Genomic DNA, 50598 nt, shown 5'->3' with positions numbered 1-50598 from the left:
GAACTTGCCGTCGAGTTCCTCGTACTGGCCGCGCAGCTCGATGTTCCAACTGGGACTGATGGGCTTGCCGACGGCCAGGCCGCCGCCCCAGCCGTTGTCGGCGTTGCGGTCTCCGTCCGGATGGACATAGCTGCCGAAGGGCGTGATGTACCAGCGGTCGTCGAAGTACTGCTCGGCCGAGAAGGTGGTCTGCGCAAGGCAGAAGCCATAAGGGAGAGTAAGCGCGCAGCAAGCGGCGAGGGTGCGTCGGTCGAACATGAAGGCCTCCTGACGTGGTGGGAAGGTCAGTGTTGGGGAGGGCTTCAATCAAAGCAAATAAGCCGGATGGCTGATGGGCATTCCTGAGAATCGGCGTATACGCAAGTTGCCTGCACCTGCTGCGCGGATGGCATAAGAGCTTTATTCGCAGATCAACGCCTGCTTGCTCCGAAATCCGATCAGGTTTCGCCGAATCCGCGCAATTTCCGAAGCCGAGCGCGTCGCCGTCACGTTTTTCTCGGGCACCTTTGGTTTCAAATGTATTCACTTCAACGGCAAAGGTGGCGTGCGGGCAACGTAAAACGACGTCCCACCTGCAGCGTGCAAAATGTTCGTGGGTGCTTCCCACCGGACCGTGACAACTGCTGCCATTGATCACCGCGCTACCCAGTGCCGGCTGCTGATGAACGGGTCCACCGTCATGTCGACGTTCGCGGTGACTGTCAACGCTGCCGCAGAGCGTTGCCGACATCATTTGCCGCCGAGGAAGCCCTCCGCGCTGCCCTCAACGACAGCTGCATGGCGTTGGAAAGATCGGGACGTTCGCAGACTTTCTTAGCCGGTAGCGGGCGTTTGTCCGGCGCAAACGAATGCCACTCACTGAGCGCGAGCAGAGAAGGCAGCCACGGAGGAGCAAGCATTCTTTTGACCCAGGTCCCGTACACCGCCGTCGCAGTGGTTTGGGCCTACAGGAATTGCGCTCCGCAATCAGCGCCGTCGAGCGAGGCCCCTGACGCCTCTTCGCCACGACGAAACTTCACCAGCCAGGCGAGGCGTTGGCAGGAGTGCGCGCCCTTGGGCTCTCCTCGTCAGGCGATCGCCTCTAACACGCCGGCCTCAAAGCATCCCAAGTTTTACAAGCCGGGATGAAGAACGCAAAGCGCCCGGCCGCCCGCGCACGTCTTGGACTGTGCTTTCTGACCACATGGCACGGATTCCAGTTGAGACCGGTCAGGAAACGCTGCCACTTTGAATTGAACGTCGGCTCTGAAGCGACATTGACTGCTGCAACCGCAGTTTGGCTTGGACATGCCTACATCCCGGCTTCGACGGACTGGTAACGACTCCGATACGCGCCGGGACTCAGCCCTATGCGCTCCCTGAACAATCGCGAAAAGGAACTGGCGTCGGTGTAGCCGACCTGCATGGCGATCTGGTCGACACCGAGATCGCTGGCCTCCAGGAGGGCACGCGCCGAATCGATTCGCAAGTTCTGCAGATAGGTGAGAGGCGATTGATCGAGCACGGCGTTGAACCGGCGAATCAACGTCCTTTCACTCACCGCCAACTCGGCGGCAAGGTCGGAAATGCGGGTGGGCCCGGACATGTTCTTCTGCAGCCAGTGCTGGGCACGATGCACCAACGCATCGGTGTGGGCCACGTCCGCGAGCAGCGGCAGGTAGGGTGTCTGAGAGGTTTGGCTCACATCGATGAGCATGCTCTTGGCACATTGCGAGGCAATTGCCGGCCCGCAGAACCTTTCGACGACTCGGATCGCCTGCAGCAAGTAGGACGCAGAGGCGCCGGCGCAAAGCAGACGTTCGACTTCCGTGAGGACAGGTCGCATCTGCAGGTCGACGCGCGGGAAACGCAGGCGAAACTGCCGCTCCAGCCACCAGGTCGTGGTGGCAATTCGGTCGTTCAAGAGGCCGGTCTGGGCAAGGATGAAGGTTCCCGTGCAGTTGGCCGCCAGCCAGGCACCACGGCGCCACTGCGACACCAGCCACGCGCAGGCGGCTGATTGACCCTCGAGGAATTGATCGAACTTTCGGTGGCCTGCGTAGTGCAGGCTCGGGATGAACACGAGATCGTAGTGGTCGCGCGCGCCGACCTTGAGCGTCTGCAATTGCAGGCCGTTGCTCGCCGCGACTTCGTCGCCCGACAGCGACACGAAACGCCATTCAAAGAACGCGGCAGAAGCACCCTGTTGTCGGCGCAGATGCGAATTCGCCACTTGCAGGATGTCTGCGAAGCCCCCCAGGCTGGAGGCGTAGCAACCGTCAAATGCAAGGATGGCAGCGCGGGGCATGGGATGTCGTATTTCGCATAGAAACCGTCGGTTTCGCCAATGTACCTCGGATGCTCCACGGCCTAGACTTGTCGCACATCAACGGGCAGCCAGCCCCCGACGGAATGCGACCATGAACGCCAGAGACACGACCCTTGCGCACGCACAGCACACGCCCGAGCGGCATCAGCCGCGGCTCTATCACGACCTCCTCACGCCCGAGGAAACGAAGGCGATTCGCGAAGAGGTTCGCCGCTTCGCCGACGCGCATGTGGCACCAGTCGCCTGGGAGATTGGCCACCGCGAAGAATCGATCGAGAGCTTTCCGTATGAGCTCTTTCGCACGATGGCCGACGCCGGACTGTTCCGCATCCCCTTTTCGGCCGAGGTGGGCGGCCGTGGCCTGAAGTACCCAGCATGCGCGACTGCGGTTCTCATCGAGGAGCTGGCCTATCACTCCAATTCCGTCGCGGCCATTGTCGATGTGCATTGCATCCTGGCCGGTCATGCCCTCGAGCATGCGTCGCCCGCGCTGCAGGCGCGCTATCTCACACCCCTGCTGGCTGGCGAGAAGATCGGCAGCTTCGCGACCACCGAACCAGACGCCAGCACGGATCTGAGCATCAAGACAATGCAGACCTTCGCGAACCGCGAAGGCACCGGCTACGTGGTCAATGGCCGCAAGCGATTCATCACGAATGCGCCAGTCGCCGACTTCGTCGTGCTGCTGTGCGCGGAGGAAGGACGCATGACGGAGATTGTCATCGACCTGGACGCACCCGGGGTGCGCGTTGGCGCCCCGGACCGGAAGATGGGCAATCACGGCCAGCTCACGGCCGACATCTATTTCGACAATGTCCAGGTTCCAGCGGAGAACGTGGTGGGATCGACAGGCGGTGGTCTGAAGATCGCACTGCAGACCTTGACCTACGGGCGCATCGGCATCGCCGCCAGCGGCGTCGGCATGGCCCAGGCGACCTTTGACCACAGCGTCGAGCGGTTGAAGACGCGCCAGGCATTCGGCAAGGCGATCGCGCAGTTCCAGCACTGGCAATTCAAGCTGGCCGAGCGCGCCACCGAGATCGAGAATGCACGCAACCTGTACCTGAAGGCGGCGCGGCGCATGGACGCCGGCGAGGCCTTTCCGGAGCCTGAGGCTGCCATGGCGAAGTGGTATGCGACCAATCTCGCCGCCGACTTCGCGCGCGACGGGGTTCAGATCTTCGGCGGCTATGGCTTCATGTCGGAGCTGGCGGCCGATGGCTCGCACTACCGGGTCGAAGAGATCTACCGCGATTGCAAGATCGCCGAGATCTACGAAGGCACCAACGAGATCCAGAAGCTGGTGATCGCGCGGTCCATCTTCGGCAAGGATGTCACAGGCTAGGCTGGCGCAGCCTTCCGGCGGCTTCTCCCGCTCCGCGCCCGGTTCCGGCTCGGAATCCGGTTCCGATTGCGCAGGTCCGGGGGATCCGTGTGCGCGCTCCTCTCGGCATTCGACCTCGCCGCTTCCTCCGAAGTCCTCGGCTGGTCACCGCGTGCCCGGGAGGCACTGTCGGCAATCGGACTCCGGTGTCAATCGCGGCTCCGTTTCTCAGAAGGCCACCCCGATCGACCCGACGAACACCTGGTCCTTCGACCCCGGGTTGAACCAGAAGCCGCCCACGGTCATGCGGCCCCAGGTCACCTGCGCGAACGGCCCGCGCTGGACGTCCCGATCTCCCCCATAGATCCGGGTTCGCTGCGCGGCCAGCCCGACGCGAAGCCATTCGACCGGCCGGAAACCGAGTTCGCTCCAGGCATAGAAATAGCTGCCGCTTTGCTCTCTTCTGTCGTGGACGTATTCGGCCTCGATGTAGAAGTCGAGCCGCTTCCATGCGAGGCTGGCCTCCAGGCCGGGCACGAAGGCGTCGACCGTGCCCCAGGCGGTTCCAAGCAGCGGGGTAAGCTCCCACTTGATGTTCTCGCCGCCAGAGAAGTTCCAGCCGACGAACGCCGAACGGGCACCGATCGACTCGTAGTTCACCCGTGCTTCAAGATGCAGGACGCCGCGATCAGCGGTCACGATCCCCGAGGTGTAGTTCTCGCCACCGCGCACGACCGTCGGAAAGGCCGTGACCGCAAACTCCCACTTGGGTTCGTCCTCGGAGGCAGCGGCAGGCTCAGTCCCTTCCCCCTCGGCGGCGAATGCGCCGGAGGCCATCGCGGCCGTGACCGCGGCCATCACCCGTCGGGCGGTTCTCATCCGCCGAGCGCGTTGATCGCGATCACGAGCAGTGTGCCCAGCACCGCCATCCCGACGCCAGCCTTCCACATGCCATAGCCTGCGTAGCGCCCGAAGGCCAGACCACCGAAGAACAGCATCGCCAACGCGATGGCGCGCGACAGGTTCTTCGCCGCTCCCACGTCCTGCATGACTGCAAAAGGCAGCACCACGGGAAAGGTCGCCAGCACCACCAGCACGAAGATCGCCAGGGCGGCACGCAGGTCGCTCCACCCCAGCGTCGCTCGCTCAGGTACGAAGGGATGCTCGACGATCCGGCGGCGGATGGCCTCGACCTCCGTCTCCGAGACGAGGCCCGCCGCCGCTCGCGACAGCGCGTGTTCGATCTGGCTGCGGCCTGATCTCGCATCGGCTGCGGCACGCACGGAGTTCACCAGCGTGAGCCGCCTGCCGCGATCAGCGATGGTCCGGACCAGGTACATCACGGCGTCGACGAGACCCCAGGCGAGATTGCAGCCCAAAGCGGCGACGAACATGTCCCGGATCTCCGCACGTCCGGTCTCCGCCACCGACACGGCCCCCACAAAACTGAGCGCCATGAGCAGGCCGAACAGCGTCTCCGAGACGCGGTCGATCGGACTGAGCACGGGTTCGCGGGTTTCCTCGACTGCGGCCACGATGTCGCCCATTGCCATCCTCCTCGTTTTCCAGTCTGAGGCGCACGATACGCAGCATGCGATCGTTCGGCCACAGGGTATTCGCGCACCGCGGGCGGCCCGACTGCGCATCGGCGGGCGTTCGGAACCTCATGGCGGCGCCAACGCAGGCTTGCTGCGCAGTTCCGGGAACGCCTCCAGCAGCCGCGTCGTCACGCAATCGACATAGCCCTCGGGAATGCGCCAGACCCGCGACCCCCGGGGTTGGTTCTCCAGGCAGCGTCTGGCGGGTGGAATGGGGTATCGCAGCGACAGCGAGACGTCCGACGAGATGACTTCGTTGGCATACCAGTAGCCGTGTCCCTTCATGCCCCCCATCTCGTGAGCCCCTCCAACCTGCGTGACGTCCACCGCAACGAGGCGAGGGTTGTCCATGCGCTGGAGATCTTCGACGGACAGGACCGTGAGGTCGGGCCGCCCCAGCCGCGAGGCACCGGCGACCAGGGTCGAAAAGCCGAGTGCACGGTCGACCTGCGAGAAATAGATGACGACCTGCTGCGAGACGTCGAGAGCAGGCGCCACGTAGTCTCGGGCAAAGGTCTTCAGATCGACGTCGGACGCGGCGAAGATGACGCTTCCCAGCCGGTACTTGCGCTGCAGTTCGTCATGACCAAGCAGCGGATCGCGCTGCCGCAGGCGCGCCACCGCGGCGGCGAGCAGTGGCGAGCCGCAGCTGTAAGCCATCACGTTGATGTAGTCGGCCTTGGTACGACCGGCCAGCACCAGCAGTCGCTCGATGTCCGGGATGTAGCTCTCCGCGCGGGGGCAATCGGTCAGGTAATTCCAGAACATCGCCCCGGTGGGCCATTGGAACGTCAGCGCTGCGCCCTGGCCCAGGTAGTGAGAGAACGAGGCCATCTGCACCGCCACTTCGTCGAACGCGACGCGGTAGCCGTGGACGTAGATGATCAGCTCGCGGTTCCTCGATCTCTCGATCTGCGAGTCGATCGCCGCAATGAAGCGCCGCTCCGCCTCTTCGACGTTGCCCATGCGACTCGCGCGGCCGAGTTCCTCGATCGCCTCCACGGCTCCGGAGCGCGGACGGTCGACGCTGCTGTTACGGTGCGAGGCCACGAGCTGGTCCCAGCTCATCCCCGGTTCGCCCAGTCGAACCGTGGCCACGCCCAGCATGACGCCGCCGCCGTCGGCGTCGCCATAGTGGCCCTCGGCCGCCGGTGCGCGGGTGGTGGCAAAGAAGACCGGCTGGCTGGGAGTGCGCAACGCCTCGGGAATCCGGGAGGCGAAGTCGACGCGCGGGTCCTTGAGCACCGCCGGTGTCGGCACGAGGTGCGGATCCACCGACGAACAACCCACCACGGCAAGGATCGTCCCAAAAAGGAATGCGATGGCCTTCATCCGCCGAGTCTCATTCGGCAGATGCGAACTGTCGCGTCGTCCGGATCGGCCTTGACACCGAACCCAAGCCGCCTTGCGAGACGAAGCATCGGCTGGTTCTCACTCAGCACGAACCCTTCCATTTCCCGCATCCCACGACGCTTCGCCTCGTCGATGAGCGCGGTCATGAGCGCGGTCGCAAGGCCGGCCCCACTGAAGCTGGCAGCAACGGTGATCGCGAACTCGCAGGCGGTGCGGTCGCTGCCGAAGACTGCAATGGCGCTTCCAACGATGTCGATCCCGTCCGCTGCCGGGACCGTGGCCACGATGCCGATTCCACATTCGGGAAACGAGGCGAGCGTGTGACGCAGACGATCCAGGTTGGGCTCGCGAACGGCGTGCATGAACCGCATGTAGCGGGCTTCGTTGCTCATGCGCTCGAACGCCTGCAAGAGTTCGGCCTCATCGGCCGGGCAGGATGCCCGCAGGTGCACCACCCGCCCGTCGCGCAACCTGATGTCGCCCGCCATGCCTGAAGCCGGGTCGTGATTCGAATCGAAGGCCGCGTCGATCATGGTGACTCCAATGTGGGAATCTCGTCCGTCCCGTATAAGGCCATCAAAGCGTACAACGCACACGTCTTTGCCGCAATTGGAACGTGCGCCTTCAACTGATGCATTGGCCCATGTCGTGGAGTCAGAAACCATCGCTCGCACCATGCCGCCTTAGGCCCAGCGTCGCACAGCGGCGGCGGGGCCGGGCGCTCGCGCTGGGTGACGTCATGGCGGAATCGCTGCTGCTTACTTCGCTGAGCACGTCACTGTCGAAAGTGGTGGCAGGACAGGCCCGGGCTTGAAGCGCCGATCTTGTCGTGATTGGCACAGCAAACCCTGCGGGGCGGGGTGCTGAGCAGGTAAGACGCGTCGCGCTCGCTCCGGGGACCCGCTTCCCGAACGCCAGGAACCAGAGGTTCGACGTGAAGGTCGACTGCCATGGGACCGTGCTCCCGCGCTACTTGCCACTCCCGCTCTTGACCTTTTCGACCGCTTCCTTCGTGGCAGCCCGACCTTCCTGCATCAGGCGATAGCCGACGTAGTACTTGTAGATGTTGTTGACGTAGGTGATGGTCTCCTGCCCGATCTTCTCGGCCACCACGTACTCGACGTTCTGGAACCAGATGTTGGGGTCCAGGCCGCGCTTGGCGGCTTCCTTGCGCATCGAGGAGATACGGCCCGCGCCTGCGTTGTAGGAGGCGAATGCGAACAGCGCCTTGTCGAGCGGCGTCATCGGCTCCTTGCCGTAGTACTGGTCGATCATCCAGCGCATGTACTTGATGCCGGCATGGATGTTCGCCTCGGTCTCCCTGATGTCGCCCACCTTCATGTCCTTGCCGGTGGCGGGCATCAACTGCATCACGCCGATGGCGCCCACCTGGCTCTTCGCGTTCTGGTTGAGCTGCGACTCCTGGTAGCCCTGAGCGCCCATCAGCACCCAGTCGACGTCGTACTGTTGGCCGTATTTCCGGAAGTACTCGACCAGCGCATAGAACTTCTTTCGCTCCTCCTCCGAGGCCGCATTCTTCAGGTACTTGACGTTCTTCAGGTAGCGCGTCAGAAGCTGGTTGCCGGTTGCGGTACCGACCTTGTTGCGATTGGCGAAATCGTCGACCGCTGCCTTGAGCTGCGGGCTGCCTTTACGAATCGCCCAGGCGATCTCACCACCTGTGCGAACCGCGACGTTGTCATGCACGGTGACCTTCGGGAAGATCTGCTTCCAGAAGTCCGCGATGTACTTGTCAACGATGACGATGCCGACCAAGCCGGCATTGAGCATCTCCAGGAGGTCCTCGTCTTCCAGCGTCTCGGGGGCTTCCTTCAGATTGACCGGCGCCTTCCGTTCGGCCTCGAATTTCTTGTTGAGCGCAAGCAGGCTTTCGTAATAGCTTGACGATCTGCGTACGAAGACGTCCTTGCCGGCGAGATCATCCAGGTCGGCAACCTTCGGCGAGGCCGGGCCGGTCACCACGACCTCGCTCACGTTGCTCATGCCGGCGGATGAGAAATCCACCAATTTCTGGCGTTCGGGGGTGATCGTGAGACTGGCCGCGGCGATGTCGCCCTTGCCGGTGACAAGCCCGTTCAGCAACTGGTCACGACTCACCGGGATGAACACCACCCGCACCTTCAAGTTCTTGTTCTTGAGCTTGCCCTCCGCCGCGAGCTTCTTGTTGAGTTCATCCTCGAACAGCCGAAAGTGGTCGACCACGATGCCTCGGTTCACCCCCTTGTCGACGAAGTAGAAGGTCTTGCTGTTGACGGTCAACACGCGGATCACCCGCCGCTCAATCATTCCGTCGAGGTCGCCGGTCCACGGTTTGGCCTGCGCGAGATCGATCGTCAGGGTTCCTCCAGCCGCCTTCTTCGGGCCCGCGTCCTCGGCGAATGCGGGGCCGCCCGACAGGAAGCAGGACAGCACGAAGCTCAGCCACACATGAGCGGTTTTCATGCTCGTGTCCTTTCAGTTGGTTCGGCACAGCGCCGCCGGCGATACGGCGGCGCTCAGGACCGGAACGACCTCACTGCTGTTGCTTTTTGCCCTTCATGTTGCCGGCGACGCCACCGGCGACCGCGCCCACGGCCGCGCCGGTCCAGCCGCTGCCCCCGGCGATGGCCGCGATCCCCGCGCCCGCGGCGGCGCCTATGGCCGCGCCGCTGGCTGTTCCCTGCTGCTGCGGGGTCATGTTCGTGCACCCGATCAGGCCGATTGCGGCCGCGAGGGCCAGCGTCACTTTGATCTGCTTCATGTTCTGTCTCCTTTACTTCGTGTTGCGCAGTTCGGGCTGAACGATCTCGTACCAGATCGTTTCGATGACAGGCCGCTTCAGCAGATCGGGATGCGCCGCATACCAACGATCCAGCGTGCCGCGCACGCTGTCGAGCGTCTGGCCCTTCAACCCCTTGGCGAAGCTCGGAACGGCAGTCTGCGACGCGAACGTGGGGTTTACGCCCTGGTAGGCCTGCTCGACCTGGTAGGCATTGGCAATGCCGATCAGGTAGGTCCGCTTCAATTGCTCGGTCGACTTGACCCAGTGTTCGCCGGTCACCAGCGGGACTTCCTGGGCGCGGGCCATGCCCCACGCCATCGCCAGCCCCATGCAGGCCGCACCGACGGCCCAGCGCATCTTCGGTTTCATCGTCATCGCGCTCTCCTCGTGAGTTTGGACATGCGAAACGGGTCGACCGCTGGGCGGTTTGCCGCTTTGCCAGACAGCGGAAATGAATTGTCGACCTGATCGTTCGCCCGGTCCTTAGGGTCTACCTTTACTTCATCAATCGCCGCCCGCACCTCGCTGCTGCGTGGTCGGACTTCACCGTGGTCGATCCATGTCACCGCTCTTGTGGAGTGGGTGTTCATCGTTTCAGCTCACAGCGACTGCTCGCGCAGCACCTTCTTGTTGATCTTGCCGACACTGGTCTTGGGGATCTCCGAAACAAAGGCGATCCGGTCGGCTTCCGGTACGGCATACTTGCTGATCCGCTTCGAATCGACATGCTCGAGGAGCCGCGCACAGATGGCGGTCGAGTCGAGCTCCATGCCGGCCTTGCGCACGACGAAGGCCATCGGGCGCTCGCCCCACTTCTCGTCGCGCACGCCGACCACTGCGCACTCCTGCACCCCGGGGACTTCGGCGATCAGACCCTCCACCTCGATGGAGGACACCCACTCGCCCCCGGTCTTGATCACGTCCTTGATGCGATCGACGATCTGCACGAACCCCTGCGGCGTCATCACCGCGATGTCCTGCGTGTGCAGGTAACCGCCCGCCCAGAGTTCCTCCGAGGCCTCGGGCTTCTTGAAGTAGCTCTGCGTAAGAAACGGCGCGCGCAGGACGATCTCGCCCTGGCCCCGCCCATCGCGCGGCATGTCGCGCATCTCCTCGTCCACCACGCGCAAGTCCACCAGAGGAACGGGCCTGCCGGGCGAGCACCGCCTACGCACCTCTTCCTGCGGGTCCCTGGCCGCGAACCCGGGCGGCAGCTGCGCGAGCGAGACGATCGGTCCGGTCTCGGACATGCCGTAGCCGGCGAAGACGTCCATCCCGCGCGCCAGCGCCGCCTCGCACAGCACCGGTGAAAGCGCTGAGCCGCCGATGATCATCTTCCACCCCGAGAGGTCCGGCGGGTCCTCCTGCGACGCCGTCAGCAGCATCTGCAGAATGGTGGGCACGCAGTGGGAAAACGTGACCTGCTCCGACTGGCGAAGCTTCAGCAGGGCTTCAGGCACGTAACGCCCCGGAAGCACCGTCTTCAGACCCAGTAGCACTGCGACATACGGCAGACCCCAGGCAAGGACGTGGAACATCGGGGTGATCGGCATGTAGACGTCCTCGCGGTGCAGCCGCTGCCCTTCCCTTTGCGCGCACAGGCTGGTGGAGGCAACCAGCGCATGCAGCACGATGTCCCGGTGGCTGTAGCTCACGCCCTTGGGATCGCCGGTCGTTCCGGTGGTGTAGAAGGTCGCGGCCTTGGTCTGCTCGTCGAAGTCACCGAACTTGAAGTCGGGTGAAGCCTGGGCCATCAGCGTCTCGTACTCGCCCGCGAGCGGCAGCGGCGTGGCCGGCGCGTCCTGGCCGTCCGCCATCACCACGATCTGGAGAACACCCTTCAACCCCGCCTTGATCTGCTCGAGGACGGGCAGGAAATCCGCGTGCACCAGCACGATCTCGGCATCCGAATCGTTCAACGTGTAGAGGATCTGCTGCGGCGACAGCCGCACGTTCACCGTGAACAAGGTGGCGCCCATCATCGGGATGCCGAAGTAACTCTCCAGGTAGCGATGGCTGTCCCAGTCCATGACGGCGACCGTCGTGCCGTGGCGGGCACCCAGCGCGCTCAGCGCCGAAGCCAACCGGCCGATGCGATGCCGGAACTCGTGAAAGCTGTAGCGCATCTCGCCGCGATAGCTGATCTCCTGATCGCCGTGCAGGCTCAGCGCGTTGACGAGCAATTGCCTGACGAGCAGGGGGTAGGTGTAGGCCGAGGGGGTCGGTGCAACGAGGTTGGCGTTCATGGGGTCTCCGGTTGGGTCAATGGGTGGGTATGGGGGTCGAAAGCGCGCGATGAAATGCGCTCTATGGCGTTGGCTGCATTGCGCGCGTGACCGCCGGGTCCGTGCGCTGCCGGATCAAGGCGGCAACGTCGGCCCTTTGCTGCTCGGTCATCCGGGGCCAGCTGCCGATCTCCAGCGCGGTTCTCTTGCATCCCTGACAGAACTTGCCATCCGGGTCCACCCTGCAAATGTTCACGCAGGGGTCTGCAACGAGAACGTTCTCACTCATGGCGGCACCGAAGGTCATTCCCGCAGGGCTCAGCGAGCAATGAACAGGAAGCCGACCACGAGGATCGCCAGGAACGCCGTCTCGCTGACCATCAGCACGATCGGCTTCAGGCCCACGGTGGCGAAGTCCTTCAGGTGCGACTTCATGCCGATCGCCGCCATCGAGATCACCAGCAGCCATGTCGCGAGCGTCTGCGGCGCCTGCTGCAGCGTCGCGGGAATCAGCCCGGCGCTGTTGACGGCGACCAGCAGCGCGAAGGCGACCACGAACCACGGCAGCAGCGGCGGCTTTGTGGTCCCGCCCACCCCGGCCAGGTGCAGCTTGCGATACGACAACGTGATGACCAAGATCACCGGCAGCAGCATCGCCACGCGCAGCTTGACGATGGTCGCGGCATCGCCCGTCTCCTTGGACATCCCGTAGCCCGCGCCGACCACCTGCGCGACGTCGTGGATCGTGCCGCCCAGGAAGATGCCGGCCGGCTCGCCGGCAAATCCGAGCGCAGCGGCGATCATCGGATAGAGCACCATCGCGGCGGTCGAGAGCGTGCTGACGCCGATGACCGTGAAGATGGTGGCGCGCTCCTTCACGTTGTCGTCAGCGTGCGCTGGCGTGACCGCGGCGATCGCCATCGCAGCCGAGGCGCCGCAGATGCCGACGGCGCCGCCCGTCAGGACGCCAAAACGGTTGCGGTAGCCGAGCATCTTCGCCAGCACGACGCCGAAGGCGATGGTCAACGCCACCGACACGACCACCATCGCGATCGGCATCGCGCCCAGTGCCGCGATCTGCCCAAGCGTGATGCGCACGCCGAGCAGGGCGACCCCGATACGCAGCAGCGTGCTGGCGGAGAACCGGATGCCCGGGACGCAGCGACCCTCGGTCGACAGGAAGTTCAGCGCCATGCCGAGCAACAAGGCGAAGAGCATGGCCGACACATGGTAGTGCTCGGCCAGCGAGATCGCGGCCACTGCCACCACCGCCGACACCAGGATGCCGTGGAAGTGGCTGCGAGCGGGCGCGCGCCAGCCGGGCAGCGTCAGGGCGTTCATGCCGCACTCACTCGGGCTGGTAGTTGACCGAGCGCAGCACCTCGCCGACGCGTTCGGAGTCCTTGCGCAGGCCGGCGCCCAATTGCTCGGAGGTCAGCGGCTGGCCGGCGTCCTGGCCGAGTTCCTTGAGGCGCTCGCGCAGCTGTGGCTGCTGCAGCACCTTCAGCGTCGCCTCTCGCAGCTTCTGCTGCGCGGCGGCGGGCACGTCGGACGCCGCGAACATCCCGATCCAGCCGATCGCCTCGAGCTGCGGAAAGCCCAGTTCGGTGAAGGTGGGAACCTCGGGCAGGACGCTCAGACGCTTCGGTGCGCTGACGGCGTAGGCCCTGAGCTTGCCGCTCCTGATCATCGGCAGCGAAGTGGCGACGCCGTCGAACATCAGCGGCACATGCCCGCCCATCACATCCACCAGCGCGGGCGGCGAACCCTTGTACCCGACATGGCTCATCTCCAGGCCGGCGACCTTGTTCATCTGCATCCCCATCACATGCGACATCGTTCCGGCGCTGTACGACGCGTAGCTGATCTTGCCCGGGTTGGCTTTCACATGGGCCATCAGCTCGATGAGGTTCCTCGCCGGCAGCGACGGGTTGCCCACCAGCACGAGGCCGCTGCGGGCCAGCTCGGCCAGCGGCGTGATGTCCTTGAACGGGTCGTACTTCGGCTTGAGCGTGTGCGGCACCTCGCTGACCAGCGCGTTCGGGGCGACGATCAGCGTGTGGCCGTCGTGCGGCGACGACAGCAGGTCCTGCATCGCGATCGCTCCGAGCCCCCCGGGCTTGTTCTCGACCACCACCGGCTGGCCGAGCAGCGGCGCGAGCCCCTCGGCCACCATCCGCGCGACCATATCGGAGGTACCTCCGGCCGGCGCGCTGACGAGCAAGCGCACGGGCTTCGTTGGAAAGCCCTGCGCCCAGGCAGGGGACGCCGCCACCGCCAAGGTGGCGCCGGTCAGCAGCAAGGTGTTGCGCACGGCGCACCGGATGCGTGGGAGTGCGTTCATCTTTGTCTCCTTATCGCTCACTGGTTCCGCCCTCAAGCCATGGCACGCACGGGCACGCCGCGCTGGCCCGGCGCACGGTTGGGCGGCAGACCCAGGCGCGCCAGCGATTCGTCGGCGCCACCCCAGAACTCGCCGATGCCGAACGTGGCGCGCGCCTCCGCACCGCTGGACACTTCGCGGCCCAACTCGCGCGCCACGCGCACCATCATGTCGATCTGCTGCACGGAGGTCATGCGTTCGCCGCGAGGGCCGAAGAGCGTGTCCTCGATGCCCACGCGCACATGCATGCCGAGGGCGATCGCCATCGTGTTCATCGGATAGATGTGGCGGTTCAGGGTCTCCAGCGTGAGCACCGCGCCGTCGGGCGTGCGGCGCGCAAACTCCAGCATGTCGGCTGGGTGCAGGCCGGCCGATCCTCCGCCGATGGCCACGTAGTTGAGGATCAGCGGACCGCAGTAGACGCCGCGACGCACCAGGCGCAGGAGGCTTTCGAGGCCGGTCAGGTTGCCGAGCATGAAGTGCGGCTGGATACCGTTGGCCACCAGCCGGCGGATGTGCTCCTCGTGCCACGACGGATTGGACGGCACGATCATGTCGCGGTAGGCCGCCTGCAGTACCGGATTGGTCAGCGAAGTGCCCGCGACATCGGCCGCGGTCATCAGCTCCATCACGTTCATCTGCTGGGTGTTGATCGCCACCGTCACCTGGTCCGGCCGCGGGTCGAGCTCGGCCAGCATGTGGCGCGTGTCGTCGGTCATCCACTTGGCAGCCTGGCCCTCGGTCTCGGGCGCAAACGAGATCGAGCCGCCGACCTGCAGGATCATCTGCGGCACGGCCTCGCGCAGCCGCGCCAGCATCTCGTTGAACTTGGACAAGCGCTTGCTGCCCTTGCCGTCCTCCTCGCGCACATGCACGTGCAGCACCGTAGCGCCGGCGTTCCAGCAATCGACCGCCTTCTGGACCTGCTCGTCCATCGTGACGGCGATGTCGTCGGAATCGCCTGGGACCCACTGGGGTCCGTAGGGCGCGACCTGAATCACCAGCTTCTGCTGGTTCTCGGGCAAGAGGGAATCGTCGAGGAAGTGCATGTTGGCTCCTTGGAGTTCAGGGGGTTTGGGTAGGGATTCAGGATCAGCCGCCGGACGCGCCTTGGCGTTCGGCGTGCGCGGCCAGTTCTTCCAGCAGGATCGGTGCGCCCAGGCTCATCGTGTGGATGCCAAGCACGCTCACGCACTGCAGCACCGCATTGATCTCTTCTTTCGTCGCGCCCAGGTCGAGCGCCTTGCGAATGTGGCGGCGCACGCCCGGCCCGTACATGTGCGTGCAAGAGGCGTCGACCGCAATGGAGAGGAACTCGACGGTCTTCGCGTCGAGCACGCCCGATGCGATCGGTGCTATAGCCATCGCCATGAACTTCTCGGCCCACTGTGGATCGAGCGTGGCGAAGGGCTCCCAATTGGGATTCCAGTTGCCGGCGCTGCGCATCTGATCGCACACCGGGGTGGCAGGCGTTGGCTGATCGGTCGAGTTCATCGCTGGGTCTCCTTGCGTCGTGGTATGGGAGCAAGTGTGCGAGCCGAGGGCGAATTCGAGTTGACGCACGGGGACTTGGATTTACCATTGGGGGACACCTGGGGTAAACCCGAACGCCCCGCTGGGGGACGCCAGTCCGTGCAACGGGGCGGGCCCACCGGAGTGAAGCCAATCACTTCGACTGCACGATGGGACGATCGAGGTGCTCGACGACCGCCCTAGTTCCAGGTGAACTCGCCCTGCGACAGCCTCTCTTGCCTTTGGCGGGGGCGGGGATAGCTGATTACCATCAGATCCTCACCCGGCATCGGCTTGACACCGTATCGATCAGCGAGCGACCCCCGACTTCCAAAACACCGCCTGAGATGTTCCGCCAAATCGTTCATCGACAGGTTGAGTCCGCATACCCATGCATGCATCGAGCACGCAAGCATGGATGACGGCAACGGCCCGTCACGGCTCCGGTCGCCGCGCTCCGAAGCTGCCGTCATGAATTTGAGCGGACGCGGCAATGCCGACAAACCTCCTTCACGACACCAAGACCGACCCTAGTGCCACGCCCGTGCTGTACCTGATGCTGGCTGGCAAGCTCGGGGCGGGCGGGCAGCTCGGTCGATCGCTGCTGGTGGTGCAAAGCAAGCTGGCCGAGGGTGACGGCAACGTGGATGGCGGGCGGTCAGTGCGCCCGCCCGTATGGCCAAGCCGAATTGCAAGAAGCCAGAAGGAACACCGGCATCACGACCAGGGGGCGTCGCGATCTCGAGACCCACTCCTTCCAAGATCTTGCGCACCTTGTGCACCTGCTGGGAATTCGAGCCGGCCAGCCTGCCGGGACCGATCCACAGGCCGTCCTCCAGCCCGACGCGCACGTGTCCCCCATCGACCCGGCGATGGCGGCGATGGCGGCGATGGCGGCGATGGCGGCGATCTTCATCTGATTTCGGCCGGTCCTGAGCGCGGACCATCGGTAGTCGTGGCCGAACAGGCGGTCCGCCGTACGCTTCATGTGCATGACGTCCTCCGGATGCGCTCCGATACCGCCCAGGATACCGGGCACGGTTTGAACGAAGAACGGCGGCTCGACAAGTCCGCGATCGATGAAAAGGGCCAAGTTGTAGAGGTGCGAGGTGTCGTAGCACTCGAACTCGTGTTGCGTGCCGCTGGCCGACAGCTCCCGCAGGGCGGTCTCGATATCGCGAAGGTGTTGCGCAAGTCGAGATCCTTGCTGCCTTTGAGGTACGGGCGTTCCCAGTCGTGCTTGAATTCCTCGACGTGCTCCAGCTTCGGGATCAAGTCGAAATTCATCGAACCCATGTTCATCGAGGACACTTCCGGCCGCAGTACGACGGCGGGGCGGATACGTTCCTGCACTGACATGCACGGGGAGCCACCCGTGGTCAGATTGATGACCGCGTCGCATTCACTCTTGATGCGATTCAGAAAGGGCGTGAAAGCCTCAGGCCGCTGGTCCGACTTGCCGGTTACCGGGTCACGCGCATGCAGGTGGATACGGCAGCGCCTGCCCGTGCCGCGGCGATCGAAGACTCGCGATTTCCTGCGGTGTGAGCGGCAAGTGTGGCGACACCGACGGCGTGTCAATCGCGCCGGTGATGGCGCTACTGATGATGGCGCCTTTTGGTGGTCCATGGGTTGTGCTTTCTCTGGCTGTCCGTGAGCCACCGCAGAAGACGCCGGACGCCGGCCGGGGCCGACGGCAACTGACACCGTGGCGGTGACCTTGAAGCCCATTGTTCCGGCCCCGCGGGCATACACGGATTGACCATCGGTGACTCTGATTTACCTTAAGGGGACAACCCACTCCGCCCATGTCGAACCTCGTTCGCAGCGCCAGCCTGACCAACTACGCCGAGCTCGCGCGTGCGACCGGGCTCGACCCGCTGGCCTTGCTCGCAGAGGTGGGCTTGAATCCGGCCTGCCTTCACGATCCCGACATGCGGATTCCGAGCGGCGCGGTGCGTGACCTGCTGGAGGCCTCGGCCGCTGGCAGTGGCGTCGAGAATTTCGGATTGCAGATGGCCGAGACACGGCAACTTTCGAACCTCGGCGTTGTGGGACTGGTGGCGCGCGAGGAACCGACGGTGCGACGTGTGGTGCGGGCAATGATGCGCCACAGCCGGCTCCTCAACGAATCGCTGTTCGCGAAGCTCGAAGAGTCCGACGGCATCGCGGTGATCCGGGAAGAGTTGCTCGTCGGACAGGGATCATCGCGGCAAGCCAACGAGCTGCTGGTCGGCGTCATGTTCCGCAACCTCAAGTTCTTCCTCGGCCCGGCCTGGAATCCGCAACGGGTTTGCTTCGCTCACCCTCCCCCGCGCGATCCAAGCCTGCACCATCGAATGTTCGGCCATGCCGTCGATTTCGGACAGGACTTCAACGGGCTCGTCTGCACCACGCGCGACATGGACGCACCGAACCCGATGGCCGACCCGGTGATGGCGCGCTATGCACGCCAGCTTCTCGAAGCCACAACCGGTGCGGAAGGCATCGGCACGGTCGACAGCGTGCGCCATATCCTTTTGATGCTATTGCCCTCGGGCCAGTGCTCCATCGACCTGGTGGCGCAGCAACTCGGTATCGACCGGCGCACCGTCCATCGGCGACTCCTGCGCGAGGGCACGACGTTCAGCGAGGTGATGAACATCACCCGCCGCGAGCTGGCCGAGCACTACATCGACAGCACACGGCCACTGACGCAGGTCGCCGACCTGCTGGGCTTCTCGGCGCTCAGCGCCTTCTCGCGCTGGTACAAGCAGCAGTTCGGTCAGGTCGCTGGCCAGCGACGCCGGGTCCGTCCCTTGCCATAGCGACCGGATTTCCCCTCGAGTGGCGCCGGCGCGCGGGCGGACCGGCGCGCGACTCCCGTGCCGTCCAGCCCTCCCACGCCACGCTACCAGGGAGCGTGTTGGTTGCGTCATCGGCTCGCGTTCAGACGGGCTATATCCGGCTCGCAGGCTGGCCCCCGCCCAGAGCCAGGGGATCAGTCGGGTTCACGTGGCGGGCCTCCCATTCTCCGATGCATGAACTGCGCCTCCTCGCCTGCCTGGCACTCGCCTGCGCAGTTCAGTCCGTGGCGGCGGGGCCTGTGAACAAATGCAAGGGCGTCGATGGCCGCGTCACGCTGACAGAGCGACCTTGCCGGCGATGGCGCGACGGAGCGGAATGAGCACCAACCCGCTCAGATCGAAGACATCTTCCGCGCGAGAGGACTGCGTTCATAGGCCTATCCGTTCGCTCGCCTGAACTCATCGACAGTCGCGGCATCTCACGAAGCACCGACGACCGAGGTCGACCAGTAACGTTGACCGTTGCCGGCCAAGCCCGCCGGACTCCGGACTCCGGACTCCGGACTCCGGGCTTCGGGCTTCGGGCTTCGGGCTTCGGGCTTCGGGCTTCGGGCTTCGGGCTTCGCGTCGCCGCGACGCTGCGACGATCTCCCATCCATCGTCGAGCGGCAGTGCCACAAGCGGGTGCGCCCGGACCGTCTCAGGCCTCCATGGGCCACCGGCGTCGAGCGACGGCGCAGAACCGAATGCCATCGGTGCCGGGCACTCTTGACGCGATCGAAGTTGCTCGAGCCGATCGCGCACCACACGCCGTCCACGGTCATCACCTTCTGGTGACGCAGGCAGGTACTCGAAGATGCGGACGCCGCCGACCAGCAGATCCTGAAAATTGTGGTGGGCGGCGTGCTGCACCATCGGCATGACCGAGGCCTGCGCCGACGGCACCATCACCTGCACGTCCACCCCGCGGCGTGCCGTCGCACACAGTGCTTCGATCGCCTCGTCGTCCGGCGGGAAATAGGGGTTCTGGATCAGAGACACTCACGCGCCATACAGATGGCCAGGTGATGCAGGATCTTCACTGCGGGCGGCGAGCACTCGGCCTTGACGCTGCCCACGTGAACGGCCACCTCGCCAGCGCACTTCAGCGGCGAAAAGTACCCTTCCCCAAGAAAAAGCTCGCCCCTGTTCTCGATCCAGTTCTCGGCGAAGACGGGATGCACGACATACAACCGCGATACCCTCGATGTGCTCGATCGTTCGGGACTCGAAGCCACGACCTGGTCCTGCCATGCCACGATGGACAGAGCTATGCGCGGCTGCTTTGATCACGATGCGGGCATCCTGCGGCGATCCTGCTGTCTGTGCGCTATCGAACCGACAAGCGTACGGAGCTCGGTGTAGAAGGGAACGTCGGGCTCAGAGCCCTGGATGAGAAGGACACCTTGGATTACAAACGCGGCTCAAAGCGCCTCTCCTATCACGCTTGGGAGATTCGCAGCCACCTCACAAGCGCTTCCATCGATGGCACGGTGGCGGCCGGCGCGATGCTGCACTTCGACGAGACATGCGAATGCCACATCATTCCGTCCAAGAAGTTTCCCAGCGGCGGCGAGGCGATCCAGGCGCTCGAAATCAAGGCCTCGCTCTGCATCGACGAGAGCGAAAGCCATCCCGGAACTTCCACCAGGACCCGCCAATGTTGAACTCTCCCTTCTTTCATGAGGCCTCGGGTGCAGTCCGCTTCTGGGTCCCGATCGATGGCGCGATGGTCGGCGCAAGCATCCGCAAGGAAACCCTGCACTACTGCTATCGGTCGACCGCAATCGACGACGAGCCGCTGGAGACCTACCAGCTGCACGCGCGGGAAATCGATGCGGCGGTGCGCCGGCGGGTTTCGGGTGGGTCCATCGAACCCGTGATGGTGCGCGACCACGACCTCCACGATGCAGCAGGAAAAGGGATCGAATAGGCCCATGAGGCGGCACCTCACGGCCACGAGTTCGAATGGCGATTCAGTGTCCGGAGGCTCCTTCAGCGCCGATGCCTGTCTCCGAGCGCACCTGCTGCGCGAGGAACCCCGCCCGATCCTTGGCCGCGCGGGGGCTCTTGTCCAGAATGGAAAACAACCATATCCCGACGAAACCGATGGTCATTGAGAACATCGCGGGCGACTGGTAGGGGAACAGCGCGGAACCCTTCGGATTGCCCAGTGTCGCCTCCCACACGGCCGGCGACACGACGGTTAGCGCCACCGACGACACGAGCCCAAGGAAACCACCGATGACAGCGCCGCGGGTGGTGCAGTCTTTCCACAGCACCGACATCAGCAGCACGGGGAAATTCGCAGAGGCGGCGATGGCAAAGGCGAGGCTCACCATGAACGCGATGTTCTGCTTCTCGAACACGATCCCCAAGACGACTGCGACGATGCCCAGCGCGACGGTAGTGATGCGCGACACCTTCAGCTCGGCCACGCTGTCGGCCTTGCCCTTCTTGAATACGGTGGCGTACAGGTCGTGCGACACCGCGGATGCGCCGGACAAGGTCAGCCCCGCCACCACGGCCAAGATGGTCGCGAAGGCCACCGCCGAGATGAAGCCGAGGAACACGTTGCCCCCCACCGCTTTCGCCAGGTGGACCGCGGCCATGTTGCCGCCGCCGAGCAGTCCCCCCTGGGCGTCGAGGAACTGCGGGTCGGTGAGCACGAAGGTGATGGCGCCGAAGCCGATGATGAAGGTCAGCACGTAGAAGTAGCCGATCCAGGTGGTGGCCCACAGGACGGACTTGCGAGCCTCCTTGGCGTTGGGCACCGTGAAGAATCGCATCAGGATGTGCGGCAAGCCGGCGGTGCCGAACATCAGCGCCATGCCAAAGCTGATCGCCGAGATCGGGTCCTTGATGAAGCCTCCCGGCCCCATGATCGAGAAGCCCTCGGCGGCAGCGGCCTCGGGTGGCTTGCCCGCGGCGGTCGCGATGGCGGTCTTCACCTCGACGGCCTTCGCGAACATCGCCTCGGGGCTGAAGCCGAAATTCCACAGCACCATGAAGGCCATGAAGGACGCGCCCGCAAGCAGCAGGCAGGCCTTGATGATCTGCACCCACGTGGTCGCGGTCATGCCGCCGAAGAGCACATACACCATCATGAGTGCGCCGACGATGACCACGGCGATCCAGTACTCCAGGCCGAAGAGCAGTTTGATGAGTTGGCCGGCGCCCACCATCTGTGCGATGAGGTAGAAGGCGACGACCACCAGCGTGCCGGACGCAGCGAAGACACGCACCGGCGTCTGCTCGAAGCGGAAGGCCGCGACATCGGCAAAGGTGAACTTGCCGAGGTTGCGCAGCCGTTCAGCCAGCAGGAAGGTCACCACCGGCCAGCCGACCAGAAAGCCGATCGAGTAGATCAGGCCGTCGAAGCCGCCGACCATCACTGCCGCGGAAATTCCCAGGAAGGAGGCGGCGGACATGTAGTCGCCTGCGATTGCCATGCCGTTCTGGAAGCCCGTGATGCCGCCGCCGGCGGTGTAGAAGTCGGCCGCGCTCTTGGTCTTGGCCGCGGCCCACTTGGTGATGAAGAGAGTAGCGACGACAAAGGCGGCGAACATCCCGATCGCCGTCCAGTTGGTGGGTTGTTTGTCCAGTTGACCGAGATCGGCGCCTGCGGCTTGCGCGGCACAAGCTGCCACCACCAGGAGCGTCAGGCTCATTGCCTTCGCAGCGAGGTGGCGGCTCATTTCAGGGCCGCCTTTGCGATCTCGTCGGTCAGCCGGTCGTATTCACCGTTGGCGCGATGGACGTAGATGCCTGTGATGACGACGGTGAACACGATGACGGCCAGCCCGAGCGGCATGCCGATTGTCGTGACGCCGCTGCCCAGCCGGGTTGCCAGGAAGGGCTTGTCGAAAGCCACCAGCAGGATGAAGCCGTAGTACACGACCATCATCGCCGCGGCCAGCCACCAGCCGAAGCCCGAGCGCTTGGATTTCAGCGCCTGGTAGTTCGGGTCGCGCAGGATCCTCGACGTCAGATCGTTTTCCATGGGTCAGTTCCTTTCCATGAGCTGGTCGAGGACGGCCGGGTTCTCCAGCGTCGAGATGTCCTGCGTGATCGCCTCGTCCTTGGCGATCGAGCGCAGCAGGCGGCGCATGATCTTTCCGCTGCGCGTCTTGGGAAGGTTGTCACCAAAGCGGATGTCCTTCGGCTTGGCGATGGGTCCGATCTCCTTCGCCACCCAGTGGCGCAACTCGGCCGCAATTCTCCTGGCGTCGTCGCCGGTCGGCCGCGGACCCTTGAGCACGACAAAGGCGCAGATCGTCTCGCCCGTGGTCTCATCGGGACGCCCCACGACGGCGGCCTCGGCCACCAGTGCCGTGCACGACACCAATGCCGATTCGATCTCCATCGTCCCCATGCGGTGGCCCGACACGTTGAGCACGTCGTCGATGCGGCCGGTGATGGTGAAGTAGCCAGTCTCGACGTCACGGATAGCGCCGTCACCGGCCAGGTAGTAGCCTTGAAGTTCCGGCGGAAAGTAGCTGAGCTTGAAACGCTCCGGATCACCCCAGATGTTGCGGATCATGCCGGGCCAGGGGCGTTTCACCACGAGGAGCCCGCCCTGGCCATTCGGGACGTCATTGCCGGTCTCGTCGACGACCGCTGCTGCGATGCCCGGGAAGGGTAGCGTGCACGAACCGGGCACGAGCGGTGTGGCCCCGGGCAACGGTGTGATCATGTGGCCGCCGGTCTCGGTCTGCCAGAAGGTGTCGACGATCGGGCAGCGACCGCCGCCGACGTGCTCGTGGTACCACTCCCAGGCCGCCGGATTGATCGGTTCTCCGACCGAACCGAGGATGCGCAAGCTTGCCAGGTCGTACCTCCCGGGATGTATTGCCTGGTTGGCCTCGGTCGCCTTGATCAGTGAGCGGATGGCGGTGGGCGCGGTATAGAACACGCTGACCTTATGGTCCTGGATCATCTGCCAGAAGCGCCCCGCATCCGGGTACGTCGGCACGCCTTCGAACACCACCTGCGTCGCGCCGATCGACAACGGGCCATAGGTGATATAGGTGTGGCCGGTGACCCAGCCGATGTCTGCGGTGCACCAGAAGACGTCCTCGTCCTTCAGATCGAAAGTCCAGCTCGTGCTCACAGCGGCGTGCACCAGGTAGCCCCCGGTCGAGTGTTGAACGCCCTTGGGCTTGCCCGTCGATCCCGAGGTATAGAGAAGGAACAGGGGGTGTTCGGCACCCACCCATTCGGGTTCGCAGGTATCGTCCTGGGTTTCGGTCTCCTCGTGCATCCAGCGGTCGCGCAAGGCGTCCCAGGCGATCTGGCCGCCCGTGCGCCGGTAGACGATGACGTCCTTCACCGAATCGCAGCCGCCGAGCGCTATCGCTTCATCGACGATGGCCTTGAGCGGGAGCTGCTTGCCGCCACGCAATTGTTCGTCGGCCGTGATCACCACCACCGCGCCCGCCCCCGCGATGCGATCGCGAAGGCTCTGCGCCGAGAAGCCGCCGAATACGACCGAATGCGTGGCACCGATTCGGGCACAGGCCTGCATCGCCACGACGCCTTCGACGCTCATCGACATGTAGATGACGACGCGATCCCCCTTCTTCACGCCGCGGGTCTTCAGCGCGTTCGCGAGACGGCAGGTGCGAGCGAGCAGGTCGCTGTAGGTGACGCGGTTGACCTGGCCGTCATCGGCTTCGAAGACGATGGCCGCCTTGTCGCCCAGACCGCGCTCGACATGGCGGTCCAAGCAGTTGTAGGAGGCATTCAGCGTTCCATCTTCGAACCATTTGAAGAACGGCGCGCTGCCGACGTCGAGCGTCTTGGCGAAAGGGGTTCTCCAGCTGACGAATTCGCGAGCCAGGCGCCCCCAGTAGGCGCCAAGATCGGCGTCGGCCTCGGCCACCAGGGACCGATAGGCTGGCATGCCGGACACGTGCGCGTCCTTCATGACGGCCCCCGGTACCGGGTAGGTGATTTTGTGGGCGCTCACTGCAACTCCTTGCTCGGCACGGATCGGTTTCATCAGCCAGTTGCTGAAGCACCGGATGCCAACGGCTCTACCCTGCGCGCAGCCTGTTCCCGAGTCTGTGCGGTAGCACACCAACGGCCAAATGTGCTCGGCCCAAGAGAGTCATGGCGTGCGCACGGGAACGCAGGCGTCGCCTGTGAGCTTCGGCTCTCACCCGTACCCGCGCTGTATGAGGCCTTGGATGCTGGCTCGGCTTTCAAGAGCGTGGGCATCCGCGTTGCGGACCCAGGGATCGTGTAGGTGTTCACAGTTGTTGGCCGCGAGGATCCAACAAGATCAAGGACTTGCGCACCAACTACGACCGTCGTCCTGTCGAGCAGGTTCAGAGTTGCTGCGCCGGTCCCGCTCTGTGCGCAAGCTTGTCGACCTACGCGAACGTTTGGTTTACGCGCGACTTGTACAGCTGGTAAGGGTGGAGTGTGTGTGGAAACGCCATTGATGGTCGCCTATATTGAGCCAACCCGTCTGCACGAGGTGGTGGCCCATGACGCGATTCATCGAAGGCGATGACCGTCACCAGGTCACTCTGCTGCCAGAGTGCCTTGACGACTACGTCGGCGAAGACACCCCGTGCGCGTCGTCGATGCTTTCGTCGAAGAATTGGATCTCTGTTCACTGGGTTTCGAAGGCATCGAACCCGCAGCCACTGGGCGCCCCTCATATCACCCGTCGGTCCTGCTGAAGCTCTACATCTACGGCTACTTGAACCGCATTCAGTCCAGTCGTCGCCTGGAGCGCGAGGCGCAGCGCAACGTCGAACTGATGTGGCTCACCGGCCGGGTGGCGCCGGACTTCAAGACCATTGCCGACTTCCGCCACGACAATGGTCAGGGCATTCGCAACGTCTGCCGCCGCTTCGTCATCCTGTGCCGGGAGCTCAGGCTGTTCACGCACGCCGTCGTGGCCATCGACGGCAGCAAGTTCAAGGCGGTCAACAGCCGCGACCGCAACTTCACCCCAGGCAAGGTCGACGGTCGTCAGAAGCAGATCGAGCAGAGCATCCAGCGCTACCTCAACGCACTGGAGACAGCCGACCGCACGCAGCCCCCTGAAGTGGAAGCCAAGACCGAGCGGCTGCAGGAAAAGATCAAGAAGCTGCGCGAGCAGATGAAGAAACTCGACGAGACCAAGCACGAGTTGAAGAAGGAGCCTGATGGGATGGGCAGCGATCGCTCACCGATCCCGATGCGCGCTCGATGCTTCAGTCAGGCAAGAGCACGGGCATCGTGGGCTACAACGTCCAAACGGCCGTCGATGCGAGGCACCACCTGATCGTGGTGCACGAGGTCACCAACGTTGGTCACGACCGCGCGCAACTCAGCAAGATGGCAAAGGCTGCGCGTGAGGCGATGGGCAAGACCAACCTACAAGCCCTTGCCGACCGCGGGTACTTCAACGGCACGGACTCAAGGCCTGCGAGGACGCGGGCATCAAGGCCTACGTGCCGAAGCCGATGACCTCGAATGCCAAGGCCGAGGGGCGCTTCGACAAAAGCGACTTCATCTACATCGCAAAGGCTGACGAGTATCAGTGTCCGGCCGGCGAGCGAGCGATCTACAGGTTCAGCACGTTAGAGAGGAATGGGCTCAGGGCGCGTCTCTACTGGACCAGCGCTTGCCCCAGATGTCCGATGAAGGACCAATGCACGCCCGGCGTCTACCGACGCATCCGTCGAGGGGAGTATGAGGAGGTCCTCGAGCGTGTCCAGCAACGCATGGATCGCAAGCCTGTTGCCATGACGCTTCGAAGATGCACCGTTGAGCACGTGTTCGGAACCTTCAAACACTGGATGGGTTGGACGCACTTCCTGACGAGGAAACTGGAGCACGTGAGTACCGAGATGTGCCTTCACGTGCTGGCTTACAAGCCTGGAGAGGGTCATCGCAATCATGGGTATAGCCAGAACGATGAAGGCGATGAGCTTGATGGAGGCGTGAGCCTCTCTAGGTCTTCCAACGATCAATTCGACCGACCCCGGGCGCAATCGCTACGCGCCGCGTACTGGATAAGCCACTCTTGGCCACCCCGTCGCGCTCGCGGTCATGTCTTGCACACTGCAAGCCAACGGTTTGCGCACGGCCTCGGCCCACTGCCGTCCGTGGAGCGCGCACATCGAAGGTCCGCGATGCTGCCCTCAGCGGACCTGTGGGCAAAGGCAAGATGGACCGGCGATGGTGCTTAATTGGATGCCACGATCCCCGGCGGCTTCCAAGTTCCTTCACCAGCCGGCAGGATCGACGGCGGTGTGTCCTTCGGCCAGTAGAGCCGCATCGCCAGGTAGATCGGGCCATCCGGCGCAGGCAGCCAGTTCGCTTCGAGCGCCTTGCCCGGCGAGTCCTTCTGGATGTAGAGCGTAAGCGAGCCGTCGCGGTTCTTCTTCATGGCCGAGACCATCGGCGAGTTGATCAGGTAGCGGTTGATCGGGTTCTTGATCAGCAACTGGGTCTTGCCGTCGTACATGGTCACCGACCAGAACGCATTCACGGGCGGCGTCTGGCCGGCCGGGAAGGTCAGTGTGTAGTCGTGCTTGCTGCCATCGAGCGGTTGGCCCTTCTCGTCCACGCGCGTCAGCGGATAGGCCGCTTCGATCGCGTCGTTGCCGTAAATGCCGCCCTTGGCCGCACCAGCGCGCATCAGCCAGTTCCCTTTGTAAAAGTTGCGATCGCCGAAGAAAGAGCCGATGTTCCAGCCATTGACGTTCTTGATGCCAGTCGCCAGCCATTTGTCAACCTTCTCGTCACCGGCTTTCATGCCGAGCAGCACGGCCCCCTTGTGTTCGAGCGCGAGGTCCTTGAACTCGAAGGTCTTGCCGGGGCCGATGCCGATGCGGGCGATCCGGGCGCGGACGTCGCGGTCTTCGGCCGAAGGCGGGACGAATTGGAGGGCCGCGTCGAGGTACTCGTAGAAATTGTCCTTGATACCTGCCGTGGTCGCCGGTACGAACTTGATGGACGGCGCTGCGGGCGGCGCTGTGCGATCCAGGAAGGCCGACAGCGGTTGCACCTTGTAGCCGGACTGCACCTTCACCACGTTCGACATGTCCTTGGGATTGAAGAGCTGGGTCCGGTAGACGGCTGCCGCGAATGGTGTGGTCGAGGTGAAGACCTTGCGCACGCCGGGCGGCGTCTCCCCCTTCCAGTCGGGCCCGACGACCATGTAGCTGCCTGGGCCGTTGCCGGTCGCGCGGCTACCGATATAGCCAAAGTTGTAGGTGTTGCCGTCATTGAGCATCACCGAGTAGTAGCGCCGCTTCTCGACAGCCGGAACGGAAAGGACGATCGGCTCCGTGCGCAGATCCATCCAGAGGATGGAGTAGGGCGTGTCGCTATTGGGCGTGATCACGGCCGTGTCCTGGTAGGTGTAGACGCGCGGCTCGTTCTTGATCTGGTTGAACGCCGCCTTGAACTGCGGACCGCCCTTGTCAATCGCATATTCGTTCATCACGGCGTAGTTCATCACGATCGGCAGGCCATAGATGAAGGCTTCCTCTGCAATCGCTTTGGTCTCCGCAAGGCTCGGCACCGGGACGCCTGCGGCCTTGTCCGCCCTGGCGGCCTGCGAGATCGGATCGCTCTTGCTGGCGCAGCCGACGAGTGCGGTCAAGGCGAGCGCGAGCGCAGCGCATATCGTAATTGTTGGCGAATGCACGGAAATAGACTCCTCGATTGATTTCGACGCAGCGTAGGTCATCTGCGGCTCTGCGCACCTTCCTCAGAGGGAAGGGCACGAGGAGAGGCTAAAGCGTTATAGAGGCCGCCACCATTGGACTAAAGGTGGGGGTAGGCTGGCTCGGCGATACGGGATAACCCCAAGACACGCCCCGAGAGCGCGGCGCCCTCCCGTTCGCAGCGGTCACCGCTGGCCCAATGAATGTCGGCTGGCGGTAGAGAAGCGGCAGCTCAGATTGGCCGTGCAGAGGTCGGCTCTTGGGCGGTACTGCCTGTTCGCCAAACTCGCTTGAAGCGCTCGTTGGCCAACCGGGTGATCACGCCGAAGGTTTGCTATCAGGGACGGCCGCGAATTGGTGCTGGCGGCCAATCTCTGTCGTTCGCCGGAAGGCTTCGACCTGCAGCAAAACAGTATGGAGTAGCCGTAAATGCGGCGCAAAGAACCGCCATCCGCAGCTTGCCGGCGGCGTGCCGATGGGCCTGGGATCAGCATAAGCAATTCTTAAGACTTTTTTCGTAACCTCTCGTGATGGTGGCGCTAATCCGCCAAGAGGAGCCGAGATGGACCGCATCAAAGACGCTGCATGGCTAGTTGTCGGTTGCGGGGTGTTCTTCGCCATAGGCAAGTCGCTCGTTGACGACCTGCATGACACCTTTGGCCCAAGCCATCCTTCCATGGCAGCGCCTCAGCCGAGCCATCAGGATCTCACTGTTGTTGATTTGTCGACGCTCGAGCGCTGAGGGCGGGGACTGCATCCACGGCAGTGGTCGTCTTGGCCGTGGGTCTGCCGGCGATCCCGCCGCAGCGTTGCCGCGCGGCCGGCAGGACTCACTGCGTCCGGCCAAGCGGACGCTAGTGTGCCCGATGCCCGAACTGCCGGAGGGCACGCGCAACCAGGCACGTCCACCCGGCCATCGGCCGTCGATCTGAAGCCTCGCATCTCGACCGGTTGAATCCGCAAGCTCTCACCCGTCATTCGCCCGATCAAGGCGGATTGAAGAAGGAGCCTGATGGGGGGCGCAAACGCTACGCGCCGCGCACTGGATATGCCGCTCTTGGCTACCCCGTCGCGTTCGCGGTCATGTCTTGCACACTGCAAGTCAACGGTTTGCACACGGTCTCGCCCACTGCCGACGCTCGCCTCATTTCGTCTTGCGTCTGCTTCACGCCAGGAAGCTGACGCCGGCAGGCTCTATCGTGAAACGCTGCGACTGCTGCCCGCTACGATTTCGCTCACTGCATCCGCACCATCGGCGGCGCTTTCCATGTGCCATTAAGAGCGGACTCCTTCGGCCAGTAGAGGCGCATGTACGCATTGAACGAGCCCTTTGGCGCAGGGAGCCAGTTGCTTTCCAACTCGGCCCCTGGCGACTCGTTCTGGACGAGCAACGTCACGCCCCCATCGGCATCGCGCTTGAGCTGCGGGAGCATCGGCGAGTTGATGAGGTAGCGGTTGATCGGGTTCGCCACCAAGAGACTTGCCGGCAGTTCGTACATCGTGAGCGACCAAAAGGCGTTCACCGGTGGCAAGTTGCCGGGTGGCAGTCGCAGCTTGTACTTGTGCGAGCCATCGAGCTTCTGGCCGGTGGAATCGACCGCATAGATGGGATACATGGCCTCCTGCTTGGAGTTGCCGTAGATGCCGATCGTGGCGAGCCAGCGATAGAGGTAGTTGTTCTTCAGCGACTGGCGCGTGCCGAACACATCGCCCGAAGTCAGTTTGCCGGAATCGAAGAGCTTGATCCCTCCGGCGAAGTCAGCGAATGCGTCGGCGCGGCCCTGCTCGAAGGCGGCCTTGACCTCCGGCGAGAGGGCGTTCACATCGAGGGTCTTGCCTGGACCCACACCGATCTTTTCGAGGCGCGCCCTGAGCGCCTTTTCCGAAGGTACGGTCGGCGCGAACTGCAGCACGAAGCTCATCAGGTTGAAGAATTCCAACGAGGTCTTCTGACCTTCTGCGCTGAGGGGCTTCGGGAAATCGATGGCGGGCGCCGCTTTCGGCGCAGGGGTGTTCGTGAATGCCGAAAGCGGCTGGACCTTGTAGCCGGCCTGGATCTTCTTGACGTTGGCGATGTCGTCGGGCTTGAAGAGTTGCGTCCTGTAGACCGCCAACACAAGCTCGGTCTCGGAGCGAATGACCTTCTTCACACCCTTGGGCACCGTGCCTTTCCAGTGCGGTCCGGCGATCAGGTAGCTGCCGCCGCCGTTGCCGGTGGTGCGGCTGCCGAGGTAGGCGAAATTGAATGTGTAGGCATCGATGAACTGCACGCTGAAATAGCGGCCCTTCTCGATCGGGGGTAGCGTGAGCACGATCGGCTCGGTGCGCAGGTCAAGGCCGAGCCAGGAATAGGGAGTGTCGGAGTTCGGCGTCTGCACGGCCGTATCGGCTGGTGTGAAAACGCGCGGGATGTTGGCGATCTCGTTCCAGGGCGCCTTGAACTCCTTGGCCGAGCGATCGACGAAGTAGTCGTGCTCGATTCGGTAGCTGTCGACCAACGGATAGCCGTAGATGTACGCCTCCTTCGCGATCGCGCGAACCTCGGCCGGGGTTGCAGTCACCTGCGCAGACGCCGGGGCGAGTGCGAGCGCAGTGGCCACGAACGAGAGGCAGGTGATGGACTTCAGACTGAGCGCTTCTTTCATTGCAAGATGCTCCTTTGGCGTTGCGTCTTGAGCGCTTGCTGCGCCAGGAAGGAGGTAGAGTCCAGAAATGTGAAGCTGGCCGCCACCGGAACGGACGCAACGAAACGCCGAATCTGAGTCACTGCGCGTACCCCTCTTTCGTTTGAGGCCGAGGATATGTCAAAGACTCGTACGCGCACTTGCCCTAAAGGGCAACAGGCAATGCACACAGGGGCAGGCATAGTGCGGCGACTTGGCCATGCAAACTTTCAGCTCGGCAGGCAGCATCGGCTCCGGTGAAGTAGGTCATTCAAGCTCTCCTTCGTAGTGGGCTTACGAGTCTAGGAAGAGAACCCTGCGGGTCGATCACCCCGCCCGATCACCGATGCTCGTGGCCGATTCTCGTCAAAGAGGCTTGCCTCTGGACGCCGCTCATATGTGCGCGAGGACGTTGACCAGCTTTCCGAATGGGTCGCGAACAAAGAATCGGCGGTCGCCCCAGGGCGTCAGCGGGTCCGTAATCGATAGAGAAGCCAGCGGCGCGCATGCGCTCGTGCGCAGCATCCACATCGTCCACTTCAATCGATAGGTCCGGCACCGGTGAGCGAGCCACCTTCCGCGGCGAAGCTCACCTGTTCGGACGCCTCGAAATTGGCGACTATCCGCTTGACCTGCAACTTGCTTCCTTTCGCGGTTGTGGACGGTGCTGCAGCGCTCGAAATGGACGGCGAGCCCCAATGACCGGTGTGGCCGAATGGCGCCGCTGGCGGCTAACCTTTGCGCATACCCGCCGGGACCAAGGCAGCACACTTTCTGGCGAACTCTCGCCGCATGGCCTCTGGTGGAACTGGGAACAATTGCTCTTGTTCATCAAAGCGGGCCTTCACTGGCAAGCCTCGTGCGATGGATTCGAGCACGCTATCGGCTATGGCGAACTCGATCTCGAAGGACGTGCGGTCGCCTATCAGGCGCAGGTCTGGGCGTTTGGTCCGCTCGACCTCACCGAAGGAGACGGTGAGTGCCGATTGTGGCCATCGCTGCGCGGCGGCAAATCCCTTGACGTGAAACCTCATGTCCCCGATTTGATGGCAAGTCATTACGAAGCGTGTATCACCGGATGCAAAGTAGCTCAGAGCCGGTCGGTCAGCGGTCATGCCCGCTGTGGACCACTCACCCTGCTGGGAAAACGCCTGCGTTCCGAACATGCTCAAGCCCGTCAGCACTGCATATGCTGTCATCCGAAAGCTCATTCATATCTCCAACTTGCGGTTAGATGCTCAGACGGCGCCACGGCGACGCACGAGCGTTCGGCGCATCCTGCCACAGCAACTATGTGGAGCATCAAGGTGTGTTCGTCCTTTGCTGCAGCTGAATCCTCATTGTGGAAGCGGCCGCTTTCCACTGCGGCGCTCAAGCTCGGGTCATGGCCGCTGACGGCTGTTGACGCATCCTGCCACCAGCAGCAACCACGACTGCGGCCGGACTACCCATTGCTGCGGTTGAAGCCTCATCGAAATTGTGGAGGCGGCGGCGGGGCAGTCAAGGTCGGCTCCTGGCCCGCCGGAGCCGAGCTGCGTGCGTGCGGGCGCTCTTCAGGACAGGTGCTTCCCAACAAGCCCCGGCATTTCGAACATCGTCACCTCGGGCTTGCCCATCACCGCTTGAAGCTTGGCATCGCAAAGGATGTTGCGCTTGTTCGCTGGGTTTTGGAGGTTGTTCAGCTTGATGTAGTCCCACAGCAGCTTGGTGACCTCGGTTCGAGGTTGGGGCGCGGAGCCAATGACGGCTGCGAGCTCGACGCTGGGTGTCAGGGGGCGCGTGAACGCCGTTTGCTTCTTGGCAGTGGTCATGTTTGTCTCGGTAAAGCGGTCAATTCTACGAACGCACCCCTAAAGGTTCGCTGGGCGCGGGCTCCGAACGACGGTTGCGGGTCATGTCCGTCGGTCAGTTCTTGGCCGGAAGCGACCCGGCCAGGGTATGCCACACCTGCAGGCTAGGGGCAGCTCACACCCATCTGTGGGCGCAGCCCGATCAACAACTTTGCCCCCGTTCAAAAACTGTGATTCCCAACACATTGGCGAGGACGAAGACGCCGACCCCGTGGGTTGATGACCTGGGCCGAGCCACGGCCCGGAAGCCACTCCGACTCTATCGTCCCGCGACGGCGCCGCCCGCTGCACCGCCGACCGGCTGCACCGCATGCCCGAGGGCCGCCGACGCCGTCACATCGTTTCTGCGATGCCCTGGCCCGGGGGCAGGTGGACGAGCGTGATCGGCACCCAGCAAACCTGCTGCGTCTCCGTCCGCTCGATCAGCCCGAGGCCCTCCAGCTCCTGCACGATCTGCGGCAGCCGGTCCGCCAGTTGCTGCGAGAGGATCACGCCCTTCTTCGTGACACGTGGCAAGGTACGCAGCGCGATCTCCGGGACCGAGACCTTGCGGCCTGCGCCCGTGGCGCCGTAGAGTCGCGCCAGCACATGCGCGTGTGCCCCTGTGAGCACAGCGCCCGCCGGTCCCAACAGCGACGCGAGCGCCGCCGCGAATGCGCCGATGCCGTCCGCCGACAAGCGCTCAGCGGTACGCACCTGATCCAGCAGCGCGCCGACCAGGCCCCAGCCGGGCAGTCGCTGCTGCTGCGGCTGGTCGTTGCCCACGGCCTCCAGTGTCGCCCGTCGGACCGCGGCCGCCAGGTCCCCCTTGAGGTACTCCGACACGCCCAGCAGTGTCGGCCAGGCGTGAATCAGGTTGCAGAAGCCGATGATCTCGCCTTGTGTCTGTCGGCCGGTCGCGAGGGCTTCGAGCATCGCACGAAAAACAAGCCGCTCGTCCGTCGTGGAGACCCATTGCCGCTCCGCAGGCAACATGCTTTCGGGCAAGGGCGCCAGGTCGTCCAGTACGCCTCGCCGCAACGCCCACAAGGTGCGTCTCCCACTGGAGGGCAGGAGCGCATCGGGCTGAAGGGAATTCAGGATCGCCACCTGGCTCTCCGGGCTGAGCTGAGCCATCCCGACATTCAACGCAGACTGGGAGGACGCGACCAGACCGATGTACTGCGACACCGTCAAGCGGCGCTCGCCACGCACGAACGCGCCTTCTTCCGTGTGCGCTTCAGGGGGCATCCCGCAGATCCTCAATGTTCAACGCTCTCATAGTCTCCACGACGCTGCGACCGTGACCTCGCTGCTTGGCGACGCGCGCGATCGCAGAGTTTGCGGCGACTTCGACCCGGCGTCGAGGAGGGGGCTGCGCTGAACCGGCTCGCGGGGCGCGGGCGCGGACGCATCCGCTCCGATGCCGAGATTCGTCGGCCGGGATGCCTGGCCACGCTCGTCCGATAGAGTTTGCCCCCGCCCCGTCGCCACGGAAGTACCTTCGACCCGGCCCGAGGAAATGACAGACGCGAGATCGCCGTCAGAAGCTCCCCAAGTCCGCGCCGCTGAGGGCGACGGCTGCGATTGCGCTGCCCAGCGACTACCGGTGCGCGCGCTCGGCGGCACGATCAGGCCGCACTGAATCGCACGTGAGTCCTTCGCGCCGGAGTATCGGATCTGCATTCGGATGGCGCCTTTCACCGCTTCGGTCACAGCCACAGGCGGGGCAGCCAAGCGGAGCAGACCGGTCCCGCCGATGGCGCGAGGAGCGTGGCGCCCGGGAGTTCATCCTCCCTGCTCAAGCCGCCTAGGGGGAGTTCTCCATCGCCGTGTCGTAGCAGCCCAGGCTTGCCAGCGCGTTCAGTCGGGCTCGCTTGAGCAACGCCGCCTGCGCCGCCTGGACCTGGTCGGGCTGCCCTCGCCATGTCTGCAGCACCGGATCTTGAAGCGCTCGTCCATAGGAAAAGCTCAGTCGCCACGGTTGCAGCGCCAGGCGATTGAGCGCATCGAGGTTGACCGTCGCTTCGACGGGTGACTGACCTCCGGAGAGGAAGACGATGCCCGGCACCGCCGCGGGCACCGTCCGGCGCAGCACGCGCAGGGTCTCGGCGGCCACGTCCCCTGGTCCCGCTTGCCGCACATGCGCCTTGCCCGGCACGACCATGCTGGGCTTGAGCAGCATGTGCTCGAGCGCAACGCGATGGCGATGCAAGGCGCGAAACACCTCGAGGAGCACCTCCTGCGTGACCGTGGCACAGCGCGCCTGGCTGTGGTCGCCGTCGATCAGGACCTCCGGCTCGACGATCGGCACCACGCCTTCGGTCTGGCAGATCGCTGCGTAGCGGGCGAGCGATTCCGCATTGGCCTCGATCGCCGCCCGGCTGGGCAAGCTGTCGGAGACGTTGTAGACCGCACGCCATTTCGCGAATCGCGCGCCCAGCTTCACGTAAGCCTGAAGGCGCGCAGGGAGACCGTCGAGCCCCTGGGTGATCTCGTCACCCGGTGCGAGCGCCAGCGGGCCCTTGCCGGTATCGACCTTGATGCCCGGCACGATGCCCTGCCGCGCGGCCAGTGCCGGCAATGGTTCGCCGTCCTCCTTGCACTGCCCGAGCGTCTCCTCGTACAGGATGACGCCACTGACGAACTCGCCCAGCCCAGGTGTCGACAACAGCAGGCTGCGGTACGCACGCCGGTTCTCGGGCGTCGATCCACGCCGATCGCCGTGAAGCGCTTAGCGATCGTCGGGCCGCTCTCGTCGGCGGCAAGGATGCCCTTCCCCGGGCGAACAAGGGCCTCGATGATGGACGAGAGGTCGTGAGACTGCGTCATGGTGGCTCCTTTGCTGCGACACCGAAGTTTCCCGCCTGGAGCCAGGGCGGCGCAAGCCCGATGACAGACAGGTCTCGGGGTCCCGCGCCGAGCGGCCGTCAGGTGGCCCATCCAGACAACGAAGAGGGCCTGAAGGCCGTGGACGAAGGCCCGCTTGCCGGCCCGGCGTTCCGGCCAGCTGGACGCGAATGAATCTCAACGCCATCGATACCCTCCTACGCCGAACCTGCCTGGGCGCTCACTCGCAGGCATCCCGTTCGCACTAGGCTGCGGTCCAACAAGAACCAGGAGCTCGCATGCCTATCGCCGTGTTCCTCGTCGAGGACAACCAGAAGATCCGGGAGAACCTGATTCCTGCCCTCGCCGATCTGGGCTCGGCCAGTGTCATGGCCACCGCCGAATCGGAGGACGAAGCCATCGGCTGGCTGGCCGCGCACAAGGGGCAATGGGATCTCGCCGTGGTCGATTTCTTTCTGAAGCAAGGCACCGGGCTCGGTGTTGTTCAGTGGTGTAACGGACGCGAAGCCAACCAGTCCGTAGTCGTGCTGACCAACTACCCGACGCAAGCGACACGCATCGCCTGCAAGGAGGCCGGCGCGGACCGCGTGTTCGACAAGTCCACCGAACTCGAGGAATTCTTCGAGTACTGCCTCAGCCGGCATCGCAAGGACTGAATCGGATCCCGACCCGCCCGGGGCGCGGTTCCGCGGCGTCCAGGCCTCTGGCACGCAGGGCGGCGGCGCGCATCACGCGGCCTCCCGCGGCCTGTCCGAGTGGATGCCCGGTCGGTGCCACCTGCCGTGGGATCAGGCGCCGCACGCAAGGAGCCGCTCGCGGCCATCGCACCCAGCCGCCGCTCCCGGGGAGAACACCGGGCCCAGCCCGAGGACATCGACGCGCGGGCCGCTGCCCGGCAGTGAAGCGGACTTGCAGGCGATGTCCGGCCCCGGCACTGCCCGAGGCCTGGGCACGGCTTTCGCCGGGCCCGCCGACGACCGCGCTTCTTCATCAATTGGTCACGTAGCCGCGGCGGCGGGCGTCCAAGGGCGAGGCGCAGGCAGCGCTCAGCCGAGGGCGCAGCGGCCCGTCTCGATCCTCTCTCGCTGGATCTCCGATACCCAGTCGCGGACGGCCTCCAGGAAGAAGGCCTGGCCCGCGATCTCGGTGAAGGAATGGTCCAGGTTGGGCATGAACTCGTAGCGCAGTTGTTCCAGCACGGCGCTGCCCCGCAGGCCGTGAAGCTGGTCCATGTTGCGGTCGCGGCTCTGGAGCGTTGCCGAATAGACCAGGTAGAGCGACACGCCGCGCGCCACCAGGGACTCCATGTCGCGCCTGAAATCATCGGGTGTCATGACCTCGGCAAGCACCCCGGCGCCCAGCAGGTCACCCTCCTGCGGACGATCGGTGCCAAGCAGGCGGTCTGTCCAGTGCCGGACTTGGGCCACCGGGAACCTCAGGAAGCGCCGCAGCCGGCGCTCGAGCTTGGCGCGGCGGCTCGTGAAGCTGTGGCCGTCGAAGGCGAGCAGGCCCACGATGCGCGGGTCGCGCAGCGCGGCCTGGAAGCCGTGGACTGCACCCGAGCAAAGGCCGATGACGATCACCTCTCGGATCCCGAGCCGGCTCCCGATCTGGTCGATCGCGAGACGCAGATCATCGAGGGCCTGCTCCTCGAAACTGTGCGAGGCACCGGATGCCTTGCTGTCGCCGATCCCCGAAAGGTCGAAGCGCAGGCTCGGGATCCCACGCTGCGCCAGCAGTCGCGCCAGCTTGACCTGAATACGGCGCGGCCCGACGCGGTGGGTGACGCCGAAGTTGTACATGAGACAGGCCAACCGCGGCGGAGGCCCCCCCTCCGGACGGGTCATCACGCCCAGCAGTTGGCGTTGAGGTCCGAAGAGAACGGGTTCGTCTTGAAAGCTTGACATCGAATGAGCGCCAGAGCCCCAGTGTTGCATGTGTTGCCTAGGCGCACCGCCGGTGCGGCCCCATCCCCGACGAAATCGAAAGGTCGAATCTCGGCCCTCACTCGACTTCCGCCGCGCAGACGACAGCCGCACCGTGGACGCCGATTTTCCAGATCGTCGGCACCTGGAACGACGAAACCACCGAACGGCGCCCAGGCGACAAAAGCCGGGAACTCAACGCTGCGCGCGCAAACTGCCGAACAGGGTCCGATCGACGATTTTCGAGGGGTTCCGGAACCGACAGGTCGAACAACAAGGCTTGATCGGTCCACGGCCAGCCGCTTCGGAATCGTCCTCGCGGGGGGACATCCCTCCACGCCATCGTTGCATCACGCTGGAGAGTTGCCGTCATCGCGAACCTGCGTTGCCCCACGGTCCCTGCTGTGCGGCAACACGCGGCATGCGGATGCCGCACTAGGCGATGACAACAGCGATGATCGCGCTCGCGTTGCTGAAGATCGCAAGGGCGCGGTCGGCAAGTCTCGAAAGTGCCCTGTGCAGCCCTGAAGAGCCGCCCCGCCGCCTACCGCTCGGCGGGCCATTGGACGACCCTGCCGTGTGGCGGACGGCCACAAACTCAAAGCCACCCGTCGAGAACCAAGGAATCTGCGTGAGCCCACCGACATCGATGGCCAATACCCCTGCTCGCGAGCCGAGCGTCGGCCCCGAACACGGTGCCCCCACGAGTGCGGCACTGGACTCCAACGCGCCCTCCACCACCCTCGCCTTGGTCTCGCTGGTCCCTGAACTCAGGACCATGGCCGGCGCAGTCACGGCAGCAGTGGTGATCGGGGCGCTTTATTTCGGCCGCGACATCCTGATGCCGCTTGCGCTCGCGTTCCTGCTGGGCTTCGTACTCGACCCGCTCGTCATGCGCCTCAAGCGCCTGGGCCTGCCGCGCGCGCCCGCGGTGATCCTCGTGGTTCTGTTGGCGCTCGGCGCGATCGGCGTAGCGGGCCTGCTGCTCGGCAACCAGGTCAGTACCCTGAGCGCCGAACTGCCAACCTACCAGAACAACATCAAAACCAAGCTCAGCGACCTGCGGGCCCGGGCCAGCGGTCCAGGAATGTTCGACGGCGTCATCAAGACCTTCGATACCTTCAAGAAGGAGGTCGAGCAGACGCCGCAAGTCGCGGTCCCCCGCGCGGGCGCCAGGGGCGCCGCCGGCAGCGGAGCGTCCGAGCCGGCGCCGGCGCAAGCCGTGCAGCTGGTCGAGAAGGCGCCTTCTTCGTTCCAGCAGGGCATCTCCTTGCTCGAGGTGGCGAGCGCCCCGCTGGCGACCGCGGGCATCGTGCTGGTCTTCGTGGTGCTGATCCTCCTGGATCGCCTGGACCTGCGCGATCGCCTGGTTCGCCTCTGGGGCGGCAGCCTGCATCGTTCGACCGATGCCATGGACGAGGCCGGCCAGCGCATCAGCAAATACCTCACGATGCAGCTGGTCGTGAATTTCAGCTATGGCGTGCCCATGGCGCTCGGACTGTGGGGCATCGGCGTGCCTGGCGCGATTCTCTGGGGCGCGGTGGCGGCCGTGATGCGATTCGTCCCGTACGTGGGTCCGATGATCTCCGCCGTGTTTCCGATCGTGCTGGCCTTTGCGGTCGATCCCGGCTGGAGCATGGTGCTGTGGACGGTCGGCCTCATCATCGCGCTGGAGATGCTGAGCAACAACGTGATCGAGCCCTGGCTGTACGGCGCAAGCACCGGACTCTCGGCCATGTCGCTAATGGTTGCGGCGACCTTCTGGACCGCTCTGTGGGGGCCTCTCGGCCTCATCATGTCGACGCCGCTCACGGTCTGCCTGATGGTCATCGGTCGGCACCTGCCGCGGCTGCGCTTCCTCGACGTGCTGCTCGGCAGCCAGCCTGCGCTCGATAGCCCGACACGCATCTACCAGCGGCTGATCGCCGACGACGTCGAGGAAGCCATCGAGCTCGCGAGCGACCAGGTGGTCGACGGCAACGTACTCGGCTTCTATAACGAGACAGGGCTGCAGGTGCTGCGCATGGCGTCGAGCGATCACGCCAGCGTGGCGCGCGCCGAGCACAGGCATCGGGTGGTGATCGGCATCGAGGCCTTGATCGACGAGATGCGGGAGCTTCACCCCGAACCGCACGCGGCCGGCGTTCCCGCCGCGGTGGTGTGCATCGGGGGCAAATGGGAAGTCGATACCCTGGCAGCCCGAATGCTGGCGCATGCCCTGTCGATGCAGGGCTGCATCGCCCTGCCGCACGGCGCCGGCGCAGTCACCGCAGACTTCATCGCGGGGCTCGACCTGAGCGGCGTGCAGTGCGTGTGCCTCTCGTACTTCAGCCCCGACCCGCAGGTTTCAGCGCGCCACTTCTGCCGGCGCCTGAAGCGTCGCTGGCCGGGCACCCGGGTCGTGCTGGGCCTGTGGAATGCGCCACCGGAGTTGCTGGGCGAGGAGGCGATCCGCAGCCTCGGGGCTGACGGCGTCGTGACCTCGATCGGCGAGGCCGTGGTCGCCATTTCCGCGCTGACCGGCGCGCAGCTGGCCGAGGGCTTCATGCAGGCGGCGAGCCCCGAAGCGGATGTCGACAGGCTCCGTGCCCTGCGCGCCAGCGGCGCCCTCGATCCGCGCGCGAAGGAGCTCTTCGACGCCACGACGCAGCGCGCGGCCGATGTGTTCGACGTGCCGATGGCCATGGTGTCGCTGATCGAGGAGAGCACGCAGGAGGTGCGTGGCGCCTACGGCCAATTGCGGGCATCGGACGACCCGGATAGCGCGCCGTTGCGCGGCGACGACCTGAGCATGCCGCGCGAGCTGTCGATGTGCGGCCATGTGGTCGCGAACGCCCAGACCCTGGTGGTGCCCGATGTGTCGAGGGACCTGCGTTTCGCGGGCAACCCGGCGCTGCAGGGCAAGGGGCTGCGCTTCTATGCGGGCGCGCCGCTGCGCGATCCGGGCGGCCACGTGCTGGGAACGCTGTGCCTGCTGGACGTCGAACCCCGCGCGCTGAGCCAGAGCGAGGTCCGGCTGCTGGAGGCCATGGCCAAGGACCTCATGCAGGCCCTGCAGACCAGCGCCGCGCAGTGGGGAGAGATGGTTCCCGCGCCGGCGGTCGCCGGCCCGCCTTCGGCCACGGTCGGGCAACTGGTTCCGTCGGCCTGACGCGCAGCCGTGGGTCCTGGAATGCGGCGCGATCGCCTACGTGCGTGGGCCCGCAGTCCCTACATCTTCGCGCGGCATCTGGCGCAGCGTGACCCCTCAAGGAGAAACCATGACCGAACCGAAAAATCCTCCACTCGAGGAAAGTGTCCTGCACTCGGATGCGCGCCGGCGATCGCACGAGTCCGACAGCAAGGCCCGGACGGCGGCCGAAGCGCTGGAAGTCGAGCGGCGTCGCGCCAGCCTGGCCACGACCCTCACCGCACCTTTGGAGCGCCCTCGTCCGAATCGCAGTCACTGGTGGCGGTTGTGGTGAACCCGTCCCCCTCAGTCTGGCGCTGGCATCGGCTCGGCGTGCGGGAAGAGGCCGCCGGATGCCACGGGACGTACGACCGCTTGGACAGTCACCGGCATCGAGGAACTTCCCTGCTACGGGAAGGCGCCGAAGCAACCTCTACCAGCGCCGGATGACTGTCACTGCGCAGCATCAAAGCAATCGATGGGTGGCGTCTGTGCGTCGGCGCACGTTCAGACCGGGTTCTGGCGATCGCCCGCGTTCGGGACCGTTCGTGCGATAGCGCACAATCGTCGCGCTCGAGTTGCCTGTGGGGTCTGTGTACTGGGGCGGTGCGTGCGAGCGCTGGGGTCACCCTCGACACGGAGGAATCGATGGCTCTTCACTCCGAGCGAGAAGGACCGCCACGTCTGCGCATTGCCCTATGCCGAAAAGGCAGCCCAGCTGCCTCAACTCGAAGCGGTCGAGTCGCCTTGGTTCAGGTGCTCTCGAGGGCCTCGCAGGGATCCCGCTTTTCCTGGGGGAAGCACGCTTATTCGCGCCTTGATGGAGCACAGGCTGGCTGGCATCCTGAGATGGCATCCGGGCGCTCACCACCCACCGGCTCAATCGGCAGACTGCATGCACGACCAGTCGTTGGGGCAAGCCCCTAGCGTGAAGCTGCTGGCTTCATCACCTTTGAGGCATCCGTCATCTGCTGTGTCAACGAAGCCTGGGCCTCGGCAGCCATTCCCATGAGAACCTCGGCATGTTCGCGCGCGAAGGTCGCATAGTTTTCCGTGAGACTGCGGATCAACTCGGCTTGGGCCGTGGCTGCGGGCGCTCCTCCAAATGTCTTCTGCGCCAACTCGAGGTACTTCTGGGCGTTGGTGTTCACCAGGTCGGCCATCTCCTGCGACTGTGCAAAGCGCGTGATGAGTTCCGCGTTCGCGGTGGAAAGCTTGACGAAGGGTTGGGTGAGCTTTTGCATGGGGTGACCTTTCTTCCGATGCCGAACAAGTCTCGCTTTTAGCGTTTCATCGGAATTCGGTCTGTGCGCTGGCAGACAGTGGCTTCGAAGGGTTGCGCACCAGGTGGTTCGCCGCATCCACTCGGCGCATGGCTTTGGTCGCGATCGAGAGCCACCTCTTTGCATGGCTCCCACCGGACCACCGCGGGCGCCTGCCTGTCGTCTGCGAACCGGTGCTCACTCCAACGACCCGGAAACGGGGCGAAACGCCCCACGTCCACTTCCTGTCCAAGGCTTCATCCCCGACCAGGCGACTTTTCAGGCCAGAGAGAGGCTCTATGGATGACAGTCAAAACGCCCCGTCTCACGGATCAGAGATTCACAGCCACCTCATCAGCGCTTCCCTCGGCGGCACTGTGGCGCGCGGTGCGATGCTGTACTTTTCATGGCGTTCGACTGCCGCAGCCTTCGTGCACTCCGCGTGCAAACGGCGCCGATGTGATCGATGCTGTTGAACCCAAGGCCGCGCTGGATCGACGAGCGAACACGATCCAAGATCCTCCCATGCTGCACCCTCCTTCCTTGACGCCTCGAGCGCGGTCCATTTAAAGGCGCCGTCGGCGTCGGCTCTCGAAAGGGGCTGGCGTTCCACTGCCGTAGGCGACCGGCTTCAACGAACACGCAGGCTGCACAGATGCGCTACCGCCTTGTAAGGAGCAGGTGTCCCATCTTCTGCAGCTTTGCCTTGAGGCCGCTGGCGATGACGCCGAGAACGCCAGGCAGCTGAATGTCCATTTGCACTGTGGTGTCGAAGACCTGGATGACTCCGGAGACCGTCTGACCCAGCGCCGCGACGGTGAAAATGAGCCGATCACCGTCCCAGCGCTCGTTGGCGGAGCCGCTGCTGCCGGGCAACAGGTGGACGATCTTCGCGAAACCGCCCTCGATGCGACGTCGTGCCTCGGCGCGGCCGAGCTGATGTGGAATGCTGATGATGATGGGCGATCCCATCGACGTAGGGTGTAGCGAATCGACGCACTGGTCAAGGGCCGTCCGCACGGGGCCCGGTGCGACTGGGCATCCGCCGCGGACTTTCCTCCTCGCATCGACGGCAAGTCCAGGGCTTAGGGGATATGGCCCGTCGCTTCTTCGGCGTCCGCGCCAATCCAAGATCTGGTGGCAGCGGTTCCGCCCACCGAACGCAGTGCTGCCCCCCAACATCGAGATCCTTTCGAAGCGGCCTCGCGGCCATCGTGCAGTGCCGGCCTACAGCAAGAGGGCATGGGCGCAGACATGGCCGAGCCCGCGACCACCCACGATGGAGGTGTTCACTTGGGCATATTTATGGAGATCACCATGAGCGACGAATCAAACTTTGCGGGCGGCACGAGCACCACGAGCGGCAACGCCCCTTCCGGGTCCACCCTGGCTACCGGATTCAAACCAGCGATTGACGAGGCAGGACAGGCGGTCAAGGAGACCGTCTCCGACGTGGCGGGCCAAACCCGCCAGTCCGTCGCCAAGGCAGCCGAACAGGTCCAGCGCGCTGGAATTCAGGCTGTCGACGCGACGAAGGCCTACGCCAACGACGCCGTCGATGCAGCCGGGCGCAGACTGCGGGACGTCAAGACACAGTTCGAGACCGTCAGGGCAAACGCGTCCGAGTACATTCACGAAGATCCGCTGCGCGCCGTGAAAATGGCGGCGATCGGCGGCGCCGTGCTATCCGCGGCGCTCGTGCTCCTCACGCGACGGGGACGATGACCGAGGCGACCAGGCACGGTCTCAGTGATGCGGCCGAACGCCTTTTCACGGATCCTGGTCGTGGATGCATCTCGGCGGGATGGCGAAACTTCACCGGATTGGTGGCCGTATGTCTTCCTGTTCTTGCGCTGCCACCTCGCCATGCGCCGGTCGCCGGGTATAGACATCGCCCGATCTCCATCGACGGCGTGCGCCTACAGGTCAGGGTGGCGCCCGGGGATGAACCTCCTCGAACATCAGCTGGAGACACGAATGACAGATCACGGCAAGCCCTGCGCACTCACCAGTCCCGAACGTATCGATGTCAAGTCCGACGCCTCAATGAACGCATGGGCCCAGAAACTGAACGTGACGGCCGAACAGCTCAAGGAAGCGGTTACGGCCGTGGGCGATCGCGCGAGCGATGTGGAATTGCATCTCAAGGGATCCCGCAGCACGACGAATGACGACCGCGTGGCGCGGGCCACCGGCCCAAAGGAGTGATATGGGTCGCTCGCGTCAAGGGACACGGGATCGAATTGTTGAGCCAGTGGTGCGGGGTGATGGCGACGAGGGATCAGACTGATGTCCGTGGGTTGGTTACACCGTCATTGATCGTCAAGGTGACGCATGTTGCTGCGAGGGGTTCTGTGCTCCCGCGCCATCTCCACCGCCACCGCTCGCATACTTTATCGGCCGGCCGACAGTTGCGCGAATCGTGCAACACGTACGTGGCCCTTGCACGCGTTAGGCTGCTCGGTGACAGCGCCTTGCTGGGTCGCGCAGTTCGTTGCTGATGCGCGCCGGCAAATAGTTGCACTCCGCCTCGGTTAACAAGTGCCGTGCGTTTGCTTTCCCGGTACTGATGATCGAGCCACGGCGCACGCTGTTGCCGCTCGAATGCTACAAGTGCGTCCCGATGCGCACAAATGGCCCCCGCGACGCTTCGTGATCTCGGCGATCCGTTCCTCGCGCGCACGGATCTTGAGTCTTCCTCCATCTCGCTTTCGCTCCTTCGCTCAGTCCTCCGTCGCCGCCAATTGATCCAGCCAGGCACCGTCCGTGTAGTGAGAGCGTAGTGGCCCGCGCAACGGGTCCCCACGCAAACTATTGCGGCTCTTTCTTTCCGGAGTCATCCGCAGGACCCTCATCCATGCACTGGGTGAACTGCTGCGGCACAGCCACGGCCCCCTGCGCCCGGCGATCCAGGTCGGCCAGCCAGTCGCCGGCCGAAGGCTGACGAGTGCCCTCATCCCGGGCAAGGCCTTGGATGGTGTCGACGAGATCACTCCGATGGTTCATGAGAATGATCTTCATTGCCTTCACACCCGTATTGCATCGGCCAATGCCAACGACGGTGGCGGAAACTGACCTACAACGTCCCGCTTTGCCGCTTGACTGAAGTCGCTTTCCGAAGGGACGATTGCCCGCCGCGGCGCGGCCGCGCGACGCGAGGCTCGCCGTCGCACCGCGAGATCTTCGTTGTGGCTGTTTTCTCGAGTGCGTGCGCCCTGATGGCGTCGTGAGCGTGAACCCTCTTTGAGCTGCGGGGCGGCGGCGCCATGGGCAGCGAGAGGGTTGTCCACGCGATCAGGGGCGCGCCGCCACACCTCAAGCGTCGATGGCCCTGAGCACCGCGCGCATCCGTGCGTTGGTGCGAGCATCAACGGGCGGCAAGCGATCGAAGTCGCCGCGCAAGGCCTTGACGCCGTGACGCTCCCCGCTCGATCTCGCGCATCGTGCGCACACCGAGTCGCCGCAGCACGGGAATAGGACACCAGCCCTGCAGCGCATGCTGAGCAACCCAGCACCGCCATGGGCAGCGCCAGGAACGACGATCAACTCGCACGCCCAGGACCAGCCCCGCCAACACCAGGATGGGCGCGTTCGTCTGCAGCACGCGCTCAATGTCCCATTCCTCATTCAGCGCCGCGAGCCTCTCTTCGAGGCTTGCGCGATCCGCGCCTTCCAAGCGAGTGAGCTCTGCCTCAGTCCGAGCTCGGATGGCCGCGTTGACCTCCGGTGCGCTGCGCTGCTCGAGCCGAAGCGCCGCCGGGGGCAGACGGCCAGTCATCTCGTCGCCGCGGAGAGACGCCCTCCTCCCTCGAAGACCCTTCTTCCTGCCCGACACCTCCCCCGCGCGGCGGCAGCTCCGATCCTTGCGGCGACTCGAAATCGCCTCTGAGCGCCTCGCAGCGAAGCGCTCCCTGGCGATCTCCTTGGAAGTGCGTGCGCCGAGCGATCGGAAGATGGAGCGGGTAGCGCCCCGTCTGTGCTTGCGCCAGCACGCTGGCCGCCGCCACCGCAGGCAAACCAAGGAACCGGCGGTTCCCAAAAATCCCGAGGGCCAGGCCGGCGAGACCCACGTTGGCCGCTTCGGCTTCCAGGACCCGGTCGACGTCCCACTCGCGGTCCAAGGCCGACAAACGGCACTTCACCTTTCCGGGGTCTCCACCCGCGATGCGTTCCAGACCTGCCTGTGAGTTCGTCGATCTCGCGAAGGGTGCGCGCGCTCGTGTGAGCAAGCACGTAGTCACCTTGGATCGCATCCATGGCCGTCTCCAGTGCAGGGACCCTTGCTGGTGCGCCGGAACAGCGCTTTGACGCCTCGGTCTCAATCGCGCGTCCGCGAAGGACGGGGCCTACCGACAAGCAGGTTTTCTTCGCCATGCCGCATCGCGTTTCCGGTGACACAGTGTCTAGCGGAACCTGCCCCCCTGAAATCGTCTTTCCCTCGGCTGGCCGCTGGCCCGCCCCGATCCGCAGGGCGAAACACGGCGAGGCATTGCTGTGGCCCGCGCCTTCTCACTCGTCCAAGGAGACATCACCATGACCGCTCCCACGAAAAGGCTCCGTCCCCGAAGCGTTGCTTCACCCGGCAGCCCGGACCGACTCGCGGACGCCGCGCACCAAACGGCGACCAACCCCGACGGGGCAACGCCCGTCGAATTGCCCCAGCAAGTGCCTTCCCGCCCCAGCAAGGTCGAGCCGAAGAAGCCCTGAAGGGCAGCGCGGCGGTGGGAGGCGGCCCACACGACGCAACGTGCATGGGATCGGCCACGCTGTTGCCTGCCGTTCTGCAAACACGTGGAGGCGTCAACGGTCGCTGACCGGGCTCGCCCCCTCAGAGCTGGATATTGCTGACCTTGGCGCCTTGCAGGCAGAGCCCGGCGCCGAGCCCCACATTGGTCAAGATGATCCGACCACCGCCTGGCGAATCGTGTTGGTGTCGCTATTGCCCGTCGCCCCTTGTGCATGCCGCCCGTGGCTCGGCTTGCGGGACAGATGCGGGAACGGCTGACGCAGGGGCGGAAGTGCCGGTCAGCTTGCGCAGCTTTCTGCGCTTCAGCGAAGATGCAGCGCGCGAGGAAGCAGGCAGCGAATCGACTGCACCGATGCCGCGTCACAGGCCGGCGCGGGGCTAGATGAACAGACGGCGACAATCGCCAGATGAATGAACCACGATACGAGGCCAACGTCCCAGGCCGAATTGATCCGTCCGAAACCAGGCTTCGCCTCGAACGAGCGCTGAAGGAGCTGGACCAGATCCTCGGCAGCGGCGCGGATCGCGCCGAGGTGCCTTACTATGGACCGACGCTGCTGGCGTCAATGAGCGCCAAAGATCAGTCGATGGCCTTGCAGGCGGAGAAGGCGCGCTACGAGGAGAAACCAGAGGATTCAGCGATCCACTTCTGCATCACCTCCGCCGTTGCGCTGCTCGAAGTCAGCCAAGCCCTGCTCAACCAGACGGCCGACCCGACGCCGCAAGAGCGCCAGCGCCAGATGCAGACGCTGGTCGCTTACACGAAAACCGCGGGGCGCTCTGCCTATCGAGCCGCGTCGATCCTGACGGATCACTCGCCCGCCGGTCCGGCTTAGAGAGCTTGACCCTGGAGCGGGGAGCACCGCCTCACTCCTGCTACCGAGAGCAGCGGCGGGGCTGGGCTTGAAGCATCCCATCGATGCTCGATCGGTTCAACGCGGCCTTTGGATCAAGAAGCAACATGAAGCGAGCGGCTCCCCGCCATCGCTGCCGCCGCCGCTCCCAGCGAGACGACGATGCCGTGAACGAGGAAATCGGCGCGCGGCTCGCTGCCCGGCGGATGAGGCCGCACCAGGACGCTCAGGCGATGACCGACCACGGTGATGCGTGTGGCGGTCTTGATTGCTTCGGCCCGGGCGTCTCGCAAGATCTTCTGCGCGGTGTCTTCAGTCATGCCTGCATTCTGGTTGAGTCCCCGGGGCGCGCAACAGGGCGCGATGCTGTGCGTGGTTGGTCGCCAACGATTCTCGGCAGGACGCAACCTGCACTGCGCTTGGAATGCGACCGTCCCAGGAGTTGCTTCGCTTCGATCCAGCCCCTGGCGCAGCCTTCGCCGTGTGGGAAACAACCATAGGCATCAACGACTTGCAGTCCGTTTGCGAAAGCTGCACGAGCTCCGGCGGCGCGCTTTCAAGGACCGTGAAACGACTGCCCACGCAGAGCGCGGCTTTTTCAAACGGTAACCAGATTCCGCGGGCACGCCGCAAGCCCGGAACGTCGATGCTCCAGCCCATGCTTGCGCCGGACCGAAGTCTTGCGCAATACGGGGCGACGCGAAGCAACCTTGTCGTCGCGCGACCGCATGACGGGAAGCGCTCAGCAAGTGGGGGCCAGCGCCGACGGGCCGGGGGCAGCGGCTCGTCTCGACCGGCTCCCGCTGGATCTCCGAGACCCGGTCGCTGAGGGCATCAAGGAAGGCTCAATGAAGGCGTGGTCGAGGTTCGGCCTGACCTCATGGCATCGGTCCAGCGCGGCGTTGCCCTGCAGGCCGTGAAGCTGAGCCCCCTGCGGTCGCGACGCTGGGGCCTCACGGCACGGACCCGGTAGAGCGACACGCCGCGCGGCACGCCAGATCGACGTCGATTCGGGGTCACGGTTCTGCGTTCAGCCTGCATTCAGCTTGGATCCGAATGATTCACCGTGCGGCGATCGCTCAGCAACAGGTTCTTTTCTCACCATGCTCACCCACGCAGCGAACTCCGAAGTCGCTTCGAAATTCCTCGCCCACGGGTGGTCCGTACGGGTCGAGCGGGAGCCCGGCGAAAACGGTGGGCACCGCTACCACGCCGACCTCTACCGACAGGAAGAAATCAAGTGCCGCATTGCGCTCTTCGGCACCTTCCTCGACACGGAAGGGGCGGAGGAAGCGTTGTGGTTGCGGCTCAGAACCTGGCTGACCGATTATGAAGTCAGGCCCCATTCCGGCGACAGCGGGTTTCAGATCCTGTGAGGAGCTCAGGCCGCGATGCGCGCCTTCGCTTTCCAGCCGCGAGAGGGAGTGATTCCTGCCACGCCGCGGGCGCGCGCTCCGCGGCCGCCGATCTCTCGGTTGCGCCATGCCTGCGTCCCTTTGCGTCTGGCGGGCGGGCGCCTGCGCCTGCAAATTAGCCGGTAGTCGGATGGCGCCGCGTCCCACAGGAGGCCTTCGTCGCTACTGCGACCGGGCCGCGGCGGTGGGCCTCGAAGAATCGCAGCATTTCCTCGCTCGCGTCGGGACCCAGGGGATCGGCGTACGAGCCCGCCGTCCGGCCTCCCGACCAGGCATGGCCGCCCTCGTGCAAGGTCCAGTGCTCGCCACACCCGACGCCGTGTCGCCAATAGGTCCGGCGCGTGCTTCGTCGGCCGTCCGATCCGATATGCTCGGCGTCTTCCCAGGGGCAGGTGGGGCCGACCGAGGCCTCGATCACCTGGGTGGCATTGAGCGGGCTGACCACCATGTCCTTGTCGCCGTGGAAGACGATGGTCGGGACGCCGCTCGGGGCCGTCGGCATGCGTGCGACGCCGCGCATCGCCGCCAGTGCCGAGGACAAGTCGGTGCCGGCCCGTGGCGCGAGACCCGAATGCACGCCAACGGCAGCGTAGATCTCCGGAAAGATTTCGCCCAGCAACGCGGCCAAGGCACCCCCGGCAGACAGGCCTGCCACGTAGATGCGGTCCGGGTCGATCTCCAAGTCACGCACCACCTCCTGGGTCAGCGACGCGACACGGGCTGCGTCGCCGCGGCTGCGGGTCTGATGGTCAGCATCGAACCAGTTCCAGCATCTCTGCGCGTTGTGGCGCACCAGCTGAGCGGGATACAAGACCACGACGCCATGTCGCTCGGCTGCATCATTCATCGCCGTGCCTGCGGCGAAATCCTCCGGATCCTGCCCTGCACCGTGCAGCATCACCAGCAATGGCGCGCGCCGAGGAGCCGCACTCGCCGGCACAAAGACGCTGTACTCGGCGTGGCTTTCGGTCATTGATCGCGCGGCCCCTGTCGAAGCCGCAGGGGAGCCGGGCGCAAAGAACGAAGTGCTCATTTCCGAGGCCAGTTGAAGAAAGAGCGAAAGAAACGGATTGAGCGTCTGGAGCGAATTTTGCATTCCGACAATCTGTACGCGCACCGGTACGCGCCCCGTGGTCTCGGGGCGCGCGACCCGGTAGGCGCACTGCCCGGGTACCGTGTTTTCCATCTCAGCAGGGCAAGACGAGCCTCCGGAGGCCGCGGCGCAGCGGCCGCGTCGAAGAACAGGGCATGCGCGCCGACAGGGCCGGCCCCGGATCCAGGAGCCACGCGTTCACATGGGCATGTTTAGGGCGGTCCGCATTAACCACCCGGTGCGCGCCCTGGATGGGGGCGATCGGCGGCGCCGCGCTGGGTGCGGCGTTGGTGCTCCCAGTCTCGCCCGGGAAAGGAACGTTCGGGCCTTTTCAAGACTCGGCCGCAAGGTTGAACTGTGACCGCCTGCGCGTGAAGCTGCTAGGAGCTGACCGAGGGGGTTCGGCTGAATGTCGCCCATTTCACCGTCAGAATGTCCGCGGCAATCTTGGCTGCGTTGGCGCCGGCGTAAGTCTGGGCTGGATCGAATTCGAAGGCTTCGTGGTATCGCACGACGTGGGCGTATTCCTTGTCGAAGATCATCGGGCCCATGAGCTCGCCGGGATCTACCCCGGCCGGGACAGCGAGAAACTTCTCCGGATCGCTGGCACTCTGGTAAAGGTCGACGCGCAGCAGGCTCATACGGCTGTTCCCATCTTGATGTTGATGCTCCATCCCGGCTGGCCTCGCGCGGCGCAACGCCTCTTCAGGCCGTGGAAGTTCCGGTTTGCGGGGAAGAATCATCCGCGGCCACGCCCCTCCGTGCAATCGGCGTGGACCTACAAGGCGCCTCGCGCGCCCCCGG

Annotated in this window: 42 protein-coding genes and 6 pseudogenes; 13 read left to right on the top strand and 35 right to left on the bottom strand. The window is 64.6% G+C overall.

The genetic code is table 11. The features are described 5' to 3' along the window. A pseudogene (locus tag QTI45_RS33445) lies at positions 1 to 258 on the bottom strand (hypothetical protein); the annotation flags it as partial. 1033 nt (positions 259 to 1291) lie between these two features. Continuing rightward, complete coding sequence (locus QTI45_RS33440; protein ID WP_286657398.1) at positions 1292 to 2287, bottom strand: GlxA family transcriptional regulator; 996 nt, start codon at positions 2285 to 2287, stop codon at positions 1292 to 1294. 112 nt (positions 2288 to 2399) lie between these two features. Here QTI45_RS33440 and QTI45_RS33435 point away from each other — a divergent pair, with 112 nt between their 5' ends. After that, on the top strand, positions 2400 to 3653 hold the full coding sequence (locus QTI45_RS33435; RefSeq protein ID WP_286657397.1) for an acyl-CoA dehydrogenase family protein: 1254 nt from the start codon (positions 2400 to 2402) through the stop codon (positions 3651 to 3653). Positions 3654 to 3860: 207 nt separating this feature from the next. Here QTI45_RS33435 and QTI45_RS33430 read toward each other — a convergent pair whose 3' ends face one another. The 14 genes and pseudogenes from QTI45_RS33430 to kce form a co-directional block, all read right to left on the bottom strand. Then, complete coding sequence (locus QTI45_RS33430) at positions 3861 to 4490, bottom strand: hypothetical protein (protein WP_286372438.1); 630 nt, start codon at positions 4488 to 4490, stop codon at positions 3861 to 3863. A gap of 17 nt (positions 4491 to 4507) precedes the next feature. Then, complete coding sequence (locus tag QTI45_RS33425; RefSeq protein WP_286372437.1) at positions 4508 to 5179, bottom strand: VIT1/CCC1 transporter family protein; 672 nt, start codon at positions 5177 to 5179, stop codon at positions 4508 to 4510. Between the two features lie 117 nt (positions 5180 to 5296). Beyond that, positions 5297 to 6562: an alpha/beta hydrolase gene (locus QTI45_RS33420; protein ID WP_286657396.1), complete on the bottom strand. Its 1266-nt coding sequence runs from the start codon at positions 6560 to 6562 to the stop codon at positions 5297 to 5299. After that, positions 6559 to 7116: a GNAT family N-acetyltransferase gene (locus QTI45_RS33415; RefSeq protein ID WP_286372435.1), complete on the bottom strand. Its 558-nt coding sequence runs from the start codon at positions 7114 to 7116 to the stop codon at positions 6559 to 6561. The genes QTI45_RS33420 and QTI45_RS33415 overlap by 4 nt, the downstream gene beginning before the upstream one ends. Positions 7117 to 7552: 436 nt before the next feature. Continuing rightward, positions 7553 to 9046: an MltF family protein gene (locus QTI45_RS33410; RefSeq protein WP_286372434.1), complete on the bottom strand. Its 1494-nt coding sequence runs from the start codon at positions 9044 to 9046 to the stop codon at positions 7553 to 7555. Between the two features lie 70 nt (positions 9047 to 9116). Beyond that, positions 9117 to 9344: a YMGG-like glycine zipper-containing protein gene (locus tag QTI45_RS33405; protein ID WP_286372433.1), complete on the bottom strand. Its 228-nt coding sequence runs from the start codon at positions 9342 to 9344 to the stop codon at positions 9117 to 9119. Between the two features lie 12 nt (positions 9345 to 9356). Further along, a complete protein-coding gene (locus QTI45_RS33400) occupies positions 9357 to 9740 on the bottom strand; it encodes a hypothetical protein (RefSeq protein WP_286372432.1) in 384 nt (127 codons plus the stop codon). A gap of 224 nt (positions 9741 to 9964) precedes the next feature. Next, on the bottom strand, positions 9965 to 11611 hold the full coding sequence (locus tag QTI45_RS33395) for a fatty acid--CoA ligase (protein WP_286657395.1): 1647 nt from the start codon (positions 11609 to 11611) through the stop codon (positions 9965 to 9967). Between the two features lie 61 nt (positions 11612 to 11672). Further along, positions 11673 to 11879 carry a DUF1289 domain-containing protein gene (locus tag QTI45_RS33390; RefSeq protein ID WP_286657400.1) on the bottom strand — a complete coding sequence of 69 codons (207 nt, stop codon included), beginning with the start codon at positions 11877 to 11879 and terminating at the stop codon, positions 11673 to 11675. Between the two features lie 29 nt (positions 11880 to 11908). After that, the gene (locus QTI45_RS33385; RefSeq protein ID WP_286657394.1) at positions 11909 to 12931 is read right to left on the bottom strand and encodes a YeiH family protein; all 1023 of its coding nucleotides are present in this window, start codon (positions 12929 to 12931) and stop codon (positions 11909 to 11911) included. A gap of 7 nt (positions 12932 to 12938) precedes the next feature. Beyond that, positions 12939 to 13934 carry a Bug family tripartite tricarboxylate transporter substrate binding protein gene (locus QTI45_RS33380; protein ID WP_286657393.1) on the bottom strand — a complete coding sequence of 332 codons (996 nt, stop codon included), beginning with the start codon at positions 13932 to 13934 and terminating at the stop codon, positions 12939 to 12941. Positions 13935 to 13966: 32 nt separating this feature from the next. After that, the gene (locus QTI45_RS33375) at positions 13967 to 15022 is read right to left on the bottom strand and encodes a beta-keto acid cleavage family enzyme (RefSeq protein ID WP_286657392.1); all 1056 of its coding nucleotides are present in this window, start codon (positions 15020 to 15022) and stop codon (positions 13967 to 13969) included. A gap of 43 nt (positions 15023 to 15065) precedes the next feature. Continuing rightward, entirely contained in the window at positions 15066 to 15467 is a 402-nt protein-coding gene (locus QTI45_RS33370; protein ID WP_286372548.1) for a carboxymuconolactone decarboxylase family protein, read from the bottom strand. A gap of 746 nt (positions 15468 to 16213) precedes the next feature. Then, positions 16214 to 17094, bottom strand: a pseudogene (kce, locus tag QTI45_RS33365) (3,5-dioxohexanoate:acetyl-CoA acetone transferase); the annotation flags it as partial. A 199-nt stretch (positions 17095 to 17293) separates the two neighbouring features. On the opposite strand from kce, the gene QTI45_RS33360 reads away from it, so the two are divergent. Continuing rightward, positions 17294 to 18292 (top strand): AraC family transcriptional regulator, encoded by a 999-nt coding sequence (locus QTI45_RS33360; RefSeq protein WP_286657391.1) that lies wholly within the window; start codon positions 17294 to 17296, stop codon positions 18290 to 18292. Positions 18293 to 18730: 438 nt separating this feature from the next. On the opposite strand, the gene QTI45_RS33355 is transcribed toward QTI45_RS33360, so the two are convergent. Beyond that, positions 18731 to 19312: a phospholipase D-like domain-containing protein gene (locus QTI45_RS33355; protein ID WP_286657390.1), complete on the bottom strand. Its 582-nt coding sequence runs from the start codon at positions 19310 to 19312 to the stop codon at positions 18731 to 18733. Between the two features lie 404 nt (positions 19313 to 19716). Between QTI45_RS33355 and QTI45_RS33350 the strand changes: the two genes are divergently transcribed. Together QTI45_RS33350 and QTI45_RS33345 are read left to right on the top strand one after the other, a co-directional pair. Next, positions 19717 to 19977 (top strand): hypothetical protein, encoded by a 261-nt coding sequence (locus QTI45_RS33350; protein WP_286372426.1) that lies wholly within the window; start codon positions 19717 to 19719, stop codon positions 19975 to 19977. After that, on the top strand, positions 19971 to 20243 hold the full coding sequence (locus QTI45_RS33345) for a hypothetical protein (protein WP_286657389.1): 273 nt from the start codon (positions 19971 to 19973) through the stop codon (positions 20241 to 20243). The genes QTI45_RS33350 and QTI45_RS33345 overlap by 7 nt, the downstream gene beginning before the upstream one ends. Positions 20244 to 20286: 43 nt before the next feature. Here the strand turns inward: QTI45_RS33345 and QTI45_RS33340 are convergent, their stop codons facing one another. The 3 genes from QTI45_RS33340 to acs are packed head-to-tail and all read right to left on the bottom strand — an operon-like array spanning position 20287 to position 24239. After that, positions 20287 to 22008, bottom strand: coding sequence for a cation acetate symporter (locus tag QTI45_RS33340; protein WP_444813337.1), 1722 nt, complete (start codon positions 22006 to 22008; stop codon positions 20287 to 20289). After that, positions 22005 to 22313 (bottom strand): DUF485 domain-containing protein, encoded by a 309-nt coding sequence (locus tag QTI45_RS33335; RefSeq protein ID WP_286372423.1) that lies wholly within the window; start codon positions 22311 to 22313, stop codon positions 22005 to 22007. Before QTI45_RS33335 ends, QTI45_RS33340 begins: the two co-directional genes overlap by 4 nt. Positions 22314 to 22316: 3 nt before the next feature. Beyond that, positions 22317 to 24239, bottom strand: a complete 1923-nt coding sequence (gene acs, locus QTI45_RS33330; RefSeq protein ID WP_286657399.1) for an acetate--CoA ligase — start codon at positions 24237 to 24239, stop codon at positions 22317 to 22319. Between the two features lie 565 nt (positions 24240 to 24804). Between acs and QTI45_RS33325 the strand changes: the two are divergent. After that, positions 24805 to 26257, top strand: a pseudogene (locus tag QTI45_RS33325) (IS1182 family transposase). Between the two features lie 241 nt (positions 26258 to 26498). On the opposite strand, the gene QTI45_RS33320 reads toward QTI45_RS33325, so the two are convergent. Continuing rightward, positions 26499 to 28010 (bottom strand): DUF1254 domain-containing protein, encoded by a 1512-nt coding sequence (locus tag QTI45_RS33320; RefSeq protein ID WP_286657388.1) that lies wholly within the window; start codon positions 28008 to 28010, stop codon positions 26499 to 26501. A gap of 539 nt (positions 28011 to 28549) precedes the next feature. Here QTI45_RS33320 and QTI45_RS33315 point away from each other — a divergent pair. Beyond that, on the top strand, positions 28550 to 28729 hold the full coding sequence (locus tag QTI45_RS33315; protein WP_286372421.1) for a hypothetical protein: 180 nt from the start codon (positions 28550 to 28552) through the stop codon (positions 28727 to 28729). Positions 28730 to 29222: 493 nt separating this feature from the next. On the opposite strand, the gene QTI45_RS33310 is transcribed toward QTI45_RS33315, so the two are convergent. The 6 genes and pseudogenes from QTI45_RS33310 to QTI45_RS33285 all read right to left on the bottom strand — a co-directional run bounded on the left by QTI45_RS33310 (position 29223) and on the right by QTI45_RS33285 (position 35311). Then, positions 29223 to 30587, bottom strand: coding sequence for a DUF1254 domain-containing protein (locus QTI45_RS33310; RefSeq protein WP_286657387.1), 1365 nt, complete (start codon positions 30585 to 30587; stop codon positions 29223 to 29225). A gap of 456 nt (positions 30588 to 31043) precedes the next feature. Continuing rightward, positions 31044 to 31333, bottom strand: a pseudogene (locus QTI45_RS33305) (VOC family protein). 48 nt (positions 31334 to 31381) lie between these two features. Next, positions 31382 to 31861 carry a hypothetical protein gene (locus QTI45_RS33300; protein ID WP_286657386.1) on the bottom strand — a complete coding sequence of 160 codons (480 nt, stop codon included), beginning with the start codon at positions 31859 to 31861 and terminating at the stop codon, positions 31382 to 31384. 342 nt (positions 31862 to 32203) lie between these two features. Further along, entirely contained in the window at positions 32204 to 32461 is a 258-nt protein-coding gene (locus QTI45_RS33295) for an SWIB/MDM2 domain-containing protein (RefSeq protein WP_183022832.1), read from the bottom strand. 372 nt (positions 32462 to 32833) lie between these two features. Further along, positions 32834 to 33730 carry a hypothetical protein gene (locus tag QTI45_RS33290; protein WP_286372419.1) on the bottom strand — a complete coding sequence of 299 codons (897 nt, stop codon included), beginning with the start codon at positions 33728 to 33730 and terminating at the stop codon, positions 32834 to 32836. 559 nt (positions 33731 to 34289) lie between these two features. After that, positions 34290 to 35311, bottom strand: a pseudogene (locus QTI45_RS33285) (class I fructose-bisphosphate aldolase). Between the two features lie 296 nt (positions 35312 to 35607). Here QTI45_RS33285 and QTI45_RS33280 point away from each other — a divergent pair. Then, positions 35608 to 35985, top strand: a complete 378-nt coding sequence (locus QTI45_RS33280) for a response regulator (RefSeq protein ID WP_286372417.1) — start codon at positions 35608 to 35610, stop codon at positions 35983 to 35985. 390 nt (positions 35986 to 36375) lie between these two features. On the opposite strand, the gene QTI45_RS33275 is transcribed toward QTI45_RS33280, so the two are convergent. Next, positions 36376 to 37266, bottom strand: a complete 891-nt coding sequence (locus QTI45_RS33275) for an alpha/beta hydrolase family protein (RefSeq protein ID WP_286657385.1) — start codon at positions 37264 to 37266, stop codon at positions 36376 to 36378. Positions 37267 to 37885: 619 nt separating this feature from the next. Here QTI45_RS33275 and QTI45_RS33270 point away from each other — a divergent pair. Beyond that, the gene (locus QTI45_RS33270; RefSeq protein WP_286657384.1) at positions 37886 to 40405 is read left to right on the top strand and encodes an AI-2E family transporter; all 2520 of its coding nucleotides are present in this window, start codon (positions 37886 to 37888) and stop codon (positions 40403 to 40405) included. A gap of 109 nt (positions 40406 to 40514) precedes the next feature. Then, positions 40515 to 40718 carry a hypothetical protein gene (locus QTI45_RS33265; RefSeq protein WP_286372414.1) on the top strand — a complete coding sequence of 68 codons (204 nt, stop codon included), beginning with the start codon at positions 40515 to 40517 and terminating at the stop codon, positions 40716 to 40718. Between the two features lie 628 nt (positions 40719 to 41346). On the opposite strand, the gene QTI45_RS33260 is transcribed toward QTI45_RS33265, so the two are convergent. Together QTI45_RS33260 and QTI45_RS33255 are read right to left on the bottom strand one after the other, a co-directional pair. Continuing rightward, a complete protein-coding gene (locus QTI45_RS33260) occupies positions 41347 to 41667 on the bottom strand; it encodes a hypothetical protein (protein WP_286372413.1) in 321 nt (106 codons plus the stop codon). A gap of 678 nt (positions 41668 to 42345) precedes the next feature. Beyond that, the gene (locus tag QTI45_RS33255; RefSeq protein ID WP_286372412.1) at positions 42346 to 42657 is read right to left on the bottom strand and encodes a polyhydroxyalkanoic acid system family protein; all 312 of its coding nucleotides are present in this window, start codon (positions 42655 to 42657) and stop codon (positions 42346 to 42348) included. A gap of 345 nt (positions 42658 to 43002) precedes the next feature. Here QTI45_RS33255 and QTI45_RS33250 point away from each other — a divergent pair, with 345 nt between their 5' ends. Together QTI45_RS33250 and QTI45_RS33245 are read left to right on the top strand one after the other, a co-directional pair. Next, positions 43003 to 43410 (top strand): hypothetical protein, encoded by a 408-nt coding sequence (locus tag QTI45_RS33250; RefSeq protein ID WP_286372411.1) that lies wholly within the window; start codon positions 43003 to 43005, stop codon positions 43408 to 43410. Positions 43411 to 43629: 219 nt separating this feature from the next. Further along, positions 43630 to 43893 (top strand): DUF3606 domain-containing protein, encoded by a 264-nt coding sequence (locus tag QTI45_RS33245; RefSeq protein WP_286372410.1) that lies wholly within the window; start codon positions 43630 to 43632, stop codon positions 43891 to 43893. A gap of 178 nt (positions 43894 to 44071) precedes the next feature. Here the strand turns inward: QTI45_RS33245 and QTI45_RS33240 are convergent. Together QTI45_RS33240 and QTI45_RS33235 are read right to left on the bottom strand one after the other, a co-directional pair. Beyond that, positions 44072 to 44292 (bottom strand): annotated as a pseudogene (locus QTI45_RS33240) (IS110-like element ISCARN28 family transposase); the annotation flags it as partial. A gap of 204 nt (positions 44293 to 44496) precedes the next feature. Beyond that, on the bottom strand, positions 44497 to 44706 hold the full coding sequence (locus QTI45_RS33235; protein ID WP_286372409.1) for a hypothetical protein: 210 nt from the start codon (positions 44704 to 44706) through the stop codon (positions 44497 to 44499). 2133 nt (positions 44707 to 46839) lie between these two features. On the opposite strand from QTI45_RS33235, the gene QTI45_RS33230 reads away from it, so the two are divergent. Further along, positions 46840 to 47268, top strand: a complete 429-nt coding sequence (locus tag QTI45_RS33230) for a hypothetical protein (protein WP_286657383.1) — start codon at positions 46840 to 46842, stop codon at positions 47266 to 47268. Between the two features lie 113 nt (positions 47269 to 47381). Here the strand turns inward: QTI45_RS33230 and QTI45_RS33225 are convergent, their stop codons facing one another. Beyond that, positions 47382 to 47606: a hypothetical protein gene (locus tag QTI45_RS33225; protein WP_286372407.1), complete on the bottom strand. Its 225-nt coding sequence runs from the start codon at positions 47604 to 47606 to the stop codon at positions 47382 to 47384. Between the two features lie 783 nt (positions 47607 to 48389). Between QTI45_RS33225 and QTI45_RS33220 the strand changes: the two genes are divergently transcribed. Beyond that, the gene (locus QTI45_RS33220; RefSeq protein ID WP_286657382.1) at positions 48390 to 48662 is read left to right on the top strand and encodes a hypothetical protein; all 273 of its coding nucleotides are present in this window, start codon (positions 48390 to 48392) and stop codon (positions 48660 to 48662) included. Positions 48663 to 48816: 154 nt separating this feature from the next. On the opposite strand, the gene QTI45_RS33215 is transcribed toward QTI45_RS33220, so the two are convergent. After that, on the bottom strand, positions 48817 to 49797 hold the full coding sequence (locus tag QTI45_RS33215; protein WP_286372405.1) for an extracellular catalytic domain type 1 short-chain-length polyhydroxyalkanoate depolymerase: 981 nt from the start codon (positions 49795 to 49797) through the stop codon (positions 48817 to 48819). Between the two features lie 377 nt (positions 49798 to 50174). Continuing rightward, positions 50175 to 50435: a hypothetical protein gene (locus tag QTI45_RS33210; protein WP_286372404.1), complete on the bottom strand. Its 261-nt coding sequence runs from the start codon at positions 50433 to 50435 to the stop codon at positions 50175 to 50177. Between the last annotated feature and the right edge of the window lie 163 nt (positions 50436 to 50598).

The sequence above is a fragment of the Variovorax saccharolyticus genome (assembly GCF_030316765.1).
Taxonomy (GTDB): domain Bacteria; phylum Pseudomonadota; class Gammaproteobacteria; order Burkholderiales; family Burkholderiaceae_C; genus Variovorax; species Variovorax saccharolyticus.
This window is presented reverse-complemented; position numbering and strand designations above follow the sequence as displayed.

What these genes read in the sequence shown, in the direction of transcription:
- QTI45_RS33440 (WP_286657398.1), bottom strand. Translation starts at nt 2,287, where the DNA reads ATGCCCCGCGCTGCCATCCTTGCATTTGACGGTTGCTACGCCTCCAGC.
- QTI45_RS33435 (WP_286657397.1), top strand. Translation starts at nt 2,400, where the DNA reads ATGAACGCCAGAGACACGACCCTTGCGCACGCACAGCACACGCCCGAG.
- QTI45_RS33430 (WP_286372438.1), bottom strand. Translation starts at nt 4,490, where the DNA reads ATGGCCGCGGTCACGGCCGCGATGGCCTCCGGCGCATTCGCCGCCGAG.
- QTI45_RS33425 (WP_286372437.1), bottom strand. Translation starts at nt 5,179, where the DNA reads ATGGGCGACATCGTGGCCGCAGTCGAGGAAACCCGCGAACCCGTGCTC.
- QTI45_RS33420 (WP_286657396.1), bottom strand. Translation starts at nt 6,562, where the DNA reads ATGAAGGCCATCGCATTCCTTTTTGGGACGATCCTTGCCGTGGTGGGT.
- QTI45_RS33415 (WP_286372435.1), bottom strand. Translation starts at nt 7,116, where the DNA reads ATGATCGACGCGGCCTTCGATTCGAATCACGACCCGGCTTCAGGCATG.
- QTI45_RS33410 (WP_286372434.1), bottom strand. Translation starts at nt 9,046, where the DNA reads ATGAAAACCGCTCATGTGTGGCTGAGCTTCGTGCTGTCCTGCTTCCTG.
- QTI45_RS33405 (WP_286372433.1), bottom strand. Translation starts at nt 9,344, where the DNA reads ATGAAGCAGATCAAAGTGACGCTGGCCCTCGCGGCCGCAATCGGCCTG.
- QTI45_RS33400 (WP_286372432.1), bottom strand. Translation starts at nt 9,740, where the DNA reads ATGACGATGAAACCGAAGATGCGCTGGGCCGTCGGTGCGGCCTGCATG.
- QTI45_RS33395 (WP_286657395.1), bottom strand. Translation starts at nt 11,611, where the DNA reads ATGAACGCCAACCTCGTTGCACCGACCCCCTCGGCCTACACCTACCCC.
- QTI45_RS33390 (WP_286657400.1), bottom strand. Translation starts at nt 11,879, where the DNA reads ATGAGTGAGAACGTTCTCGTTGCAGACCCCTGCGTGAACATTTGCAGG.
- QTI45_RS33385 (WP_286657394.1), bottom strand. Translation starts at nt 12,931, where the DNA reads ATGAACGCCCTGACGCTGCCCGGCTGGCGCGCGCCCGCTCGCAGCCAC.
- QTI45_RS33380 (WP_286657393.1), bottom strand. Translation starts at nt 13,934, where the DNA reads ATGAACGCACTCCCACGCATCCGGTGCGCCGTGCGCAACACCTTGCTG.
- QTI45_RS33375 (WP_286657392.1), bottom strand. Translation starts at nt 15,022, where the DNA reads ATGCACTTCCTCGACGATTCCCTCTTGCCCGAGAACCAGCAGAAGCTG.
- QTI45_RS33370 (WP_286372548.1), bottom strand. Translation starts at nt 15,467, where the DNA reads ATGAACTCGACCGATCAGCCAACGCCTGCCACCCCGGTGTGCGATCAG.
- QTI45_RS33360 (WP_286657391.1), top strand. Translation starts at nt 17,294, where the DNA reads ATGTCGAACCTCGTTCGCAGCGCCAGCCTGACCAACTACGCCGAGCTC.
- QTI45_RS33345 (WP_286657389.1), top strand. Translation starts at nt 19,971, where the DNA reads ATGTTGAACTCTCCCTTCTTTCATGAGGCCTCGGGTGCAGTCCGCTTC.
- QTI45_RS33340 (WP_444813337.1), bottom strand. Translation starts at nt 22,008, where the DNA reads ATGAGCCGCCACCTCGCTGCGAAGGCAATGAGCCTGACGCTCCTGGTG.
- QTI45_RS33335 (WP_286372423.1), bottom strand. Translation starts at nt 22,313, where the DNA reads ATGGAAAACGATCTGACGTCGAGGATCCTGCGCGACCCGAACTACCAG.
- acs (WP_286657399.1), bottom strand. Translation starts at nt 24,239, where the DNA reads ATGAAGGACGCGCACGTGTCCGGCATGCCAGCCTATCGGTCCCTGGTG.
- QTI45_RS33320 (WP_286657388.1), bottom strand. Translation starts at nt 28,010, where the DNA reads ATGACCTACGCTGCGTCGAAATCAATCGAGGAGTCTATTTCCGTGCAT.
- QTI45_RS33315 (WP_286372421.1), top strand. Translation starts at nt 28,550, where the DNA reads ATGGACCGCATCAAAGACGCTGCATGGCTAGTTGTCGGTTGCGGGGTG.
- QTI45_RS33300 (WP_286657386.1), bottom strand. Translation starts at nt 31,861, where the DNA reads ATGAGCTTTCGGATGACAGCATATGCAGTGCTGACGGGCTTGAGCATG.
- QTI45_RS33295 (WP_183022832.1), bottom strand. Translation starts at nt 32,461, where the DNA reads ATGACCACTGCCAAGAAGCAAACGGCGTTCACGCGCCCCCTGACACCC.
- QTI45_RS33290 (WP_286372419.1), bottom strand. Translation starts at nt 33,730, where the DNA reads ATGCCCCCTGAAGCGCACACGGAAGAAGGCGCGTTCGTGCGTGGCGAG.
- QTI45_RS33280 (WP_286372417.1), top strand. Translation starts at nt 35,608, where the DNA reads ATGCCTATCGCCGTGTTCCTCGTCGAGGACAACCAGAAGATCCGGGAG.
- QTI45_RS33275 (WP_286657385.1), bottom strand. Translation starts at nt 37,266, where the DNA reads ATGCAACACTGGGGCTCTGGCGCTCATTCGATGTCAAGCTTTCAAGAC.
- QTI45_RS33265 (WP_286372414.1), top strand. Translation starts at nt 40,515, where the DNA reads ATGACCGAACCGAAAAATCCTCCACTCGAGGAAAGTGTCCTGCACTCG.
- QTI45_RS33260 (WP_286372413.1), bottom strand. Translation starts at nt 41,667, where the DNA reads ATGCAAAAGCTCACCCAACCCTTCGTCAAGCTTTCCACCGCGAACGCG.
- QTI45_RS33255 (WP_286372412.1), bottom strand. Translation starts at nt 42,657, where the DNA reads ATGGGATCGCCCATCATCATCAGCATTCCACATCAGCTCGGCCGCGCC.
- QTI45_RS33250 (WP_286372411.1), top strand. Translation starts at nt 43,003, where the DNA reads ATGAGCGACGAATCAAACTTTGCGGGCGGCACGAGCACCACGAGCGGC.
- QTI45_RS33245 (WP_286372410.1), top strand. Translation starts at nt 43,630, where the DNA reads ATGAACCTCCTCGAACATCAGCTGGAGACACGAATGACAGATCACGGC.
- QTI45_RS33235 (WP_286372409.1), bottom strand. Translation starts at nt 44,706, where the DNA reads ATGAAGATCATTCTCATGAACCATCGGAGTGATCTCGTCGACACCATC.
- QTI45_RS33230 (WP_286657383.1), top strand. Translation starts at nt 46,840, where the DNA reads ATGAATGAACCACGATACGAGGCCAACGTCCCAGGCCGAATTGATCCG.
- QTI45_RS33225 (WP_286372407.1), bottom strand. Translation starts at nt 47,606, where the DNA reads ATGACTGAAGACACCGCGCAGAAGATCTTGCGAGACGCCCGGGCCGAA.
- QTI45_RS33220 (WP_286657382.1), top strand. Translation starts at nt 48,390, where the DNA reads ATGCTCACCCACGCAGCGAACTCCGAAGTCGCTTCGAAATTCCTCGCC.
- QTI45_RS33215 (WP_286372405.1), bottom strand. Translation starts at nt 49,797, where the DNA reads ATGCAAAATTCGCTCCAGACGCTCAATCCGTTTCTTTCGCTCTTTCTT.
- QTI45_RS33210 (WP_286372404.1), bottom strand. Translation starts at nt 50,435, where the DNA reads ATGAGCCTGCTGCGCGTCGACCTTTACCAGAGTGCCAGCGATCCGGAG.